Origin of the sequence: Bernardetia sp. (assembly GCF_020630935.1) — a bacterium.
In the GTDB taxonomy this organism is placed as follows: domain Bacteria; phylum Bacteroidota; class Bacteroidia; order Cytophagales; family Bernardetiaceae; genus Bernardetia.
Genome location: NZ_JAHDIG010000004.1, coordinates 1 through 57,671 on the forward strand (window position 1 = coordinate 1; position 57,671 = coordinate 57,671).

Consider the following 57,671-nt stretch of genomic DNA (forward strand, 5'->3'; position numbering starts at 1 on the left):
CTATTTTTAATCAGAAATACAAAATAACAATTTTGTGAAAACTAACTACTTAATTCTAATAGTTTACACGCTCAAAAAGTTACTTTCGAAAATTCTTCAAAGCACTATTTGGTAATAACTAAAAACCTCCCAACAGGAAATATTTTATCTTTGTACACATCTAGTTACAAAAAAGGTGATGTAATTAATTATAAACTTTACCTTCATAACCCTGCTGGAAAATTACTCAAAACGACTAATTTGAAACTAGAATATCAATCCGTGTATCAAGACAACGGAAATATTCTTACTCAAGATGCTTTATATTTGACATTCTATGACATGGAGGGGTTTGTCAGAATAATAAAAATAGATTTTGAAGCTAACATAAAAATAAATACACGTATAAATCTTTCAGAAGAAGAAGCGAAGTTTTATCTTGACAGGGTCAGTTACTTCCCACTCTCAAAAGCTTTGTACGTGCTACTAGACAATGACGAGTTTTACATAACGAATTTCTATAAAATAAATAAGCTCAAGTATGGAATAAAAAGCAGAAAGGTCAGTAAAGCAGGCAAAGTAGTGTGGGTAAATACACTCGCTCCTGAAAAAGGGTCTTACGAAATCAAAAAAGTTGCAGGTTCAGTAGCTACACTATTTGTAATATCTACTCAAAAAGCAGATATTAAAGAAGGAGAGTCAAACCGAGCAATATTTTCAATAGATAAGAAAAATGGAAAACTAAAAAAACAGACAAGTCTCATACATAATGGGGGGACACTGATGCCTAGTAATGTTCAAGAAGCGAAAGATGGCGTTATCTTATCAGGGTTGTTTTTTGATGTTAAAGATTCTAAGGGCATATTTGTGTGCAAATATGATGATAATGGAGAGCAAAGCGATATTTATACTTACGACTGGAAACAGATGTATGAGTTGAAAATGAATGATTCTAATCCATTTATGAATCCGAATATGAGATTGAATTTCGTAGCATCTTATATTAAAGATGATAAACTAACATTAGTCGCAGAAGAGTTTTCTACTGGACTAAATTTATTTCCCGATTTCTCTATCAGTAATTTAAGTAGTTTTTATATCAGTCCGAATAATAGAAATCAGATTCTGGGAAATATTGTTACACTAACAGTAGATTTATCTAATGGTGCTATAGAAAAAAACTCTCTAAATAAAATCTCTGCAGAAGCAGAAAAGTTTGTTCTTACTGGCATTATGCCTAAAGCAGAGGTAAAACTTATTGGTCTATTGGACGATTTTGGATATACTCGTATTTTACAGAAGGAAGTGTATAATGAGAAAATATTTTTACTCTTAAAAAGGCAGAAAAAGACAACTTTATTGACAGAAATAACGGATACAAAGATAAGAGATAAGAAAATTGACATATCAAGTATAAATCCAAAATATGGTTTGTATATGTATATAAGTAGTGGTAAAATTATCTATCAAGCCGTAGAGAAAAAAGAATACTCTATTTGGCAAGAGGGTATGTGATGTAATTTTTCAATATTTTATAGCCTAGTGATTTTATAGAAATTGCTAGGTTTTTTCGTTAAAAAATACGAAAAATAACAGTATTTTATTTATCACTTTTAGATGTAGAAAATTTGTTTGCAAATTGTAATCAATCAATAATCAAATACTCTTCTCATTCTAAAGAATGAGCTACATTATAATTATGAAAAAACATTTTCTTTCCCCTTTGCTATTTCTTTTGCTCTCAAACTTCGCTTTCTCCCAAAATGAAAATATAGAGTTTACAGCAGTAAAAGACCGTCAAGATTCTTATGCTCGGCTTAGTCAAGAAACATCTTGGCTCAAAAATATTCCTGTCAAATCCATAGGACCAACTGTTATGAGTGGGCGTGTGGTAGACATTGAAGTCAATCCCAACGACCCTACCGAATTTTTGGCTGCCTTCGCCTCTGGAGGGCTTTGGCATACTAACACCAACGGAACTTCTTTTACTCCTCTTTTTCAAGATGAAAGAGTAATGTCTATTGGAGATATTGCTGTTTCGTGGGAAAATTCTACGATTTGGATAGGAACTGGCGAAAATAACTCTTCTCGTTCGTCGTATTCGGGCGACGGAATGTATGTCTCTTACAATATGGGCAAAACTTGGGAGCATAAATCTGACCTAGAACTAGACGAAACACAACACATTGGTAGAATAATTTTGCATCCAACAGATAAAAATACACTTTGGGTAGCTGCTCTTGGTCATCTTTATTCGAAAAACAAGGAAAGAGGAATTTATAAAACCACTGACGGAGGCAAAACGTGGCAAAAAACACTCTTTGTAGATGAAAACACAGGAGCAGTTGATTTAATCATTGACCCAAGCAATCCAAATACACTTTATGCAGCTACTTGGCAACGCCACCGAGCAGCATGGGACTTTGAAGAATCTGGCAAAGGAAGTGGGATTTATCGTTCTGATGATGGTGGTCAGAACTGGACAAAACTTACCACATCAGAAAGTGGCTTTCCTGTTTCGGAAGGTGTAGGAAGAATTGGTCTAACGATTTCTAAAGCTAATCCAAACTGGATTTATGCTTGTTTAGATAATCAAGACAGAAAACCAAAAGATGAAACCAAGAAAGACGAAAAAAAATTAACACTTACAAAAGATGCTATTTTGGCAATGAATAGTGAGCAGTTTTTGAGCGTTTCGGATGAGCAAATCACAGAATATTTAAAAGAAAATCGTTTTCCAAGAAAATATACAGCCGAATTTATCAAATCTCAAATTAAAGAAAATAAAATTCAGCCAAAAGCCTTAGTTGATTTCTTAGGAGATGCCAATACACGTTTGTTTGACACGCCAGTAAAAGGCTTAGAACTCTATCTTTCAAAAGATAAAGGCAAAACATGGGAAAAAACACATGAAGGAAGCATTGATGAAGTAGTTTATTCCTATGGTTATTATTTTGGGCAAGTCAGAGTTTCGCAAAACAACCCTCAAAAACTTTATATTGTAGGCGTTCCAATCTTGACAAGTGATGATGGAGGAAAAAACTGGAAAAGCATCAATGGAGATAATGTTCACGCAGACCATCATGCGCTTTGGGTCAATCCAAACCGAGAAGGACATTTAATTAATGGAAACGACGGAGGAATAAATATCTCATACAATGATGGCAAAACGTGGTCTAAGCACAATTCTATTCCAGTAGGACAATTTTATAGCGTAGCAACGGATAGAGCAGAACCATACAATGTTTATGGAGGTTTGCAAGACAATGGTGTTTGGACAGCTTCGCATCAGTACGAATATTCAGATTATTGGCAACAAGAAGGCGCATATCCTTACAAACGACTTTTAGGTGGCGACGGAATGCAAGTAGAAATTGATTTTAGAGACAACAACACCATTTTTACGTGTTATCAGTTTGGAAATTGCTATAAAGTTGATAAAACTACACTAGAATCTGACTACATCACCCCATCACATGAGTTAGGACAAAAACCGTTTCGTTTCAACTGGCAAACGCCTTTACACCTTTCAAAACATCAACAAAATATCTTGTATATGGGTTCGAATCGTGTACACCGTTCCTTTGACCAAGGCAAAACATGGGAAACCATTTCAGAAGACTTAACAAGAGGAGCAGACGAAAAACTAGCCAAAACAGGTGATGTAGCTTATAACACTCTGACTTCTATTGATGAATCTGCCTTGCGTTTTGGGCTTTTATATGTTGGTTCGGACGATGGAATGGTTCACATAAGTAAAGATGCTGGCTATAGTTGGGAGAATATTTCTCAAAATTACCTCAAAGAATTTCCAAAATATAAAAACTTTTGGGTGAGTCGTGTACAGGCTTCTAAACACCAACTAGAACGAGTATATGTTACGTTGAATGGCTACCGTTTTGATAATTTTGAAGCGATTGTTTTGGTTTCTAATGACTTTGGAAAGACGTGGAAAAAAATAGGTCAGAATCTACCTTTAGAATCTGTAAATGTAATCAGAGAAGATTATAAAAATGAAAATCTACTTTTTGTAGGGACAGACCACGATTTGTATGCTTCTTTAGATAAGGGAGAAAATTTTATGAGACTAGGTAAAGATTTTCCTCGTGTGGCAGTTCACGATTTGTCTGTTCAACCTGTAGCGAACCATTTAGTGGTCGGAACGCACGGACGCTCGCTCTTTATAATAAACATTGAGCCTTTACAAAATTTGGCAAGTAAGCCGAAAGAAACATCTTTTTTCTTAGCTAAAAACAACATCAAATCAAATAAAAATTGGGGCAAAACCTATTGGAGTAAGTGGTTTGGAAACTACGAGCCAAGCGAAGAAGAACAAAAATTTATTTTCTTTACTAACCAAAAATCAGAAGTAGAACTTCAAATCTTAGATAAAAATGGAAATGTTCTACATTCTGAAAAAATGGAAGCTAGAGCAGGTCTGAACTATTGGAATTATGATTTGACAATAAATGAAGCAGCAGCTAAGAAACTTTCAAAATCGCTTTCTACAAAAGAAAAGCCTTTTACTATTTCCAAATCAGATAATGGAAAATACTATTTACCAATTTCTAATTATAAAGTTGTTTTGGTAGAGAATGGCAAAAAAGTAGAAAGCTCTTTTGAGATTGTAGAGAAATAATTTTGATGCAGGTTTATTTCCCTTTTTATATAAAAAAAGCCTTTTCTTCCTAGCGAAAGAAAAGGCTTTTGAGTGTTGAGTAAATTTGTATTAATCAAACCTAGAACGAACAAACCATCTATCACTAATAGAGATTCCTAAGCCAAAACGAACATACTGCTCTTTAATAGCTTCCAAACTACCACGCTGTCCTATTGCTCCATAAAGATTAAGCGAAGAAAAATTATTCTTGACAGGGAGCGAAAAACCAAAACTCAAACTCATATCTTCGATAGGCTCGTTATTTATAACCAATGGCGTTTGAGAGTATGAAAAACCTAATCGGTATGTAGTGCGAGCTAAATAATTTGTATTACGAACATTTGGTGTAATCTCACCTCCAACACTAACTTTATAGCTACTTTGCAAACGATTTCCTCCTACAATAGTAGAACCATTTGCAACACTCCAATCTTGCATAGAATAGTCAATACCAAAACTATATGCCATATTTTTTGTACCTGATGCAGCTTGCAGATATCCACGTTGTAAGCTAATGCCAAAAGTAAATGCATCTGGAATTTGGATAGATTCTTTACGTTCAGAAAACAATGTATCTCCATCAATCACAACATCACTAAAGTTTTTACGCTCAAAAGCTCTGAAATGTTTAGCACTAAAATCAGCAGCACCATCATAACTTACTCCTACATTTATTTGCGAATTTTCAAATACTGGAATAAAATAATGCACTCCTAAACGGTAACTAAAATCACTATAATTGTAACGGTCATTGAGTTGAGCCACAAAGCTAGATCTAAAATCGTCTAAAGTAGAAGTTGAGGTATTACTAATTGCTCCAAAGTTATAATTTATCTGTGCACCCACAGAAAGATTTTGAATAATTTTACTTCCTACACTAAGGAAAGCCTGTGAAACTCCACCACTTCCAGCATAGTCATACTTAACAAAAGTAGGTGTATTGGGTAAAAGTTCGTAACTGACAGCGTCATAATTTACGGAAGAGTAAGGCTGAAAACCAACATTAATGCTCGTGTTTTTATAGACTGGAAAAATAAGTGATAAGTAAGCTAAATTTCCACCAAAATCGTTGGTTTGAAGTGAGCTGGTCTGTAAATCTTTATATTCTCCTACTCCTGCGCCTTCAAAAACAGTTAGTTTGTGATAGCTCAAAAGTGCAGGATTTTGAAGGTTAGAATATTGTACTGTTGGAAGACTTACGCCCATTCCTCCCATTCCAAGGTTAGCAATAGAACGTCTAGCAGAAATATCTCCTAATCCGATACGTGAAAAAGGATTATTTGCTGTTTGAGCAAAAGCAGAGAAAGAAATTGATACAATAAAAACTATCATTATAATAGAAGTTGATAGTTTTGATACAAAATGTAGATAGATATTAGTTGTCTTCATTATTTTTTATAAACTGGAAAATTCGTTGTAAACCTATCAAAACCAAATTAGGTTCGATAGTCCATTCTTTATAACTATACATATCGTTTGTAAATCGCAGAGTATATTCTCGCCACCACTTTTTAAGTAGTTTAGCATCGCCACCACAAACGACAATATTTAATTCTTCTTTACCACTTTTCTGATAAAAATCAATAATTCCTTTTATTTCAGCCATCAACCCAAACTGAACACCACTTTGCATCGCTCCTTCAGTTGTTTTTCCAACAGGTGTAGGCAAAGTTTCTTGAGGTTCGAACAAAGGAAGATTAGCTGTAAAATGATTCAGAGCCTTAAAACGCATTTGCAAACCGAGTGAAATACTTCCTCCTTCATAAATGCCTTCGTTCTGAACCAAATTGATGAAATCATACGTAATACACGTTCCTGCATCAATAACTAAAGTCGGCTTGTATGCAAATTCTTCATTTAGAAAGTAAGCTCCTATGACGGCAGCCAAACGGTCTTTTCCCAACGTTTTGGGAGTTTTGTACTCATTTCTGATAGGCAAAGGCGTATTTTCATCTAGCACCACGACGCTAATTTGCTTATCTTTTGTTGCAACTCTTTCTTTGTCTGATGTTGATTTTATGATTAATTTAGAACTAGAAGACAAATCAGCTTGTAATTCCTCTACAAATGCAAATTCGACTTCTTCATTTTTTCTTACTGAACTAATCATAATTCCCTTCAAAAACCGAGTAGCATCTTTCTCAATTTCTTTTATCCAACTTTTTAAAGCTGTTGTAGAAAGTGAATAACGCACCTCTAAGAGTTCTTCATTTTCGAAGAGAGCCGCTTTGAGCGTTGTATTTCCAAAGTCTACTGCCAAAGTCAGCATAGGAGTACATCAAAATTATTTGAAGAAAAAAACCTTATTCGTATATCAAATAAGGTCGCAAATTTCGTGTTTTTGAAGCGAAATAGAAAATATAAAGAAAAATAAAGGTTGGAAATCAACTTTTTTCTAAAAAAATAACGTCATGTGCTTCTTGAATATCTGGAAATTCTAATCTGTTGTGCATCTCCCAAATCTTTTTGGTGGGTACAATATCGCTTTCTTCTCTACTGCGATTGTCTTTTACAAGTTGGTTGATATTTTTGTGTAGAAAAACAATTTTAATTTTAGGTTTGTAGGGAAGCCATATCGAAATCAGACTTCCTCTGACTTGTTTTGTGAGGTTGGTAGCGTTCCAAATGAAAGACTGTTTTTTTCTACAATATTCTCTACTTCGTTCTTTTGCCTCTTGAATGATTTTTCCTTGATTATCAGTAGGTTTTATTTTGAGTTCTTTTCTCAAATCATCCATCGAAACGATAGGCAAGTCTTCATTCATTTCTACAATATAACTATCCTTTCCACTAGCAGGAAGCCCACAAAGCATCGTAATTTCAAAGTCATAGTCTTGGTAGAGTTGTGTATTGGGAAAGTTGTTGTCTTTTCTAAAATATTCAAACCTGTCGTAATTAGAATGAAAGGCATAAGGATTATCAAAACAATCGTTTTCTACTCCCAATTCTTTAAAAACTTCCAAACGATATTGCCATTCTTCCCAATCTGGACAAATTCGTCCTCCTAAATCAGCCTTTCCAAAAGCATACAACCATTTGTTGTTCGATAAAAGACTGGTCAGAATCATGCTTTTCTGTGGATTGTCCTTTGCGTATGCCCAAAACGGATAGCCATGATAAAAAATAGTCTGAAAGACTTTATATATCGTATCAAAATCATAGTTTTCTTTGTCTAAAATCTGCCTTGTAAGTTGTGCGCCCCTGCGTGCGTGGCTAGGGTGGCTAATGCTTCCATCTGGTTCGTGAGTAAGAGTGTGAGGTTTGCAAATATCGTGAAACAAGACCGTTAGAAATAAAATATCTTGTTCTGTTTTGGAAAAAGTGTTCCATTCTTCTGTTTTCAAAATAGAATCCAAAACCATTTGTGTATGTGTATAAACATCTCCTTCTGCATGTTTGATAGAGTCTTGCATCGTATTTTTCATATCCTCAAACAAGGAGCTGTATTTTTTTACCAGTTCAAAATCTTCTAGTTTCATTATCTTTTTATTTTGACTAATTCTAATTTTATTTTTTTAGTATTGCTTTCAAAACAAATCCTTTCTATTATTGATTCCGTTATAAGGGAAAAAGTAATAAAAACGTTAGAGTACAAAAAGTTATTGGTGTTGCTAAACTAAAACACCAACAAACAGTATTTTTCCCTGTTCTGTGTCTCGCAGAACAGTAAATATCTATTGATGAGTACTTTATAAAAATATATATTTACTTTTTAGCCTTTTATAAAAATAGACTTCAACATTAAAAAAATATAGACTATGTCAAAGAACGGAGTTCAGAAAACAGTAGTAACGATGAAAACATCGATTACACAAGAGATGCAAAACCTTATCAATAAGCAAATTCAGCTAGAAGCTCGCTCTTCGTGGGCATATTTGGCTGCAGCTTCGTGGTGCGATAAGGAAGGTTATGTCAATTCGGCAAAATATCTCTACAACCACGCAGAAGAAGAACGCATGCACATGATGAAATTCTTCGATTATCTAAATAATGCTGGTGGACATGCTCTTGCTCCAGAAATTACAGATTTGCGTTATAACTTCGATAAATTGAGAGAAGTTTTCGAAACGGCTCTAAAGCACGAAATCAAGGTTACTTTAGCTATCAATGATTTGGTAGATGCGTGTTTGAAAGCAAAAGATTTTGCTACGTTTCAGTTTTTGCAATGGTTTGTAAACGAGCAAAGAGAAGAAGAGGTAATTTCTCGTCGTGCTGTGGAGCTTTTCGATATTATTGGTGAAGAAGGACAGGGAATATGGCTTATAGACCAAGCTATCGGAAACTTAGAAAATGAAATAGCACAAATTGAAAGTCCTTCTGGTGAAGCAGAATAATATATTATTTACTTAAAGGTAAATCATCAAATCACTATAAAAACCTAGTTTTTATAGTGATTTTTTTGGCTTAAAAAACTGTTTTGATTATTTTGAGTTTAGACAGATACGAAACAAATAGACAGCTATAAAAGAAAATTATGAAAAAAGATAATAGTTTGAGTGAAAATGAATTAAAAGCCTTGATTTCGCTTTTAGAAGACGATGATACAGAAATCTTGAATCATATAAGAAATAAAATTTTATCTATCGGAAAGCCTATTATTCCACTTTTAGAAGATACTTGGACAAGTAGTTTAAATTTGAAGTTGCAAAGTAGAATTGAAGATATTTTACATACTTTACAATTTGGTCTCTTGAAAGAAAAGCTGCAAAACTGGTATGAAAATGAGCAAGACGATTTGCTCAAAGGTTTATGGATTTTGGCAACTTATCAGTACCCAGATTTAGAATATGAGGAGTTAAAAGTTAAGATAGAACAACTTTACTTTGAAACGTGGGTTAGTTTTCAAAATGTTCAGCATCCAATAGACCAAATTAGACGGCTTAACAGTATTTTTTTTGAAAAGCTATCTTTTAAAGCTAATGTAAATAATTTTCATTCGGTTAATAATTCTATGATAAATCAAGTGTTGGAATCTAAAAAAGGAAATCCAATAAGTTTATCAGTAGTCTATATGTTGATTGCACAGAAGCTCAAACTGCCTGTATTTGGTGTCAATTTGCCTAATCTTTTTGTCTTGACCTATAAAAGTGAAGAACTTACCTTCTACATCAATGTATTTAACCGAGGGGTTATTTTTGCTAAACAAGACATCGACAACTACCTCAAACAACTCAAATTACCTCAAAATGAAACTTTTTACTCACCCTGTGATAATTTAGCCATTCTACGAAGAACCATTCATAACCTAATCCAGTCGTTTGAACATGCTGCGCAAGGCGAAAAAATACCAGAACTGATAGAGCTTTTATCTATTTTAGGAGAAAATATCAATGATAATACAGAAAAATAAAAAAGCCATCCAAAAATACTTTCTTAGATGGCTTAGTTTATAAGTTTTATGATTGTGATATAAAAGGGGAGTTTTGCCTTCTTGTTTTCCTATTTTTTTATTTGTTATTATTTCATTTTTTGAATCATCACAACAGCATTACTAAAATCTACTGATGCAGAATTGATACGCTCAAAGGCTGCTAATTGTTCTTTTGTTTGAATACCATCTCTGTAAAACTCTGTTACTTCAACTATCAGCACTCCATTTTTGATGGTAGCCTCTGTTTTGAAGTGCATAATCATCTTACCCATTTCCACATTCCAGATTTGCTTTTTCAAGGCTTCAAAGTTTCTAACATAATAGCCTTCTGGAATTTCTATTTCAATCGTAGTCTTAAATTCTTCGGGATAACCTTTTTCTACATTTCCTTTCTGTGTATATGATTTTGGATGTGCATCTAAAAGACTTCCTAATTTGAATAGATAAGTTTCATTAGCTTGCTCTACAAGCGTATTAGAAGAAATTTCTCCTTCTATTTTAAACAAATCCATACGAATACTTTGAGCATCGTAGTAATTGTTTTCTATAGTCGTAATATCTACACGCTCTGTCATTTCCTGTTCTCCTGCACGAATATCAAATCGCTCTGCTACTGCTTTTTCTGGTTCGTCAGAAAGGTAATAATACGCATTATAATCTATGGCAGAATAACCTGTTAGCTCTCTCTTTAAATTTATTTTTGTAGTATTGAGTTCATCTTGAAAACTTACCTTATAATGTGTGTCAGTACTGCTTTGTGAAGGAACAAAATTTATAGTACGAACATCTGCATACGCTACAATATCTTCTCCAATTATAACTGGAGGTTTGACAAACAGACCTTTATTGTTGATGAGAGAGTAAGGAATATAACCATAACGATAATTTACTTCTGTCGGCATCAAATAGCTTTTCAGAGAAGGAAAGTAAAAAAGATAAGAATGGATAAAATCCCAAGATGGAAACTCTTCGTCAAAGACAAAATATTTTTTATCTGATGTGCCTACCAAACGGTGGTCTATTCCTGCATTCTGAAAGAAAGCCCCAAACAAACGCAACACGCCATAACTATCGCTCATACCTGTTTCTAAAGAAGACAAAAGAGAGTAAGAATCGTGGCTAATGTTTTCATCTATACGAATATGATTTTTGATGTAATCTTCAATCGCCTTAATTTTTTGTTCTTGTGATAAGAATGAGCTTTTTTCTGCTCCAAGTTCTTCTAAAATAGAATTTATACGTCTGTTTTCTTCCTTTAAGCTCAAAGGATAAACTACTGATGCAATTTCGTTGGCAATATTATTCCAACTATTGTCAGCATATTTCTCATCTGCCAAGACGTGTGAAAAACGGTAGTGCAAACGCATTAGATTACCCTCACCTAAAATAGATTTAGATGAAGAACTATGTATTCTATCGGTAGAAATAGAAAGCAAATTTCTACCCATCGCATCGCTTTGCTCTTTAGCCTGTGGAAGTCCGTTATAACTTTTGCTAGTAAAGAAAATATTAGATGGTGTTACAAGCTCAAAACTAACGTTTTTCAAAAGAACATTAGAGGGATAAATATAATGTCCAGATAAAGATGCAGAACGCTCAACTAAATACAAATATTCAATATCACTTCCTACTTGCGCCCCCTCAATAGGAAAACGAGTAGAGGAAGTAAAAAAGCCATTTTCTTCTACTTGACGAATTTGAGATAAATCAATTTCTGTTATTTTTCCATCTTCTTGAATACTTCTTGCCTTCAAGCGTACCAATTTTTCACCATTTTGAAGAGGAACATAAACTTTGTTGTATTGCTTTAAAGCATTTTCAGAATTAATTTTTATAGAATGATGTACCAGTTCCCATACTTTGAAGTCGCCTTTCTCATCATAAAAATACTCTAAAGCATCATGATATTTTTGAAACACTACTTGCTCTTTGCGCTCGTCTGCATTTAGCTTTGACGAAGTAGGAGAGATTTCCCAATCATAATTGAGAAGTCCGAAGGTTTCTAAAGAAGGAAAAAGGGTATTATTTTCATCGTCTGTAAAATCATTAGTAGTTTGCTGTGCCTTCGCCATTACTGTCAGAGTAACAACGAAAAGTAAAGCGAGAAAAGATGAAAAAAATTGTAAATATCTACTCATAAAAAATATAGGATATATATATAAGGTCGTGATTTATCTAAAACAGATGGTTAGGGAGCTATTAATCAACATAATAACTACAAAAATTAACCCTAAAGTTTTTAAATTACAAATTAGTAAAGTGATATAACAGATTGTTTAACGTTTGTTTTTTATCAAAAATGTAATTTTTTTTAGTTTAAAAAGGACGGCAACAAAATTATTCTTCAACAATTAACCAAAAAAACAAGGCTTTATTTGTTATTTTCAGACAAAAACCAAACAAAATTAGAGTTTATAGATAATTATAGACGATATATTCTTTTTATTTACGCTAGTATGTTTCTTAGATGTTTTGACATTTCATTTTTCATAAATCACAGAGTAATAGGCAGTTTCGCTCATATAACACATTAAAAATTAGTATTTTCAACCTAAAAAACAAGACAAAAAAACACCTTATCAAATCCATTTTGACAAGGTGTCTTTTTCAATCTGACATATTTAGGATTTACATAAACTGTGCTTTATTGTCTTGTACTGCATATTTTTTCTTGAGTTGTGCATCTACAACAGCAATAGTAACCATATTGACAATTTCACGTACCGAACTACCTAGTTGCAGAATATGAACTGACTTTTTCATTCCTGTAAGAATAGGACCAATCGCTTCTGCTCCACTAATTTCTTGAATGAGTTTGTAAGCAATATTGGCAGAGGCAAGGTTAGGGAAAACCAAAATATTAGGCTCTCCGTTGGCAAGCTCTGAAAAAGGATAGTTTTCTTTCAAAATATCATTATTGAAAGCAATATTGGCTTGAACTTCTCCATCAGCAACAATATGAGGATATTGCTCTTTCATCATCTCAACAGCTTTTCTTACTGTTCTTGGTTCTTCATCGTCCGATGAACCAAAATTAGAGTAAGATAAAAAGGCTACTCTTGGCTCTAAACCAAATTCTTTTACCGTATTGGAAGTCATGGCTGCAATACCTACCAAATCTTCTGCTGTTGGATTAGGAATCATAGTGGTATCAGCAAAGAAAATAGGTCCTTTGCGAGTAATCATCATGTAAATTCCTGCTACTTTTCTATGGCTTTTGTATGTTCCTACAACCTCTAAAGCAGGACGAATTGTGTCAGAATATTTTCTTGAGAGTCCAGAGATAAGTGCATCTGCATCGCCTTCTTCTAACATCATTGCGCCAAAATAATTTCTTTCACGCATTGCTTTTTGTGCTTCATAATTGTTGAAACCTCTACGCTTGCGCTTTTCAAAAAATGTCTTTGCATATTTTTCTATAAGTTCATTCGAATCTTCACTTCTTGGGTCAATAATCCTTGTATCTTCTAGCTCCAAATTGTTTTCTTCTATCAGACGCTTGATTCTTCTCTCATCTCCTAATAAAATTGGTTCTGCAATACCATCATCTTTTACAATCTGTGCTGCCATCAAGATTTTTGCATTATCAGCCTCTGCAAACACCACACGTTGAGGGTCTTGTTTTGCCATATTGCCCAAACGACGGATAATACTCTGGTCTCTACCCATTCTTACAATCAAATCGGCTTCATATTTATCCCAGTCTGTAATAGGATTTTTAGCAACACCACTCTCCATTGCAGCACGAGCCACAGCAGGTGCAACCGTAGTAAGTAAGCGAGGGTCTAATGGCTTTGGAATAATATAATCTTTACTAAAAGAAATAGTCTGCTGGTTGTAAGCAATCTTGACAATATCTGGAACAGGTTCTTTAGTCAGTTCGGCTAAGGCTTTAACGGCTGCCAATTTCATTTCTTCATTGATTTCTGTTGCACGAACATCTAATGCTCCTCTAAAAATAAAAGGAAAACCAAGTACATTATTTACTTGATTGTTGTAATCGGAACGCCCTGTTGCCATAATAATATCATCACGAGTTTGCATAGCGAGTTCGTAATTGATTTCTGGGTCGGGGTTGGCAAGTGCAAAAACAATAGCATTTTCAGCCATAGACAGGAGCATTTCTGGAGTCATTACATTTGCCATTGAGAGTCCCATAAAAACATCAGCACCTTTTAAGGCATCTTCTAATGTATGTGCATCTGTATCTGTGGCAAAGAACTCTTTAGTTTCACTAAGGTTTTCTCTATCTGTTCGTATAACTCCTTTACTATCACAAACAATAATATTTTGACGATTTACTCCCAAATCCACAAAGATTTTCAAACAAGAGATTGCTGAAGCTCCAGCTCCTGAAACAACTACTTTTATTTTGTCAATATCTTTCTTTACAAGTTCTAACGAGTTGAGAAGGGCTGCTCCTGTAATGATGGCTGTTCCGTGTTGGTCGTCGTGCATAATTGGAATATTGAGTTCCTTTTTCAGACGCTGTTCAATTTCGAAACACTCTGGAGCTTTGATGTCTTCCAAATTTATTCCTCCAAAAGTAGGTTCTAAGGCTTTTACCACAGTAATAAATTCTTCAACATTGGTGGTATTGAGTTCTAAGTCGAAAACATCTATTCCAGCAAAAATTTTAAATAAAACTCCCTTTCCTTCCATCACTGGTTTAGATGCTTCTGGTCCTAAATTTCCTAACCCCAAAACGGCAGTTCCATCAGAAATTACGGCGACTAAATTTCCTTTTGCTGTGTATCTATAAACATTTTCGATATCTGCTGCAATTTCTTTACACGGCTCAGCAACTCCTGGAGAATAGGCAAGGGCTAAGTCTCTTTGGGTTTTGGTAGCTGTGGTAGGAATAACTTCTATTTTTCCTGGTTTGCCTTCTTCGTGATAACGGAGGGCTTCTTCTTTTCTTATTTTACTCATTTGAAGTGTGTGTTTATATGTATTTTTTTTTGTGTCTGAAAGTTAATTAACTTTTATGAATAGAGAAGTTATAAAAAAATTAACTCTTAGAAAAAAAATAGTTTATTAGGCAAATTTATGTGAGCCGTCGCAAGTAGGCATTTTCTTAGATAAGCCACAAGTACAATCATTTATTCCCTTTCCATTAAGGATTCTATTTTCATATTTTTTGATACGTGACATTCTTGTCTTAGCTTGTTTAGCAGATGAAAAATAAAGATTGTAGCCTCTCTGCCTTCCTAGCGTAAGTTTTTTAAAGGCATTTCCAAAAGCTAAATCTTCATCTATTTTATTTTGAAGTTCTGCAACAAAGTGTATATCCTCATTTTTCTTTAGTTCTACTTTCAGACCTGCTTTTTCTACCTGAATCGCTTCTAAGATATAGTTTTTTAAAATTGATTCTATTTTCTCAATTTCTTGAACACTTGTAAAACGAATTACTTTACTAGATTGAGAATGTTCTCCTGCCAGCTCCAAGATATTTTCTTTGTCTTTGAGCAAAACACCTTTTAAAAAACTAATGACACACCATTCTTTAAAACGTCCTAACAAAACAATATTTTTTCCTTCAAGTGTATAGCAAGGCGTTTTCCATTTGAAATCTTCGCTTAAGTTACACTCTAAAAGAATACTTCTAAGTTTGGATAATTCCTTATTCCATGTTTGATTTTTTTCTAAAAACTCATCTACTTTTGGATTCATATTTTTAGCATCTTTGATGGCTATGTAGCCTAAAATAAATTTATATCAATCTACTAAAAATGCTTTAAAAATAGAATACTGAAATATTAAATTTGTGAGAAAGAAGATTTAAAGTACCCCAAAAACATGGACAAAAGACAACGGAGAGTTTTACAAAACAAAGGAAAAAATAAAATTAAATATCAATCTGAAGTGTCGGAGAATCTCTCAAGAATGATAAAAACTAAAAGAGTATTACTACACACATTTGAAGACTATATAACTCATTATGCTCTGAGTATTCCGTTTTTAATCCTTCCTGTTGGGGCATTGTGGTTTCTATTACAAGATTTTACTTTTGATTCATTTATATTTTTTACGATCTCTTTAGCTGTATTTGCATCAATTTTCTTTATGCAATATTACAGGTTGAGATTCAAAAAAGTGGAAAGCAAAATATCTGTTACAGACTTACACAAAATTATTAAGGAAATAGCAACAGAACTAGACTGGCATACTCACGTATTTGCAGAAGGGACTTATGCACAAACTCACCCTCCGTTTTGGTCTGGAAGCTGGGGGGAAGATATTATTGTTTTATCAGATAAAAAGAATGAGCTAGTTTTAGTAAATAGCATTTGTAGCCTACAAAAACGAAGTTCTGTTTTTGCATTTGGAAGAAATAGAAAAAACGAACAAAGGCTGATAAAAAAAATCAAGGAGTATGAGGCAAACCAACTACGTTGAGTATCTGACGAAATGATTTTAATCGAACAAAAAAACCATCTCAAGGAGATGGTTCTTTTGGATTTCACAACTTAACTACTGTTGATCTTAAATGTATTGAATGTCTATATATGTTTTCTGATATTTCGTAATTTCTGCTTGCTTGTTAAACAAAGTTACGAAATATTTACTTTTTTCTTATTAATAACTTCAGCTTTCTTTGGCAATATCAGCTTTAAAATACCATTTTCATAAGAAGCTGATATGTTTTCGCCATCCACATTTTTAGGAAGTGTGAAAGAACGCTTGAAAGATGAAGAACGAAACTCACGACGAGTGTAATAGTTTTGCTTTTTATTTTCTGTTACGTTTTCATCTGATTTTTCCTCATGTTCTTCCTTCATTTCAGCAGAAATAGTGAGCTTATTGTCTTCCATTTCAATATTGAACTGGTCTTTCTCAAAACCTGCTGCCGAAACTTCAATCAAATGCTCATTTTCGTTTTCACTAATATTTACAGCTGGCATTTGCAAATCTGCTCCAAACAAACTTCTATTAGATGGTAAGAAGTCTTGCTCAAAAAACTCTGAAAATGCAGAAGGTAAAAATGAATTGCTTGGTCTATATTTGATAAGTGTCATAATAGTATAAATTTAAGTTACTAAAATAATAAATTAAAAGTGAATTTTTTATTTATAAATGCGACTATTCTAAGTTACATTTGACTTATATTATTCAAATTATGAACCAAAATAAATTTAAAGCACTTCAACCTAAAAAAACGCCAAAATGACATTAATTAATTCTTTTTGGTATTTCAACAAATCTTTTAGACTGCCAAAATGACTAAACCTTTTGTTTAGTCAATAGATAATATGAAAATTTGATGCCAAAAATTCAATTAAAAATGATTTAACTTCTTTTTTAGCCCTTTTATCATACTATAAACTATTCCTATAAGAAATTGTTTTATTCTTTTGGTTCTGAACCTATTGAAGAGATAGGCTGTATTTGTTGATTTTGTTCGTTATAGTTCCCATAGCTTTGGCTTACGTGCCTATGAGGAACACCCATTTGTATTCCTTCTTTGTCGAAACGATACTTGATTTCTCTAATCAAATCGCAGTATAGGTCAAAAGAAGTAGGTGGGTCTTTTGCCCACACACTGGCTCTAATTTTTATACCTCGTTCATCCATTCCCGTTGGTCTGACCATAACGATAGGGTCTCCATTTATTCTGTCTTCTAGACTTCTTCCGTCTATCATTTCTGGATGTTTCATAGCTTCTTCTTCCATAATTTGTATTGCTCGCTTCAAATCTGCATCATAGTTTATCCAAATTTCTACAAAACGCTGAATTTTGGGGTCTTCAATCGTAGAATTGACAATTACATCACTACTAATATTGGAATTAGGAATGATAATACGCTTGTTTTCTAGCCCCCTAATAACTGTATGTCGTAATGTAATATCTTCTACTGCACCAAAGTGTGTACCCACCACTACAATATCTCCTACTCTGAAGGGCTTAAACCAAACAATAAAAATCCCACTGACAATATTACTAAAGGCTTGTTGAGAAGCAAAAGCAATAAAAGCAGCAAAAATACTAGCACCTGCAAAAAGCGTAACAGCAAGTGCACGAAGTGAAGGAATGGTATAAGTAATGAGTAAAATGCTGACAATAACAATAATAAAGTTTACTCCATTTTTGAGAAAACGAAGACGAGTAGCATTGTCGTAATCTTTAGACTCTTGTGAGTCTTCAATATTTCTAAGATGCTTATTTATAGCTGATTTTGCCAAGCGTGAAGCAACCCCTGCTACAATTAGAATAAGAATTATTGTAAATAACAACTTGGTATCAAAGGGAATAACTTTGTCTATCATATAATCAGTTTAGAATTGTGTAACAATCAGCGTAGCTAATTATGATTTTATATTTAATTTATAAGAATGAAAACACAAAATTAGGGGTTTGGCGTGAAAAAATAATTAAAACTGACTTACCAAACCAAAATGAATTTTTGAATTGACAACAGAAATAGGTTGTGTTTTGGAGTTTCCCATAGCAAAGATAAAATAAAAAACACCTGTTTTGGTGGAAAAGCTAATTCCTGCACCAGCTGAAGTAGGTAAATCTAAATACGGTTCATTTCGGCGTGTGTAAGCACGGATGGCTGCCTGTTCTGCAAAAGCCATCAAATAAGAACGCTCTTCGAAATAAAAACGCCATTCTGCTCCTAAAAGTCCGTAGCGAGATACAAAAAAACTATTGGGGTCAAACCCACGAAGATTTTGCAAACCTCCTACTCTCAAAAGTTCATTCAAAAATAAATCTTTGCTTTCTATAAACTGAACTTGCGTCCGAAAACGAAGAGATGAATTATTATTCACTTTGAAATACAGATTTATATCAGAAATAAATTTAAGTTGTGGATTGCGAAAATCTTCATCTGAAGGCGTATCAGAAATTCGGCTTCGGCTTAGTGAATCTGTAAAATTTTTATTGCCAGTAGAAATTTCTGTTTGGATTTGAAAACCTTTTCTTGGAAAAAAAATATCGTCTAAGGTATTGTAAGAATATGAAATGCCATAGTGCCAAAAACGACTGTCGGCTGTCGGAACATTAGCTGTATCAGCGTTTCGTATAATACCTGTTCGATTAGTAGTCAGTAGTGAAGTAAAAAAGCCGATTTTGCCCATTTTTGGACTGGGATAAGCTATATTTGCACGCCTTTCAACAGTAGAAAAGGTAGAATCTTCTTTGATAAAATTGAAATTCCCTCCTATTTCAAGGCTTGTTTTCAAGAAATTAGGATGCTCATAGTTGGCAAAAAGAGTTTGAGAGGCTGGGCGAATGCGTTGCCATTCGAAAGCAATCGTTTTTCCTGCTCCAAATGGATTGACAAGATGTAGTTGCACTTGTCCTGTCAAGAGTAGATTTGAACCATTTGTATTTTGCCCTCCTCCTGTGGTTTGGTTTCTTGGTAAAAAACCTATTACCCCATCAAACTGACTACTTTTTACTTTTTTCAAAGGCAATCTCAAATAAGCTCTATCATAACGAAATTCTACATTTGGCTTTCCATTTAACTTTAAATACGGCATTGTTTTGAGAAGTCGTATAGCATTTTTGACTGTGTTTTCCTCATATATTTTTCCTTCTGAAATATGTAAATAGTTCATCAAAAAACTTTTCTTGATTTTAGCATCTCCATCAACAATTATCGAATCAAATTGAATAAGAGAACCAGACTCATATACCAAACTTGCTGAAAAATAACGTCGCTTGTCAGTTTCTTCGACTTCTACACTATCCAAACTTGTTCTTGCCATTGGATAGCCATTGTTTTGGGAATAATTCAGAATAGCTTCTTGTAATTTCTTTATATCTGAACTCCTAACAGGTATATTTTTACTGTTTTTGGATATTTTTTTTAGAAAATCTTTTCTCCTAAAATCTGAAATAATGTTTTTCTCTATTAAAGTAGGAACTGATTTTGTGCGTAATTCTTTCCAAAAAGTTCGTTTCCCTAAGTCAATTGTCAAGACTATGTTTTTCCTATTATTTTGATTTGTACTGTCTAGGGTAACTAATTTTGCATTCCAGTAGCCTTCATTCTGTAAATTTTGAAGTACATTTGTAGAGAGTTGGTGTAGTTCTAAAAAAGACTTTAATCGTTTGGGAAGTTCTAAATTCGGTAATTTCTCTTCAAAGGAATTTTGATAAGATACAGAAACCTCTATTTGAGCAAGTATTTTTTCTGTATTAAAAAATAATAAAAGGAAGAAAGTAAAGAAGCGAACCCAAAACTTTACCCTAGAAAAACAAGTATTCATAAAATCAAGAAATACGTATAAAATAAAAGCATGCAAGACGAAAACCCAAATTCTCCTTCTTATCTCAACTACGAAACAGATAGCGATGCTGCTAATCCATTTTTATATGAAGAAGTTAGTTATAAAAAGCGAAAACCTAAATATTGGTTACATATTTTACTTTTTGTTATTACTTTCATAGCAACGACACTTGCTGGTGCAGAATGGATTTTTGGAGAAAAAAGCTTTATAGCTCTGCTCTTTGATGCTGATGGTTTTGCAGGCTTGGGAAGTGGAGGACTTGGTTTAGAGGCGTTTGTAGCTGGCTTGTCATATTCTATTCCTTTTTTGGGAATCTTGACTGTTCATGAGTTCGGACATTATTTTGCAGCCAAATATCACAATATTCGTGCTTCGTTACCATTTTATATTCCAATGTGGTTGGGTTTTTTGGGAATGCCTTCTACTATCGGAACGATGGGTGCATTTATCAAAATAGAATCTCCCTTTACTTCTCATAAATCACTTTTCGATGTAGGCGTAGCAGGTCCTTTGGCTGGTTTTGTGATTGCTTTGGGTGTTTTATTTTATGGTTTTTTGAATCTTCCTTCTCCAGAATATGTAATTGAAGTAGCGCATCCGTCGTGGCAGAAATATGGTTTGGATTATGCTTCTCATGTCTATAAGTCTATTCCAGAAGGTGCAAATATGGAGCTAGGGACAAATCTTTTATTTGAATTTTTCAAAAATTATGTTGCTCCAAATCCAGAATGGGTACCTAACAATAGAGAAATTTTTCATTACCCTTTTATATTAGCAGGTTATTTAGCTTTATTTTTTACAGCTTTAAATCTGATGCCGATTGGGCAACTAGATGGTGGACATGTTTTGTATGCGATGTTTGGAGAAAAATGGCACAAAAAAATATCGATGGGAATGTTTACTATTTTCTTAACCTATGCAGGGTTAGGGCTTATTTCCCCACAAGACCCTATTGAAGATATTGCATTATATAGCATTTTTTACCTCTTCTTTTTATATATCATTTATCTAAAAAACACAGAAAGACCTATTACGGCAGTAGTGTTTGCTCTAGGAATTTATGCTTTTCAGTTTTTGTTTGTAAGTGTTTTTCCAGAGGCACAGGGGTATTACGGTTGGTTGGCTTTTGGTTTCCTTTTAGGTAGAATTTTAGGACTTTCACACCCACCGACACAAAATCAAGTTACCCCACTCACAAAAGGAAGAATGATTTTGGGTGTGATTACTTTTATTATTTTTATTCTATGTTTTTCGCCTCAGCCCTTTGTGATTTCATAAGTGTAATTTGATTTTGGCATCAAATTTCCAACAACATAAAATATATCAAAATTTCGTCGTTAGGATAGAATTATACCTAATAAGCTAATCTTCAAATATAAAATCACACGCTAGAGCGTGTTCTACATTAAAATTATATGAAAAACACTCGTTTTTTTATTCTGTTTTCTTTCTGTACATTATTTTCCTTTTCTGCATTTTCTCAACAAAACAACATCAATCAGAAATGGTGGAATGATTTGAATGACGGCTGGAAACTTTATTTTAGATACAATCATGAAATAGATAGCGTTCCAACTTCTCAAAATTTAGAAAAAATCTATAATCTCAAAAAAATAGATTGTTCTGGAACAAAAGAACATTACAACAGTCTGATTTTGGATATTGAACCCTTGAAAGATTTACCCTTTTTGGAGGAAGTAAACTTTTCTTATTGTCCTGTCAGTTCGTTAGAGCCACTAAAAAATGCCAAAAACCTTCGAAAGTTAGATGCAGAGCGCACGCTTCTTTCAGATTTTTCTCCTATTTCAAAACTAGACAACTTAGAAGAAATTTGGGTACAAAAATGTGCTGGTATCAATTCTGTTACATCGCTTTCTTCTCTCAAAAATCTTAAAAAATTATCTCTTTCAGGAACTGGCGTGAGTGATATTTCGCCACTGAGTTCTGTTTCTAGTTTGGAGCGTATTTATATTGCTTACACAAAAGTCAAAGATATTTCTGCACTAAAAAATTTAGAAAACTTAGAAAAAGTGAGTTTTACAGCAACTGGAATTAAAGACTTTTCACCTCTTGCAAAGCTCAAAAATTTGAAATCTATTTTGGCGTGGCGTACTCCTGTCAGTGATGTTTCATCGCTTTCTAAACTCACTAATTTGGAAGAGTTGTATCTAAACTGGACACAAGTGGAAGATATTTCAAAACTCAAGAGCCTTGTCAATTTGCGTGTAATAGGTTTGGGAAATACGAAAGTAAGCGATATTTCTGCACTTTCAACTATGACACAGCTTACAGAAGCACAACTCAATGATACAAAAATTAATGATATTAGCTCACTGGAAAATGCTAAGAATTTAGAAATTTTATCTATTTCAGAAACTGATGTTGAAAAAATTGATGTGCTAGAAGAGTTAATTCACTTGAAAAAATTATTCCTCAATAAAACCAAAATTAAAAATATTTCGTCTCTAAAAAATGCTACAAAACTAGAGCTTTTAGAAACAGGAGAGACGCAAATAACTTCACTCAAAGGCATTGAAAACCTAACGAATATAAAAGATTTGTATGTTTATCAAACAGAAATTAAGACTTTGAAACCTTTATCTGAATTAGGAAAATTAGAAAAACTTTTTTGTGGGGAAACTCAAATCAAGACACTAGAAGGTTTAGAAAACAAACCTAATTTACAAATTTTAGATGCTCAAAAAACAGAAGTCGCAGACCTCACTCCTATTAGAAATTGTAAAAATTTAGAAACTCTTATTCTGATAGATACAAAATTAGAGACTATGGAAGTAGCAGAAGAGCTTAAAAAACAAAGTCTTAAAAAGCTCTATGTTAAAGGAACTCCACTAGAGCAAAAAATACAAGAAGAAGAAGGCGAAGGAGATGATTATTAAACATTTTATAATCCTAATATTCAACTCATTATGAAAGTTTTCTATTGCTATAAAAATCAATACAACCTAGTCTGATAAATCAAGTTAAAATAGATAAGTAACTAAACAAATTTGTAAATTTGTGTTTATTGTTTTGTATAGCTTTTAATTTTTTAGTTAAATTGTCTGTAATGATTTAACTTTGTTCTAATTTTGCACTATACTATACAAAACTACTCATCTGTTTTCACACAACTTCAGCATACAAATGAAATATCCGAACACTAATATACACCCCAACGCAAAGATTGCAGAAAATGTAACCATCGAACCTTTTGCAACTATTTATGGAGATGTAGAAATAGGGGAAGGAACTTGGATTGCTGCCAATGCAGTTATCATGGATGGTGCTAGAATTGGAAAAAACTGTAAAATCTACCCAGGAGCTGTTATTTCTGGAGACCCTCAAGATTTGAAATATAAGGGGGAAAAAACACTTACTATCATCGGAGACAATACTACTATCAGAGAATTTGCAACCATCAATAAAGGTACAGATGATAGAATGCAAACGACGGTAGGTAATAATGCTTTGATTATGGCGTATGTACATATTGCTCATGACTGCATTGTAGGAAATAATTGTATTTTAGTAAATGGTGTTCAACTGGCTGGGCATGTAGTGGTAGAAGATTTTGCCATCATTGGAGGAACAAGTGCTGTCTTACAGTTTGTGAAGATTGGAGCGCATGCCATGATTGCAGGTGGTTCGTTAGTTAGAAAAGATGTACCTCCTTATATTCGTGCTGGGCGTGAACCTCTTTCGTATGCAGGAATTAATATTGTAGGTTTACGCAGACGTGGTTTTGATGCTGACAAAACAGCAGAACTTAGAGAAATCTATCGTCTTATTTACTCTGCTGGGCTTAATACACAAGAAGCTCTCAAACAAATAGAAGAGCTAGAACCTTCAACACCAGAAAAAAATCAGATTGTAGAGTTTATTAAAAATGCAAAACGTGGCATAATCAGAAGTGGAAATGAAGATGCTACCATAACTGTATGATATTTTTTCTTCAAAATACATTACCCAACCAAATTGAAGGTTTTTCAAGAATTGAATATTTGGCTGTCTTTAATGCCATTATTTTTGGTTTTATTGTAGCTGAGTTTTTTATGGGATGGGGAAACTTTATGCGTTATCGTTCTCAGATTCATTTTGACTTTATTCCAGTTATTTGGTCTTTTCTCACTTTTTTAGTTTCTATCTTGATTTGGTGGGGAACTTGGACAAATAACGAATTTATTGGAAAAAATATTTATTACTACTATTACTCCCTTGCCTTACCTTTACTTCTTTATCTCGTTTGTGTATTCCTATTTCCCAAAGTAAGTGATAGTAGATATGAAAAGGATACTTTTGATTTGGAACGTTATTTTCAAAAACAAGCTCCCATAATTTCCTTTTTATATGGTCTTTTGTTTACAGCAATGATTCTCAACTCTATTATTTTTGAAGAATATGAGTTTTGGAGTATAAAGAATTATATCAAAGGAGGTGCTGCTCTGCTTGCTTTTGCTGGAATCATCATAAAAAACAGGAATTATTACTGGGCAATCACTGTGATTATGTTCTTATTGTTTGTTGGATTTTTGATAACATTATAATAGAAATGGACATTAGTTTCGATTTAGACAGCACACTTATTCCACATGGAAACGAATTTGAATCGGAACACAGAAACTGGTTAGCAAAACTACTAGGAATTGAGCCTATTCGTAAGGATTCAGCATTGCTTATTTCTGCCTTACAAAAACAAGGACACCACATTCATATCTACACTACTTCATTTAGAAGTACATTCAAAATTAGATTACTGCTTTTATATTATGGAATTAGAGTAGAAAAAATAATCAACGAATTTCAAAATCAGCGCACTTTAAAAAAGAAAACTATTAAATCATCAAAATATCCTCCTGCTTTTGGTTTTGATTTGCATATAGATGATTCGAAAGGAGTCGGAATAGAAGGCGAAAAATTTGGCTTCAAAACAATTATTATAAAAACAATTGATAAAAATTGGGTAGAAACTATCAAGAAAGGAATTGAAGACTTTAAAGTATAAAATTAGTTCTCCCAAAAATTGCTTTCATATTCTATAAGGTGGTTATAATAAGAATGAGCTTCTTTTAAACTGTGTTCAGAATCGATGTAATTGCAATGATAAATAATTCCAAAATTGTTCTTGTCAATCTGCTCTACAGCAATCCCACTCAAAAGCATCAAATCAAAGGCTTCTTTTGCTTGGAGTTGAGTAGCTCTATTTTGTGAGTCTTGCCAAACAAAATTACTTTCACACAAATAATTCATAACCTCTTGATACGAAAAATTAGCTAATGTTTTATCTAATCCAGTCGTTTTGTTTTCTATGGCTGGAATAATTAGGCTAATAACTTCAATTTGAGAGATTAATTTTCCTCGTCTCTTATCAAAGTATAGATTCTCTTTTGTTTCTAAAATAGAAATTTGACGAGGACTAAACCACTCCCATTCAGATTCTAACTCCTCTTCTGCTTCCCAGTCATTAGAAATAATAGTCTCTGGTTCAAGTCCTATATCTTCAGTCAAATAACAAGGCATTTCCTGTGGAACAGTCATGTTTTCTTCAAAATGTTCTGACGACATTTCAGTTTTCAAATCACGACTATCGTAAGGCTGTAGTTTTCCATCACGCACCCCTGTGATAATTAATTTTGTGATTTCATTTTCTTCTATAAAAAAAGGCTGATTTTGCTTTTCCTTTAATGACACTCTGCGCCAAAGAGTCTTTTGATAAGAAATATGATTCTCATAGACAGTCTTTTGTACAATATCAGATGTTATTTGTGCTTGTAGTAATAGGAATGGAAAAGTCAAATACAAAACTAAAAGAACAAATTTCTTCATTATAATAAGTCGGATTGGGTAGAGACATATACACTCAATAACGATATATTATTTTGCTATTATATTTTTTGAAAATAAATGTATTGTGGTAGAAGTTTTTTTGAAAGAAACCACAAGGTAGAGAGTATTTTGAAGTTTTGCGCTAATTTTTCCTTACGGAATCTTCTGCTTGAAGGTTACAAATTAGGTAGTTTTTATTTGCAACAAAGTTGCATTTACGAGTAACTTTTAATCACCAAAAGCCATTTTTTAATCTAAAAAGTTATAAAATTCTGATTTTCTTAAAAAAATAGAGTTTTTTTTCTGCAAAAAAAGATTTTAACAATATAAAATATTATTTGGAATGAGCGTAAAAAAAAAGCTATTACAGAATATTATTTGGTTTATTGCAGTATTTTTGTTTTAAAAATTTTGAATAAACATTAAAAAATGATTTTTATACCGATAAAAAATGATTTACCCAAATTTTGTTTTTCTAAAAAAGTACCGTATGTTTGCAATGCCTTCAAGAGTAAGGTTTAGCAAAGGATTTAACTCAACAATTAACATATTTAACTAAATATTCATTTCCCCTTTAATTTTTACAGAAAATAAAATGATTTCTACAAAAACAATTAAAAACACACTTTTTAGCTTCGGATTCGGCATAGGAATGCTTGCAAGTTCGACATCATTCGCTCAAGATTCACACGGTCATAAAGGTCGTTCTTGTCATGCAGATGAAAACTTAGAACGTTTGCTTTCTATCAATCCAGAAGCAAAGCAAACAATGCGTAACATTGAAACATTTACGCAAAACTATATTCAAAACCAAAGAAATCAACGTACAGAAGCAGAGGTTTACACAATTCCAGTTGTAGTACACGTACTTTATAATACTTCTGCTCAGAATGTAAGTCAAGCACAAATTCAATCTCAAATTGATGTATTGAATGCTGACTTTAGAAGAACAAATAGTGACTACACTCTTACTCCTTCAGAGTTTGCTGGTTCAGTAGCTGATACTGAAATCGAATTTGTTTTGGCAACAACAGACCCTAACGGAAATGCTACAAGTGGTGTTACTCGTACACAAACAAGTGTAAGTGCATTTGGTACAAATGACCAAATGAAATATAGCTCTCAAGGTGGTAAAGATGCTTGGAATACTCAAAAATATTTGAATATTTGGGTATGTAACATGTCTGGTGGAATTTTGGGTTATGCTCAGTTCCCAGGTAGTGGATCTGCAAACACTGACGGTGTTGTTATTCTTACTACTGCTTTCGGTTCTACTGGAAATGTAAATGCTCCTTTTAATAAAGGACGTACTGCTACTCACGAAGTTGGACACTGGTTAAACCTTCGCCACATTTGGGGAGATGGTAACTGTAGTGCTGATGATTATGTAAGTGATACACCTATTGCTGCTGCTTCAAATGGAGGTTGTCCTTCTTATCCTTCAAAATCTTGTTCAAACAATGGTGGTTTTACAAGTGATATGTTTATGAACTATATGGATTATACAAACGATGCTTGTATGTATATGTTCACAACAGGTCAGAAGAACCGTATGCGTGCTGTTCTTGATGCAGGTGGTTTCCGTTCTGACTTAGTATCAGGTGGTACAACACCTCCTCCTACTACGTCTTACTGTGCATCTAAAGGAAGTGATGCAAGCTATGAGTGGATTGCAGGTGTAAAAGTTGGTTCATTGAACAAAACAAGTAGCAATAATGGTGGATATGCAGATTTTACTTCATCTTCTGTAAGCCTTGCTCAAGGAAGTAATAACGCAATTACACTGACTCCAGGTTTTGGTAGCAGTACATATAACGAATACTGGAAAGTATGGATTGATTTCAACAAAGACAACGATTTTGACGACGCAGGCGAATTAGTATTTGATGCTGGTTCTTTAAGTAGCACAACTGTAAATGGAACTCTTTCTATTCCTTCAAGTGCAGCAACTGGTTCTACTCGTATGCGTGTATCTATGAAATATAATGGCGCACAGACTTCTTGTGAAACATTCTCTTATGGTGAAGTTGAAGATTATACAGTAAATATTACAGGTGGTTCTACTCCTTCTTGTGGCGTTCCTTCTGGACTTTCTTCTTCTTCTGTAACTAGCAGTTCATTCACAGTTTCTTGGTCTTCTGTTTCAGGTGCAAATTCTTACGATGTTCGTGTTCGTGCAGCAGGTACTTCTTCTTGGACTACAAACAATTCAACTTCAACATCTTTAAACCTTACTGGTGCTAGTCCTTCTACTCAATATGAGTATCAAGTACGTGCAAACTGTTCAGTAAGTAGTGCATATTCTTCAAGCTCATTCGTAACTACTTCTTCTGCTCCAGTTGTATCTTACTGTTCTTCTAAAGGAAACAGCGTTGCTGATGAATGGATTCAGAGAGTACGTGTAGGTTCTATTGACAATAACTCTGGTGCAAACGGTGGATATGCAGACTTTACTAACCTTTCTACATCACTTGCTAAAGGTACTAGCTACAACATCACTATCAATCCAGCTTGGTCTGGAAGAACATATAGCGAAGCATACAATGTATGGATTGACTATAACCAAGATGGAGACTTCAACGATTCAGGTGAGTTAGTTTACTCTCGTGCAAAAACAACAAGTTCATCTGTAAGTGGTTCGTTCACAGTTCCTTCTTCTGCTCAAAATGGTTCAACTCGTATGCGTGTAACAATGAAGTATAATGCAAATGCAAGCTCTTGTGAAACATTCTCTTATGGTGAAGTTGAAGATTACACAGTAGTAATTGGTTCTTCAAACAGAATTAATCCTGCTCCAACAGCATTCCACAATGAAGATAGAGCACAAGAAGCAAGATTTGGAAATGGATTGAAAGATGAGAGCGTTGCTTTTGTAGCTTTCCCTAACCCTGCAAACTCTACATTGAATGTTCGTTTAGGATACTTCAGTACAGATTCAGAAGTTACTATTTACAGTGTAACTGGAGCACAACTTGTTAGACAAACACTAGCTTCTCAAGAAACGGCTATCAATATCTCAAAACTTCCTAAAGGAATGTATATCTTGAGTGTGAATAATGGTCGTGAAGTAGAAACGATTAAGTTTATCAAAGAATAGAAAAGTATTCTAATGAAATAAATCACAAACAAAAACACCTAACAGATAATGTTGGGTGTTTTTTTATAGCATAATTTTTGAAATACAAGCACATTAAAAATCAACCCTCTTAAATATAAATCACTAAAACTAAAATGAAAAAATTAATGAATTATTCACTTTATATCTTACTGTTCTCTACTTTATTTACTTTTACAGCTTGTGGAGACAAAGATGAGGACGAAATGCAAGAAGTAATAACTTGTGAAACTTCTGTAGGTGAATTATCAGAAGCAAATGCTATTCTTTCTGAAAGTGCTTGGGAATGGGTAGAATCACGTAGTCAAGGACGAAATGGCGAAATTATAATTACACCTGAAAGCGAAGGAAAAACAATGTCTTTAGTATTTAGTCTAGGACAAAGTGTAGAAGAACTAGAAAATGGGCAAGCTACAGGAATTTGGGAATACAGACTCTTAGAATCATCAGATACCACACAAGGACAATTTACTACAACTTGGCTGAATGCTGGTAATATAGAAAGGGATTATTTTTTAGATGTATGTCCAGAAATTTTAATACTAACAGACGCTTCTAGTAGCCTAATGAGCGTAACAACATATAAAAGAAAGTAAAAAAATATCAAGACAAAAAAGCCTCAAATTTGAAAGAATTTGAGGCTTTTTTATGATTAAAAGAGAAGGTAAATTACTTTTCAGTAGATTCTTCTTTCTTTTCAGTACGCTTATAACGACGGTTGAAGCGTTCAACACGTCCAGTAGCCTTACCAAAGTTTCCTTTTCCACCTGTGTAGAATGGGTGAGAAGCAGAACTAACCTCTACTTTTACTAATGGATATTCGTTTCCATCTTCCCAAGTGATAGTTTCTTTTGTCTGTATAGTAGAGCGAGTCAAAAATTTGAATTCGCTAGAAGTATCTAAAAATACTACTTCACGGTATTCTGGGTGAATGTCTTTTTTCATTGTATAAACAGTTTTATGTAAGAGGATTGCGCCACTTACCCTATAAATTTAATTTAAAACTTTTCTAATAAAGTCTGTATGGAATACAAAACTCTAAAACGAACTGCAAAAATAATCATTTTATCTTGAATTACAACAATTAAAAAGCCTTTAATTCAATAGATTATGCTTTCAAAGCAGATTTTTTGTCAGAATCTTTTTTTTGAGTTCCTTCAAATTGCATTAGTATTTTAATTCTTACTAAATTTATCAATCCTCTACCTTCTTGTAAAGAAAGATTCTACAAACTCTTGTTTATTAAAGACTTGTAAGTCTTCTACTTTTTCTCCTACACCAATATACTTTACAGGAATTTGGAACTGGTCAGATATTCCTATCACAACGCCACCTTTTGCTGTTCCGTCTAACTTGGTTATAGCTAGTGAGGTTACTTCTGTAGCTTTAGTAAATTCTTTGGCTTGTATAAAAGCATTTTGTCCTGTACTTCCATCTAAAACGAGCATTACTTCGTGTGGAGCTTCTGGAATATGTTTTTTGATAACTTTATGAACTTTTGTTAGCTCATTCATAAGGTTTACTTTAGTCTGTAAACGCCCTGCTGTATCAATGATTACGATATCTGCATTTTGTCTAATTCCTTCCTCAACAGCTTCGTAAGCCACAGTTGCAGGGTGAACGTTCATTCCTTTAGAAACTACAGGAACATCTACTCTTCTTCCCCATTCAATCAGTTGGTCGACAGCAGCAGCACGGAACGTATCAGCAGCTCCTAACAATACTTTCTTACCAGAGGCTTTATATTTTGCAGCTAGTTTTCCAATAGTTGTTGTTTTTCCTACCCCATTTACTCCTACTACAAGTAGAACATAAGGCTTTATATTTGGAAGGTCATAGTTTTTGACATCAGAAGAATTATTTTCTGCCAAAAGGGCTGCAATCTCTTCCCTCAAAATTCTGTCTAGTTCTGAAGTTGTGGTATATTTATCTTTAGCCACACGCTCTTCAATACGGTTGATAATCTTGACCGTCGTATCTACACCTACGTCAGAAGCTACTAAAATATTTTCAAGTTCGTCCAAAACATCATCATCAACTTTTGACTTTCCTGCAATGGCTTTTCCAATTTTATCAAAAAAATTAGATTTTGATTTTTCAAGACCTTTGTCTAAGGTTTGTTTTTGTTCTTTGGTAAAAAATTTCTTGAAAATAGACATAGTATTTGTTCGAAAATGGTTAGAAAAGCAGGGTAATTGATAACAAAAGATATTTTTTGTAATCTTATTTATAGAGATAAGGAATACCTTATCCTTACAATCAAAAGACAAAAATACGCATTTGTATTTATATTCTTTGTATCAGAAAGTATAGAAAATGAAAAAAAGCCCCTATAAAACATTTCTGTAACGGGACTTTTTTAGTCTTTTGTTTTGAGAAATACCATTGTAGGGACTATTGAAGTATAAATAAACTAAAAAGCTATTGACAAATGTTCTTAGCTCTTGCGGTTCATTACTTCTTGTACCATTTGTTCAGGAACGATTTCTTCCTTGAACGTGTATGCACCTGTTTTTTCTGAACGAACAGTACGGATTACTTTAGCCCATTTCTGACCGCCTTCTTTTTTCAGGGTTGCTACTACTTTCTTAGCCATAATATATAAAACTTAAAAGAGTGAATACTTTATTTAATGGATAATTGGCAATGCCAAAATCCATATATGAGAATAAATATAAATTACTTAATCTCTCTGTGTACCGTATGTTTTTTAAGGATTGGGTTGTATTTTTTCAATTCCAAACGCTCAGTTACATTCTTACGGTTTTTTGTAGTGATATAACGAGAAGTTCCTGCCACACCAGATGTTTTGTGTTCAGTACATTCCAAAATCACTTGTACTCGGTTGCCTTTCTTAGCCATAATGATAATAAAATTAACTTCTAAAACTCCAAATTTTATTAGTTTTAAAAGTAGAGATGTAAAGTTATATTTTTAATGTAGCCTATGCTTCTTGAGCAGGCTCTAAAAAACTTTTATGCAAGTGTCCTTGTGCTACTGCCTTACGCATTGTAGGAAGGATTCCGTTTTTACTGATAGTACGGATTGCAGAAGTAGAAACTTTAAGTGTTACAAAACGGTCTTGCTCAGCAATATAAAAACGCTTTTTCTGTAAGTTTGGATAGAATTTACGTTTTGTTTTATTATTTGCGTGAGAAACGTTGTTTCCTACTTGTGTTCTTTTGCCAGTGATATCACACACTCGTGCCATAATGAATAAAATTTATAGTAAAAACAAAAACTATTGGTTATTTGCTTTTCTAAGTTGTAAATATAAATGAAATACGAGTTGTATTTTAAAAGAAATAAATAGTGGTTGAAAACGAATGTAAAATTATAAATGAAGAAAAAATGTGTTTTTTAGAGTTTGCATCGTCTCTAAACGAATTTTTATCTACACTTTATCTGAAACTTGTAATATCAAATAAAAATATAATTTGCAGAGAAGTCTCATTTTCAAGCCTTTACTCTTTTGAATAGAATTGCAAAGGTAAGGTCTTTTTTTCTGAATTGCAATTATTTAAAATGAAAAATTAGAAGCATTTCATTGACTTAGCTCAATTACAAACTTCCTCATACCAAATCAAATAATTTTCTATCAACACTTTTCTTTTTTTGATACAATACCTATTATAAAAAATTCCTTCTCTTCTTTTGCTATTTCGTGAAGGCTTAGAGGAATAGATAAGACCTCCTGTGATTAGAAGTATCAAGATTGTCATAAAAATACCCATAAACCTTGAATTAGTATCGTTTGAGCTAATTATGAGATACAAGCAAAGAATACTTACCACAACAAAACCGTAAAAGCAAAGTTGCCAATACATTATTTGAAGGTGTAAAGAGGCTAAACTCAATGGAGAAATACTAAGCAGAAACATCATAAGGAGCAGTACCAATCCAACATAAAAACCGAGTTTTAAGTATTTTCTCATAAAAGTATTTTTTTATGAAGATAAGCATTTGAATCAAAAATGCTCTAACGTCCTTCATTTCCATTATGAAAATGAATAGTTTCTGGTCGTTCTATATCAAAATCTTCTATGCGAAGGCGTGGTACATTATCAATAACTGTTTGAATATGAAAAGGTGCATCAGCAAAACCTGTGTAAACTCCAAAACGAATTTGAAGCATATTGAAGGTAAAACGCTCATTATAGATTCTAAAACCAATATTATAACCTTGAAAAATAGGACTTTCTGAAATAGAATTAGTAAATGTAGCCACTCCCACATCTGCACGCACAAAAAATGCCCATTGAAAATCTAACAGTTGCCAAGGCGTAAAGAAAACACTCTCTGTTCCTAAAACCCCAACTTCTGTTCCTTTGAGTTGGTCATTTTGCATCCCCCAAATACCTGCATTCCTATTTATATCATTAAATTCTCTATCAAAACGATTAATTCCCTTTGTATAGCGCCCTCTTAGAAATTGTCTTAATCGCCACTTGCCTAAACAAATGAGTGGTGTAAAATAAGTAAATTTAGATTCGAAAGTCCCTTGTTCTAACTCCCTTGTATTGGTTATGTATGAACCAAATGCCATTGAAGCACGCAAATAGCCTATTTTTTTTGTCTTGATGCCTTTGCTAACTTCTACACCTGCATAATATCGTGTCTCTAAATCAGTATTTGATTTTCCAAAAGTCAAGACAGCACGCCTACCAATCGGAATATCTTCAGTTCTTCCAAAACCATAAATCATATAATCTCTCTGATAATTTCTTTTTGTTAGTCCAACACTCAAAAGCATTTGTGTCTGATTTTGATATAAGAGATTTGTATCTGTACTTATCTCTGGGCGAGTTAGAAAATAATAATTTGTAAAACGAGCAGCCGTAATGAGCGAGAGTCTGCCATTTTTGGTTTTGATAGGAAAAGAATACGCTCCCCATCCGTCTGTAAGCAAATAACTATAAAAAAAATCAGCAGTAAGCGTATCACTTTCTAACAGTGGGCGAGCCAACCAACGTCTATATCCAGCTTCTGCACCACCTGCCCAACGCATATTAGGAGATAGAAACCGACGTTCTAAAGCTGTATTATATCTTTTGTGTTCGTAGGTATTCTGATAATCAGCACTCAAAACAGAAAAAGAATTTCCTAAATAAGCTGATTCAAAATTAGCTTGATGTCCAAACTCTTGTTCAGTATTAGGTCTGTAGATAATTCTGCCTCCTAAAGTGTGTCCAAAACCTAAGAAATTTCGCTCTTGAAGCTCTACCCAACCACCATCTAGTCCATACGCTCCAGCACTTGGAAGCATCGACCAAATATCTTGTGTAATGATTTCAATATCTACTGTATCACTTTGTGTTCCATCTTCAACTGTTCTTGAGTTTACATAAATACGAGCATCAGCAATAGAATTTAATTGTCTCAAAATTCGCTCTGTATCTCTTATCAAATCTGGATTTAGTTTTTCTCCTTCTTCAAAAAGTAGATAACGTCTTTTTACAACTCCACTGTGCGTCTTAATGTGTAGTGTATTACCTGCTCTTTCTAGCCAATTTTTCGTTTTTCTTAGAGTATCAGTAGCTTTTGCACCAAAAACATCTAATGTTCTGACACTAATATTTCCAATTATTTTTCCTTCTTGTGTTTTCCAATCTGGATAGTGCAAAACTTCGGGTGGTGGGCAGTAATTAGCTTCTTTTTTAGGTTTAATTATCCAACTGACTACTTCTTTTGTGAGTTTTCGTTTTTCTGCCCAATATCTAATCTTGTCTGCTAAAGTAGTATCATTTTTCGGTTTGTATTGCTCATCAACAATCTTTTCAAGACTGTCTATTGTAACAACAGACGTAGAATATGAAGGAAAATAAGGAGCTTTTTGCGCTTTTGTTTTGGAAGCTAAAAAAATACAGAAAAAGAAAATTACTCCTATCTTAAAAAAAATAGGTATAAAAAATCGTCTGTAAAAAGTAAAACAACTAAAAGAAAGAGAACTTCTTGTACTTGAAAATAGTCTAAAAAATAAAATTCTGATTTCCTCTAAGTTGTCATTATTCTGCTTTTTCATAATAACCATCCAACTCAAAAAATAGAGGAATGTAGCCTGTTGAAACTACTTTAACTCTGCTCTACTACAATCAACACCAATATAGATATGAATGTTTGCGTAACAGAAAACGAATCCACAATTTTTAGCTAATTTTGTTGCTCAATAAAATACGAATATCAAATTATGAGCAAATCAGTAAAAGATAAAGTAGTCATTATTACAGGAGGAACTTCTGGAATTGGGAGAGCTTGTGCAGAAGCCTTTGGACGAGAAGGAGCAAAAGTTGTCATTACAGGAAGAAATGCTGAAAGGCTAAAAGAAGCACAAGAATTTTTAGAAAATCAGAATATTGAAGTATTGCCCTTGCAGTTGGATGTTAGTAAAGAAGAAGACAATGAAATATTAGCAAAAGAGACAGTAGAACGATTTGGAAAAATAGACATTTTGGTAAATAATGCTGGTATTTCGATGCGTGCTTTGTTTAAAGACTTGGATTTATCAGTTTTGAAAAGTCTTATGAACATCAATTTTTGGGGAACTGTCTATGCTACTAAATACTGTATTCCTCATATTATCAAGACAAAAGGTTCTGTGGTGGGCGTTTCATCTATTGCAGGGTTTAGAGGACTACCTGCTCGTACAGGATATTCAGCTTCAAAGTTTGCTATGCAAGGTTTTTTGGAAGCGTTACGCACTGAAATGATTGAAGAAGACGTACACGTTTTGATTGCTTGCCCTGGATATACATCTTCAAACATTAGAAATACTGCCCTTTTACACAATGGAAATGCACAAGGAGATTCGCCAAAAGATGAAGGAAAAATGATGAGTTCAGAAGAGTGTGCTGCTCATATTTTGAAAGCTACTAAAAAACGAAAAAACATTCTTATTCTGACAACACAAGGAAAACTGACTGTATTTTTAAATAAACTCTTCCCTTCTTTTATGGACAAACTCGTCTTAAATGCGATTGCAAAAGAAGGAGAAGTTCCAAAGTAGTTTTTTGTATTCTCAAAAATGGCAAAAAATTAGGGATGATATACGTCTTATGTATCATCCCTAAAAATATAAAAAATGAGTAATCTGTTACATACTTAGACAGCTATAAAATGAGTAAAAAGAAAATATAGAGAAGCTATAAAAATAGCTATTAAAAGCCCTGCAAAAATATAAAAACTGGTATAGTTGTATTTTGGCTTTATTGGTTTAGGCTTATTGTACTTTGCAATTTCCTTTTCCAAAGCAAAGACTTTCTCTTTATGATGTTTTTGATGCTCTCTAATTTCCAAAATTCGAAACTGAATCCCTTCAAGTTCTTTCTCATAATCAAAGAATTGTTTTTCATGCTTTGCTTTCTGAAGATAAAGGTTTTCAAGAATTTCCTTTGTTGTTTTGAATTTAGGCTGATTTTGGGAGGTTTGATGTTTTGTAAATAAAGGAGTCATGATGATAGTAGTTAAAATTGAATAGGATATTAATTAAAAGAAGCTGACTTTCTCATTTTTCGTACTAGCCAACTAAATCATAACTTACCTAACCTACTATTAATTCCCCCATTATAGATTATTTGTAGCTTCTATGCTTATTTGTATCTATTCTGAATATTTATTTTTAGGCTGATTAGGGAACTTTTTTGGTAGTGCTGTTATTTTGGCAATTATTTGAATCTGATGATAAGTGCATTATTTTTAGATAAAAGATTCCTTTCTCATCAGCATTTTCAACATCTTTAGAGAAAACAATTTGAGTTAGGCTTATTTTTTGCAATTTTGAATTACTTGATAAGTATTGATAATCAAAGATTTAACAACTCTTCAACAAATGCAATCATTTGTTGGATAAATGATATTGATAACTTTCAAAAACTTACCACAAGCCTACAACAACTCATGAAGTCTAATTTTACATTACTCCTTTTCTGCTTTTTTTCGGTACTGTTTCTTTCCAGTTCAGTTCCCAAAACCCTAGACCCTATCCCTGTCAATCGGTGGATGTTGTTTCAAAAAGAAGCAGGTGTAGAATTTTATATCCAACATCGAAGTTCTATGTACGACACTCGTTATAATACGCTTGTGCGCCTTCGAAACACCAATCAATATGAAGTAAAAGTGAGCTTTACACCTTCTTTTGGATGTGAGGGAGAGAGTAAAATGAACCTCCAAGGAAGAATCCAAACAGCTATATATCCACGCCACTCAGTTACGCTTTTGGCATATCGTCCATGTCAAGGAAAAATCCCAGATAGAATAAGTTTTAACTCATTAGATGTTAGAAAAAGATAAATCCCCACACCTGTCTGTCTTGTCAGTATAAATTAGTGGAAAAATAAAAATTTATGAGCAAAACATCTTTACCTACCCAAAAACAAACTACTGGAAAAAAAGGAGAAGAAATAGCTGTATCTTTCTTGAAAGAGAAAGGTTTTTTATTGCTTGCCACCAACTTTAAAGCAAACAGAGGAGAAATAGATATTATTGTAAGAAAAAAAAATGTTATTCATTTTATAGAAGTAAAAACCCGTAAGAACAACGATTTTGGCAATCCAGAATCTTTTGTGAGTGAAGCACAAGCTGATAAAATTTCAGAAACAGCAGAACTATTTTTAGAAGAGTATGAAGAAAAAACAGACAAAGAGTTCAAAGGCTTCATTCAGTTCGATATAATTTCAATTCTTTTTGAAAAAGATAATCTAAAAGAAATTCTACATTTGGAAGATGCTTTTTAGAAGTAAAAAATAATCGTAATTTCACACTTTATTCCTACTCCATTTTAAAAAGTAGATTCAAGAATCAATGTCAGAAAACGACACCTTAAAAATGTATCTTCAAGATACCAAACATACCAACCCAATAGGAATTTTTGACAGTGGGATTGGAGGACTTACGGTAGCACATGCTGTCAAAAAACTTCTTCCACACGAACAAATCATCTATTTTGGAGATATAGCACATCTTCCCTACGGAGATAAATCTACGGCAGCACTGCAAGCCTACTCTATAAAAGCAGTAGATTTTTTACTCAAACATAACTGTAAAGTTATTCTCTTTGCTTGTAATTCGGCATCGGCTGCTGCTTTTGAGCTTATCAAAGAATATACTGCCACAAGAGCTAAGGTAATTGATGTCATCCAACCTGTTGTTAATTATGTTGCAAATCGATTTGATGGAAAAAACATAGGTCTTATCGGCACACGCCAAACTATCAACTCCAACGCCTATCTTCAAAAAATAAATCAAGCCAACAAAAATGTATCTTTGTCGTCCTTAGCAACACCTCTTTTAGCTTCTATGATTGAGGAAGGCTTTTTCAATAATACGGTCAGTAAGTCCGTCATTGCAGAATATTTGTCTGATGAATCATTACAAAATATTGAAGGTCTAATTTTGGGTTGTACGCATTACCCACTCATAAAAAAAGATATTGAGCTATTTTTTCAAGAAAATTTTACCCAGAAAGTTGAAATTATAGATGGTTCTTTTATTGTAGCCGAAGAAGTTCGTATCTTTTTAGAACAAAATAATTTACTCAATCCATATTCTACAAAAGAAGATGTGTTTTATGTTTCTGACCTTACTAAGTCATTCGAAGAAACCACAAAAATATTTTTTAAGAAAAAAGTAGAATTGGAACTGTATAAACTTTGGGAATAGATTTTTTCAGTTTCCAGTAAATGGTTACCAGTAATTTCATTGAGTTTTTTTATTCATTTATCACTAATCTACGCCATTGTTGGTGTCCCCACCAACGACGAAAAATACCACAAAAATGAAAAGATTACTTTTTTCCTCCGATTTATTAGACCTTACGGTAAGCCGTCTTTGTGAACAGCTTATTGAGAATTATTCCGATTTTTCGGATACAGTTTTGCTAGGCATTCAGCCACGAGGGACTCTTTTTGCAGAGCGCATTCATAAGCGTTTGGAAACTCGTTTGAATAAAAAAATTCCTTTTGGAAAGCTAGATGTTACCTTTTATAGAGATGATTTTAGGAGAAGAGACGAGCCTCTCAAAGCTAATATGACAGATGTTCCGTTCGTGATTGAAAATAAGAAAGTCATTTTGATAGATGATGTTCTCTATACAGGACGAACCATTAGCGCAGCAATGAGCGCAATGGCAGCCTTTGGGCGACCAAAGAAAGTAGATTTACTGGTATTGATTGATAGAAAATATACAAGAGATTTGCCTATTGCTCCAAATTATACAGGTAAAACTGTAAATACAATTTTATCTGAACACATAGAAGTAGAATGGACACAAGAAGGTGCAAAGGAGGATAAAATTTGGCTTATTTCAGAAAATGAAGACCTATAAAAAAGAAAAACCCTCTTTTTATGAAAGAGAGTTTTGCTACTTCTTGCCAAAAGAAACGACCAAAATAATTTAAAAATGAGTAGTCCTTAAAAAATGTTCATTGTTGGTTAATGAAAACAGACTACTGATTACTTTGTCTTGCTCTTCTGTTTTTTGGTTCTAAAAAAATAAAGTTGCTATAAAAAATGTTGTAACGTCAAGCCTACTACCTCTCAACGTTCAAAGCAGCTACTTTGAGAACCTGCTTACTTACTTATCTACTTACTCGCTTTATATATTTCAATAGGCTTGCCAATGCCAAAATAACATAAAAAATAATTTTATTTTACTTAAAAACAGGCTTTAAAGCTCATTAGAGAGTATTTTTAATTTTGCACTAGACTTTTATAGTAGAGTGTTTTTTTCAAAGTGGAAAACATTTTTTTCATAATAGAAAAAACCACATACTCAAAATACAATTTTGGAAGCATATTTTTTCACTAACTCTTTTGTAATTTCTTGTTCTTGTTTTACCCTTAGCAATACTTTAGAGCCAAGTTGATGAATAACATAATTTTCAATAATCTGCTCTGATGCTAGATTAGATTCGCCGTTAAAAATAATTCCCTTCAACTTTATATTTCTATTTTTGATGGCTTCTAAGCTCAAAATAGAATGATTGATACTACCCAAATACAGATTACAAACCAAAATCAGAGGTAGTTCTAGTTTTTCAATGAGGTCAATAATATAATCTGCCTTTCCATTTTTTGCTTCATTTATCGGAACAAACAAACCACCTGCACCTTCCACAATTAAGTTTTTATCTTTTGTTTTGTTTGGCAATTCAAAATCAGATAAACTTATATTTATATTGTCAATTTTTGCAGCAGCGTGTGGCGACATAGGAGCAGTGAGACAAAATCGCTCTTTCAAAAAATGACTTTCTGTGTTAGAAACTAGCTTTTTAACTCCATCCGTATCTCTTGGTAAACCTGCTTGAATGGGTTTCCAGTAGTTGGCGTGTAAGGCTTCTACCAAAATGGCACTAATGAATGTTTTACCACTATCTGTTCCGATAGCAGATATGAAATATTGATGAATCATACTTGTAAACTGATTAAAATTTATTCCTCCTCGTCACTTTCCTCCTCATAATCAAAAATATTTCGAATGTAGAGAGATGCTTTTACCGTTCCTTCATCTGCATTATGTTCCATAATGAAACCTAATTTTTCACAGATTTTACGCATCGCCATATTTTCAGGTAAAATATCTGCTGTAAGCAGCTCTATACCTTCACTACGACACACTTCTACAGCTCTTGTCAAAAGTTTTGAGCCTAATCCTTCACCTTGATAACCATCAACGATAGTCATTCCAAATTCGGCTTCTTTTGTTCCGTGTAGCTTGATAATTCGAATAGCACCAATAATTTCATTCTCTTCTTTTTTCTTCTCAATTTCTATAATAAGTGTAAGCTGTCTGTCATAATCAGCAAAACAAATTCTTGAAAGACGCTCGTGTGAAGCTCTTTGGTCTAGGCTGACAGCGTGGAAAAATCTAAAATAAACACTCTGTGGGGAAAGTCGCTTGTGAAAGTTTGCCATAAGGGGTTCATCCTCTGGACGTATTGGACGAATCAACACTTCTTGCTTACTCTTTGGAAGTACCCAACGTTCCTCATATTCTGAAGGATATGGACGTATAGCCAAACGAATAAGGTCTTCTCCTTTTACCTCTGTAGGTTGTAATACCATAACAGCATCAAGAATGGAAACTCCTTCTGTACGAGAAACTGAAATTGGGTTAAGATAAATTTCTTTGATGAAAGGTTGTTCTATAATCAGTTGGCTAAACCGAACCATAGACTGCTCTAAAAGTTTTAGAGTAGGTTCATGCACATCATCTCTACTTACTAAGTTTTTATAAATTGTCGTTTGTTCGATGGCTCTTCTAGCTAAGGTAGTATTAAGGGGTGGCAAGGCTATGGCTCTATCCTCATAATATTGCATCGAATTTCCACCATTTCCAAAGAAAATAATCGAACCAAACTGTGCATCTACTTTACTTCCCATTAACATTTCAATATCTTCACTAGTATTCATTTCCTGTACAGTAACTCCCAAGAACTTACCTTCTCCTACTCTTTCTTCAATATTTTTCTTGATGTCTTGGAAAGCATTTCTGACAGCTTGTTCATCTTTTAAATAAAGACGCACTCCACCAACTTCACTCTTATTGATAATATTATCAGAATACACTTTCAAAACAACAGGTTTTCCAATAGATTCGGCTTGTTGCCACGCTTCGTCTTCAGAAAGAGCCAAGCGTGTATCAACAATAGGCAAATTATAAGCTGCCAAAATAAGTTTGGCTTCCCATTCTGTCAAGATTCCTCTACCTTCTATGCGTGCATTGGCAATAATTTGTCCTACAATTTCCCTACTAGGAGGGTTATTTTTCATTTCATTCGAAATACGAGGCGTCTGATAGATACCTTTTAAATTGTAGGCATATTTCCATAAATAATTAAAAATATGAGCTGCAGCATCTGGATATTGAAAATTAGGAATACCAGCTTGGGAGAGCAAGTTACGTCCTTCCTTTGTAGTGTCTCCTCCCATCCAACTAACAAGAATAGGTTTCTTTTTAAGAGGAGCAAATCGGAGCAATTTTTTTGCTGTTTCGGTAGGCTGGCTTACTGCTTGTGGCGCAAGTACTACTAAAAGCCCATCTACATTTTTATCTTCTAAAAGAACTTCTGTTGCTATTTCGTAAAGTTCAGGAGTAGCAAACTGATGTAAATCCAAAGGGTTTTCGTATTCCCAGTGTTTAGGTAAATGTGCTGAGAGTTTTTCGATTGTAACTTCAGACAAGGAGGCTAGTTCTCCATTACCTTTTTCAAGCATACTTGTAGCAAGCTGTGCTGGTGCATTGGCATTAGTAAGGATAGCTAATTTTTTTCCTTTTGGTCTTGGTTGCTTTGAGATGACTTCTACCATAAAAAATACTTCTGCCATTGTATCTACACGAAGCATTCCCGAACGGCGAAAAGCAGCATTAAAAATCAAATCTTCATCTACCTCAAAATGAATAGGAGAGATTGCTTGCTTAGAGCTGCTATTCTCTAAATGCTGTCTTTTTCCAGTTTTCAAAACAATAATAGGTTTTGAATAGGAAACTTCTTTGGCTGCTGAAAGAAAAGAACGAGCATAATTGATAGTCTCCATATACAAAACAATAGCTTTGGTATGCTGGTCATCACCAAGATAATGAATTACGTCTCCCCAACTAATATCTATCATTCCACCAATAGATACAAAAGCACTAAAGCCCACATTTTGGCTGCGCCCCCAGTCTAAAACTCCCTCTCCCATTGCACCACTTTGAGAAATAAAACCAATATTTCCTTCTTTTGGACGTTGGTCGGAAAATGTAGCAAAAAGATTGAGATGAGGACGGATAAAACCAATTGAATTTGTACCAATAATTCTGACATCTGCTCTTCTAGCTTCTAATAATACATCAGCTTCAAACTCTACTCCTTTTTCTCCAATTTCTCTAAAGCCAGTAGATAGAATAAGAGCATTTTTCACATTGGCTTCTCCACATTCTCTTATAATTTGTGAAACTGTTCTGGCTGGTGTAATAATAATGACAAGGTCTATAAACTCATCTATGTCTTCAATTTTATCGTAACACGTAGCTCCATTTATTTCATCGTATTTTGGATTTACTGGAAAAACATCTCCTTTATAATCTAACAGAGTTAGGTTTTCGTAAAGGCGTTTGCCTAAAGAGTTCTCTCTTTTACTTGCTCCTACCACAGCAATTGTTTTGGGATGGAAAAGTGCCTCCATCTTGCCTTTATCGTAGGAAGGATGGAAATGACTTGCCGAAACGCCTTCGCCCCAAGAACGAATACCTTCCAAAACACGTTCTAAAATACGTTGAAAAGAATGTTGCATGACCGTTTGGATTCCAATAGCTAATTGATGAGCTACATAATTATAATTTCTTCTGAAAGATAATAAAGAATTTTCTCTTCTGAAATCTTTAACGTCAAAACGGGTCTCTGTTTTGGAATAAGAACTTCTGGTATGAATTGGACTGGGTTGGCGCACCCTTTTTGGATTAGAATATACAACAGGCATCTGTAAAAAATATGATGTAAACAGATAAGATTAAAAAAATTGTTGTGTATTTGTGTAGATATTTCTGCTCTTAACAGAGATAGTTTTTGTGCTTTTTATGCTTGAGTTGCCCTCATAACATTACAAGTGTGTTGATAGTTATTCAAAAAATCAAAAATAATGTTAAAGGATGACCCTTAGTCATAATCAAAGTCATAAATTAGTTTATTTCAGCTATTTAGCTTACTTATACAAAAATACCAAAAATATGGCTCATTTCATTATTTAATGCTTAAAATAACCTTTTTTGAGAATTTTTTAATGCTATTTGTAGCTAATAAAGATAGAAACGTTATTTTTGCAAATAGGTTTTGTTTATCCATACAAAACGTATGAAATAATCATTAATAAATTACTACCAAAATAAATGACTACAATTCAGAAAACAAAAAATGAGTCTATCGTGTTGGCAATAATAGAGTTGGCAGCACAAATGCTCAAAAAAGGCTCAAACCTTACCAGTATGATAGGATTGACCACACAACAATGGATGGTACTTTTATATGTTCAAGGAGACAGAAACATCCCATATTCAGAAGAACGTTTTCAAGATGGAGGAATATTGGCATCAGATATTGCAGAGGCTCTCAATGTTTCTCGTCCTAATATTACTAATCTATTGCAAGTTTTGTCAGACAAAGGGCTTGTAAAACAAGAAAAAGACTCAAGAGACAAACGCCGAAAAGTATTGGTCTTGACAAGAAAGGGAGAAGAAGCTATTGCAAAAGTGCATCCTTTGAGAGAAAACTCTAATTTGAGGCTACTCTACGATTTTAGTGAAGAAGAAAAGGAAGATTTATTGCAAAAACTAATGCACTGCCTAGACCGTATGCACGGAAGAATTTAGAGATATATAAACTCTCTCTAAAATAAAAGCCCTCTCAAAACTTGGTTTGAAAAGGCTTTTGTTATTTTTATAATAGCTTACTTATTTTTTGTATTATTATAACGACGACGAGGATTTGGCGTTTTTAAGTCCAAATCTATCGGAGGACGCACATTGGAGCGAGGTCTTCTCCTAGATACTCTCTCCTCTTTATTGCCATCTTTCAAACGAGCCAAACGAGAACTTTCTTTTTGCTGTTCTTTCTGTTTGTCCTCCTTAACAGAGGCTTTACTACTCTCTTGTAAGTTTTGATGTAGCTTTTCTATTACACTATCTTTTTTATTATCAGACTTACTTTCAGTCGTTTTTTGCGCTTCTGTTATCTGTTTTTGTGAATTTTCATTCTTAGCTTTATCATTTTTTTTGTCGTTCTGAACATCCTCTTTTTCATCTTTCACATTCTGACGAGTTGGTCTTCTATTACTTCTAGTCTTTCTATTAGACCTACTGTATTTGCTACGACGATTTTTCTTTGGCGTATCTTTTTCTTCAGCATTTGCTGATGGATTAGCTTCTTCTACTTTCTTCTCTGTATTAGAAGTTACTTTCTTTCGCTGAGAGGCTCTAACAGGAGAAGTTTCTTTTTGATTTTCTTGTTGCTTTTCTTGAACTAAACCTTCCTTATTTTCCTCCAAACGTTTATTTTGGTGATTTTGTCGTTCATTAGGATTCTCAACAACAGGTTTTTGTCTTTGCTTAGGCTTGAAGTTGCTTTTTCGTTCTACTTTTTCTTTAAAGTCTTGTTTTTTATCATTTACAGATTCAGCAAATTCTTCTTTAGCTTTGGGCTTTGTATTGTTAGATTTTTTATTTCTTGCTCTTTCCATAGCTAATCTTGCTCTTTCAGAACGTGCAGCCTTACTGTTACTGTCCTTTGTGCTGTTATCATCCTCTGTTTTACTTCTTTCCTTCTTTTTAAATTTAGAAGTATTGGTAAGGCTTTCTTTTTTATCTCTACGTGCGACTCTATCCATCAAAGTAACAGGAGATGAAGGCACTTTGTGCTGACTTTTTGTTCCCTTTGAACCGTGTATTTTAGGGTCATAATCAACAATTTTTTCATTCGTAATTTTTATACCACTTGGCTTGTTGTTTTGGTCGTAATAATAGCGAATAATGTGTTCGTTGATAGACTGATAGGTTTGTATATTTTCTCTGATATAAAACCCAACAATGCCTCTATATGTCTTACCTTTTTCACAACTTTTTTGTAAGAGTTTGTCATCTACAAGGGCAGAACTACAATTCGTACAGAAATAATTTTCTGTTGAAATAATAATTTGAGGAATTGAATTGGTAGCACATACAAAAGCTGCTGTTTTTTTCTCTGTTTCTGATTCACACCTAGGACAATGAGAAGTTGCTTTAATGCGCTGTGTGCTGTATAAGTTTTGTACGTGTCCTTTAAAAAGACCAAGGTTTGTTTTCTTTTCAAATGCTTTTATTTCTTCTCTGCATTCTTCTTTGCTTAGTGAGGTCAGGTTTTTCGCTGTTCCACCCAAACCAACGAGTTTGCGTAGCCAATTTATCATAGTTTTGTTATAAAATTTTTAAGAGTAATTCATTCAATTACTTCTTTGCTTGTAATAGTTTTAAAAATGTATCTAAGAGATAGTATAAATTTAAAATAAACAGAACCTAAAACATTTGTCTGTAATATGAATTTGATTATTAATCCTGTCTTAAAACGCTAGTTAAAAATATTAAAGGTTATCACGGTTTTTTACAAGTCTGACTGTTAGTAATTTAGCAAAAATCAAATCGTGTCTATTTCTCCATAGGGTTTGCAAACCCTATGGAGAAATGAACTTTACAAAATTAAATGTGATAAGGTTGATTGATTCAAGATTCTGTTATGCTTGAAACTTTCTTATCAAAAATATGTTTTCAAGATGCTATTCTCACATTTCTGCTTCCAAAATTATCTATATGCACTCCTAAATGTATATGAATTTAAAGTATTGCAAACTTCTAAATAGTATTACATATTTTGTATTTCACATCCAATATCTACTCATCACTATTTCGAAATTTCTGCAAAGTTCGTCAAAATTTTGGATTTTATATTCAATTCACTATACAGAATACAAATTTTTTATCATAATTCAAATCTTTTTTCATTGAAGATTTTATAAAAAACACCTTCTCAAATAGTATTTTCAACGTATGCCTACTTCAAAACAACTACTCAAACGCATTCAAAAAAACGAAATTCTTGCCATGGAATCTCGCTTTAGAGCTAATTTTATCAACTCTATTTCTGGCTTTAAAAGTGTCGGACTTATTGGCTCTATTTCTAAAGAAAACAAAACCAATTTAGCTATTTTTAGTCAAGTATTTCATTTGGGAGCAAACCCTGCTCTAATGGGGTTTATTGTTCGTCCAGATATTTCGCCTCGGCATACATTAGAAAATATTGAAGCACAAAAATATTTTACCTTCAACCACATCAAAGAAGAATTTTTTAAGAAAGCGCATCAAACAGCTGCTCGCTATTCAAAGGAAGTTTCTGAATTTGAAGCTACTGGACTAACTCCTCACTTTGAAAATGATTTTGTTGCTCCTTATGTCAAAGAATCGGAGTTTAGAATCGGATTGAAACTAGAGGAAAGACACGATTTGAGTATCAATAATACTATTTTTTTGATTGCAAGTGTACAAGAAGTGATTTTAAATGAAGAAATTATAGAAAAAGATGGCTATCTTGATATTGAAAAGGCTGGGACAATTACTACTTCTTGTTTGGATAGTTACCATACAACAACAAGACTAGAACGACTGCCCTACGCAAAACCATAATATAAATCTATAATTCTTGCAAAAACTACACAACAACAAACAAATGAACACCCATCAAGAAAAACTTAATGAAAACGACGAATATCGTCTTACTTTTTCTTATTCACAAGAACAAGTCAATCGCTTTGCAGAGGTAACAGGCGACAACAACCCATTACATTTGGATGAAGAGTATGCCTCCAAAACGATGTTTAAACGTCCGATTATGCACGGATTTTTAGGAGGAAGTGTTTTTTCTAAGATTTTTGGAACACTTTTTCCTGGAGAAGGAACAATTTATATGAACCAAACCATGAACTTTATGCGTCCTATGTTTGTAGATACAGAATATGAAGCTGTTATGACAATTATGGAAGTAAATAGAGAAAAAAATCGTGCAAAAGTAAAGACAGAAGTTATTGATAAAGCAACAGGAAAAGCTACCATCAGTGGCGAAGCAACCGTTATAAATCCGAACAGATTGTAAAATTATGATGGTTGTAGGGCAAAGGTTCGTCTTTGAAAAACATAAAAAACCGTGTTCTGTGTAGTACAGAACACGGTTTTTTGTATTTTCTATTTCTGTAAAGTCAATTTGTTTTTTAAGTGTAAGAGCATATCTTTCGTTGTGCTTTCCATATCGTATTGATGTTGCCAGTTCCAATCTTTTCTAGCTACACTATCATCAACTGTATCTGACCAAGAATCGGCAATAGATTGTCTTAGTTTGTCTATTTTGTACTCTATTTCTAGGGTTGGAATGTGCTTTTTGATTTCTTCGTAGAGTTCTTTTGGCGTACAGTCAAAGGCGTTTAAGTTATATCCTTCATGAGTTGAAAGTTTATCTTTTTCAGCTTCCATAAGTTCTAATGTTGCACGTACAGCATCTGGCATATACATCATAGGAAGGCGAGTATTTTCTTCTAAAAAGCAACTAAATTTTGTTGCTTCAACAGCCTTGTAAAAAATATCAACAGCATAGTCTGTCGTTCCTCCTCCTGGAAGAGTTTTATAACTAATCAGCCCTGGATAACGTAAAGAACGAACATCTACATTATACTTATTGAAATAATACTCACACCACTGCTCTCCTGCTCGCTTACTGATACCATAAATAGTCGAAGGATTCATAGAAGTATATTGTGGTGCTGGCGAAGGGGTAGAAGTTCCAAAAACAGCAATCGAACTTGGGTAATATATTTTATTTAATTTTTCTTGTTGTGCTATTTCCAAAACATTGAGCAAACCATTCATATTAATATTCCACGTTTGCTTAGGGTTTTCCTCACCTTTTGCTGAAAGAATGGCTGCCAAATGATAGATTTGTGTAATCTTATGTTTTTTGATGCTTGAAAGAAGAGCCTCTCCATCCAAAACGTCAAGGAGTTCGAAGATACTGTTTTCTTCTTGTGGTTTTCGTATATCTGAACCAATAACAGCCTCTTGTCCATATTTTTTCTGAAGTGCAGCAGAAAGTTCTGTTCCTAGTTGTCCGTTTGCTCCAATAATAAGTATTTTTTCCATTATATATTTTGTGTTTATACTGATTTGTTAAGGTCTTTATCTAAAAATTGTGTTGTATATCTATTGTGTGTACAAATTAGGCTAAAAAAAGGGAATCGCAAAAAAAGGGACTTTACTACACAGACTAAACCAAGGGTTGAGAGAACATTATTTGAAAAGGTGCATAGTTTAGTTTGTGTTTTAGCTTATTATTATTTATCATTTTCTTTGCACGTGGTCTATTTTCATACGTTTTGGCAATACTCAGAGTTACTTTTTTAATTAAAGTTGAATGGTAACAGAACTTCACTCGTTAGTTTGGTCTAATGGGTTGTTTAAAATTATTTCTTTGAGCTACAAATGGTAATTTTTTGCTAGTGAAACAAACTCTAACTTTAGAAAAAATAACCAAAAATGTTCAACAGAAACTCAATTTATATCGTTCTAGCTTATACAGCACTTAAAAAGTATATTTTGAAGTTGTTTAAGACCTGAAAGTCGGCGAAACCAATAGAGCAAAAACAAATTATTTATGGTCTACTCTAGCGAGACTGACCTAATAGAATAAGGTCAGACCGATAAGTGTATAAAACTACATTTTTAAACAACTTTTTTGTTAAGCCAACTATCCTAAAAAATTAAGTTATAGATTTCTAAATGTCATCTCAAAACTATCCATCCAACAAAACAAAACCAGACTCTTGGCGTAGGCGCAACGCTAGGCGCACCTTCCGTTTTATCAATAGTATTGTATTGGTAGTTTCGGTAATTTCGTACTTATCTGTTCTTGTTTCTCCACAGTTTTTTTGGCTTTTTGGGTTTGTTTCTATGCTGATTCCGTTTTGCCTTATGGCAAACGTATTTTTTGTATTGCTTTGGTGGTGGCGCAAGCGTTGGTATGCTTTGTATTCTCTACTTGTGTTAGTGATAGGTTTTCCATTTTGGCAAGCCAGCATTAGCTTTGGAGGGCTTTTAGAAGAGGATTTTGAAGAAAATAGAAATTATCTCTCTGTTTTGTCGTATAATGTAAGAGAGTTTGATGTCTATCAGAGAAAAAATGATGATTATACAGTAACAAAGAATACTATCAACTGGATAAAAAATGATACTTCCGATATTATCTGTATTCAAGATTTTTATAATTCGGAAACTCATACTGTTCTCAATACTAGAGAACAGTTAGCTAAAGAAAAAACAGAAACACCCTATTATTTTCATAAGCGTTATACCTCAGCAAACCACGGAAGAGGAAAGTTTGGTATCGCTATTTTTTCAAAATATCCATTTATAAATAAAGGCGAAGTTCCGTTTAAAGTCAGAACAGCTAATGGTGCTATCTTTGCCGATATTGTAAAAAATAATGATACTATCCGAATTTATAATATTCATTTAGAATCAATGAGTATCAATCAGAACGAACTCCAACCTTTAGACAAACCAGAGGAAACGTTTTGGTATGCAGGTAGTAGGCTAAAAAAAGGATTTGCAAGCCGAGCAGAACAGGTGGAAGCTATTATCAATCACATTCAAGCCAGTCCGTATCCTATTATTTTGTGTGGCGATTTAAACGATTTACCATACAGTTATACTTACTTTAAATTACACCACAGCTTAGAGAATGCTTTTGAGAGCAAAGGCTTAGGAACAGGCTTTACCTTCAATGGAAAACTTTTTTTCTTGCGAATAGACAATCAGTTTTATGATGAGGAAAAAATAGAGTGTCTGTATTTCAACACCCATAGAGAAATTCCGTTTTCTGACCATTATCCTGTTCGTGGGATTTATTCTATCAAGTAGAAACCATTTTGTAAAAACAAAATTGCTTTATTTTTTTTATCTTTCTACACTTTACTTTTGTCTAAAAAAGGCGTTATTTGTACTATGAAAGAAAAAATTATAGAAGTAAAAGCAAAACTTAGTTTTGAAGAATACCTAAGGCTGAATTTTTCGTTGCTCCTACGAAGCAAAATAGTTTGGTTGAGTATTTTTTTGGCTACTATGCTGGTAGTGATGCTTTTAGAAAAACGTATTACAGATGGAGAGTGGGCAGACTCAGAACTCAAACTTGGCTTACTTTTGAGTTTGATGGTATTTTTATTTTTGGTATTGCCTATCTTGACTTACCTTCGAACAAAATCATATTTTGAAGAACATCCTGCACTCTCTGAACTCACAACTTTCTATTTTGAACCTGAGCGCATCGAAGTTGTAACCTCTGAAAGCCACGCTACTCTCACTTGGAGAAGAATCTATAAAATAAGAGAGTTCAAACATTATTTACTCATCTACCAAAATAGGCATATTGCGTATGTTGTTCCTAAAAAATCTTTTAATCCAGAAAGTGATATGGAAAAGGTAAAAGAAATGATTCGTACCAAAACAAAGTTAGGACACAAACTCAAAGAGTAAATCATATATTTTTGTAATTATAATTTTGCACTAGATAATTTCTTATGCTTTGTTCAGTTTCTACTTTCGGTATAGTATTGTTGTTCTTAATAATAGCAGCTTTTTTTGCTCTTATAGCACTTGGTGTAGGGAGTTTTTTGCGTCCTAATAATCCTACAACAGAAAAAAATAGCACGTATGAGTGTGGAGAAGAAACTATATTGGGTAGTTGGGGCAAATTCAATATTCGTTTTTACCTGATAGCTTTAGTTTTTGTTCTCTTCGAAGTAGAAATCATTTTTTTGTTCCCTTGGGCAAAAGTTTTAACAGACACAAAAGTACAAGCCATAGAGAGTAACTGGCAAGTTTATGCTTTCACAGAAGGATTATTGTTTATTATTATTTTAGTAATGGGTTTGGGCTATCTTTGGAAAAATAATTTACTAAATTGGCAGTTAAATAGCATCAAAGAAGATATTTCAAAGGATGATTTAACAAAGAATAAACAAATTATTCCTAATACAGCTTATCAAAGCATAAATACAAGATATAGCCAGAAAAAAAACTCAATCAATAATTAAACACAAAATATCTGCTTTAAAAATTATTATTTCAACTGATTATTGAACGATGACTTGGATAAAACTTTTACTTAGCCTAGGAACTGCCTTTGCAGTCTGTTTGCTTCTGATTCCAGAAATTATCAAAATTGCTAACTCTCGCAATATTCACGACGTGCCTAATGAGCGTAAAATTCATACAGGAAAAATTTGTTCTTTTGGTGGAGTGGGTATTTTTTTTGGTTTCATTATCTCTACCCTAACGTGGTCTTTTGTAGATATGACACTCAATATGGAATTTTTATTAGGAGCTGTTTTGGTCATGGTAGTGGTGGGAATGCGAGACGATTTTTTACCTCTGAGTGCTTTTTGGAAACTCATAGGGCAGTTTGTAGCCATAGCTGTTCTGATAATAGGTGATATTCGAATTTATTCTCTTTATGGCTTTTTAGGAGTATATGAAGTTAATTTTTTCTTTAGTTGCTTAATAACAGGATTTATTGTCATTGTGATTACCAATGCATTTAACCTCATAGACGGCATAGATGGCTTGGCTGGTTCGGTGGCACTCATTGTATTTAGTTTTTTTGGGCTGTGGTTTGCTTTAGAGGGAAGTTATGCCCTTTCTGCTATGTGTTTGGCTATTTTGGGCAGTGTGGGAGGTTTTTTATATTACAATTATAGCCCTGCAAGAATATTTATGGGAGATACAGGGTCTCTAATGTTGGGTTTCCTAGCTACTGGACTCTTAATTATTTTTCTTAATAAAAATGCAGCTTTGCCTACAACAAATGAATTACACATTGTTGCTCCTTTGTCGCTTATGTCTTCCTTGATGGTATATCCACTTTTCGATACTATTCGTGTTTTTATGTTGAGAGCATTAGCTGGACGTTCTCCTCTTTCTCCAGACCGTAATCACATTCATCATTTGCTTTTAGATATAGGCTGTAACCATTATAGTATTGTGGGTATTGTCATTTTCTTAAATATACTATTTGTATTTGTCTTTACTTATATCGGACAAATGGGATATTTGTCAGACAACTGGCTTGTTCCTATCATCGTCTTGACAGCAAGCAGTTTTGCTATTTTTCTACATAGGAGAGTAAAGCGCAAAAGAGAAGTGGTGAATGTCTAAAACTAAAATAGTTCTTGTTTTGAAACAAATTGAAAAATATGAATTAGAGAAGAAAAGTAAATTTTCGTTTATGTATAAATTTTTATTTCTGTTGTTTTTTATTTTTTCTAATTCTTTAAAAGCACAACAGATACCACTTTCTCACGAAAAACTCCATCAGCAGCCCACATTTTATTCTCTAGAAGATGCGCTGAAAGTTCCCTTAAATGTCTATATACTAGATTTATCAGAGCAAAATTTAGATAGTCTGTCAAGTGAGATTTCAAAACTCAAAAACCTTCAAGAATTGAGTTTATATAAAAATAATCTTAAGACCTTGCCAAAAGAATTATGGGAGCTAAAAAACTTAGAGGAATTAGCCTTGGAAGATAATTTATTTGAGAAACTACCTGCTGAAATAGGTTTATTACGAAATTTGGATATGCTCTATGTAGGAAGTAATCGTCTAACAGAATTACCAGAGGAGCTTGGCAACTTGAAAAGATTAAGTTTCTTAGGAGCGCACAATAATCAACTTACAACTCTTCCAAAAACACTCATCGACACAGAATTGGTCATATTGTATGTACCCAACAACTTATTTTCAGAAGCTGACAAAAAAGCTATTCGGCAACTCTTCCCACAATGTGATATAGATTTTTGAGTAACATTTAAAGATAAAGACACATTATAGTTTTACAATATGTCTTTATCATATATTTATGAATTTTGAGGTTCAAAATCTTTTAGCCAATCCTTTGCTTCCTCTAAGTCATCGAAGAAGTGCATTGTATAACTATTGTCTGTCATATCTTTTCCTATTTTTTTGACAGCCAACTGATTGAAAACATCCTTTGACATAACCACAGCAGCCGTTCGAATGCCAGCCTCTAATAAACGAGGAAACCAGTCTTCATTTGTCCATTTTTGGTCGTTTGGAGAAATAGCTCCCATATTTGCCATATCAGCAAGCCATTTGCTTACATGCTTTTCTTTTACTTTTTCCAATCCTGTATTCATTCCATATTTATAATTTTCTGTAGTGGCAAAACCCGTCCACTGCATGTGAATACATTGTACGTCTTCATTGTGATGAATAGTAAGATATTTTTCTTCGAATAAAGCCATAAATCAGTAGTTTTTTAAGTAAAAGTAAGTTTATTGTAAAGCAGATTTGTTATTTATAGACCTCATTGTAATATCGAATGGTTTTTAATAGGTCATCTCTATTGCGTAATTTGTTGTCGTGGTCTAATAAGTAGAGTTCCATGACTTCTTTCTTTTCTCCAAACAAATCCATAATAGCCTCTCGGCTCTCCTCTACATCTACAACATTTCCTTCGTTATCTAAAAGAAAGTAATCATCTTCTTGTACGACATAACTGCCTCCATTGACCCAACCACCCCACATATAAGGCGAATAATAACCAGCCTGTCTTACTACAAAATTCTCTCTGCAAAGCAGTGTTATTTTGCCCTCGGTTAGCAACTCAAAAAAGTAGAGAACTCTATAATCATCTTTTACCACTTGAGGTAACGCATAAAAATAACGTACTCGCTTTTGTAATTCGTCTTGAATCCAAAACTGCTCCACTTGAGAAGCATTGTAAGAACGAAGTTTGTTATCGGAAGTCCTGACAGTAATATTATTTTGGTCTAAATCATACCTAATACTTCCTTTTATATTTTCTTCATTAAATAGATAGGCTTCGCCTTTATGCCAATATTCTTTTGAAAAGTTTTGTCCATATATTTGATGAGAAAATAAGGAAAAAAGCAAGTAAAATACACAGAACAAACTTCGCATAGGTAATTTTATTTGGTAGAATAGCATCTGAAAAATCAGTTTATAGAATTAGTAAATTAGTTTTAAGAACTACAACTAAACAAAGAGTGTTCTAATAATTTATAATTCCAATTTTTTTATCTTTTAATTTTACATTGATAAAATTTTTCAGACGGTCTTCGTATTTTTGACGTGTATATCTATTTCTAGCTGGCTCGCCTTCCCATTTTACAAGTAGCATAAAGGCTAAAGAATCGTTCTCAAAATCTGTCTGACGCACCCTTGCTACTCCAATTTGTGTTAGTTCTGGATAAATTGCTTTGAGTTCATTTTTTATTGTTTCAAATGGCAGTGTATCTCCTCTTGCATAAAGAAGTTCATTTTTTAGTTCTTCAATTTCCCTATCTTTTCCTGTTATAATATCGTCCTTTTGTTTGTATGTCCCCATTTCTTCCCGAAACTTTATTTCAATATAGCGTTTGGCATTGTTCATAACTGTTCGTTCCACACGAGTTTCAGAATCAGCAGGCTCTTCCGACTGTACAAGTTCAATGTGAATACTGTCATTGCTATCAAAACCTGTAAGTTGCCAAGTATTTCTCACCTCTTCATTAAACGTTTTTTCTAAACTAAGAAGCGAATCGTAATTGATATAACTTCCTGCTCCAAAACTAATAACACGTAGTCTGTAAATATTGGTAGAGTCTAGCTTTACTTTCCACTGTACAGAGTTTAAATCGTAGTTTGGATTTATATTTTCTGTGATGAATGTAGAAATACGCTGATGGCGAAAATTTTCTGTCAGTTTTTTAAATAAAAACCAAACACTCGGAACAAGTAATAACGTAAGCACTACATACGCTGTCATTCTTGCACGCCTTGCCAAAACAGGATTCAAAACCTCCACATACGGAAACTTCAAAAAGCGCACAATCATGTAGGTAGAAAGACTTATAAAAACAGCATTTATAAAAAATAAATAAAATGCTCCAGCAAAAACATCCCACTGTCCAGTAGCTAACCCAAAACCAGACGTACAGAGAGGAGGCATTAAGGCTGTCGCAATCGCCACGCCTGGAATGGCATTTGTTTTTTCTGTACGAGAACCTGCAATAATCCCTGCCAAACCACCAAAGAAAGCTACTAAAACATCTAACAAATTGGGTTCGGTTCGTGAAATCATTTGTTCGGTTAGAAGTCCCAATGGAGTAATTTTGAAATAGATGACACTTGTTACTAGCGTTAAGAGAATAGCACTTAAAAAATTTCGAACCGATTTGATGAGTGTTTCTCTGTCGTTGATGGCAGCTCCCAAGCCAATCCCCAAAATAGGAGACATCAAAGGAGAAATAAGCATGGCTCCGATAATTACAGCAGCCGAATCCAAATCTAATCCGATAGAAGCAATCATTACTGAGCAAATCAAAACCCAAAGGTTTGACCCTTCCAACACAACTCCCGACTTAATGCTTTTTACTGTTCCTACATAATCTGTATCAGAAGCAAGGTGGGTAAGACGAAAGAAAAAATCTTTGACAAATTTCCAAGAGTCTCGCAAGCCGTGTTGCCATTCTGGATAATCGTGCTTTATAACTTCTTCTTGGGAGGTAGAGTTTTTTTCTTCCTGCATAACTGAACTTACAATTAGGTAAAAAATAGCTTTTGTCTTGAATTGATATACTAAAATACTCTTTTTCTGATAAAGAAGCCAAATTTAGAGTTTTTTATTAGAATACTGGAAACTAAGAGTAATTTTCATTCTGTGAAGCAAAGAACAGAGATAAGAGGCATTTTTTTTATCTTTTTATGCTATAGCTAATAAACCCCATCTATAAAGCTAGATTATTGATGGGGTTTGGTTATAATTATAGAAATTATCTTCTAACATAAAATTGGTACGAATAAGTAATCGTTTTGGATTGTCCTTTAGCGAGTTTTAGTTCCCACGTAACATCATTGATTGGATTGATAGCATAATAATTTGGTCGTTTTTTGGTTTCCCAATCGGAATCTGTTTTGAGCATTTCTCCAATAACTGTTCGGCTTACTTTCAGATTTATTTCCTTGTCTTTATAATTTTTGACTTCAATCGTTGCTGTAGCTGTAACCAAATCATAGACAATTTTTTTCATCTTGATATTCGTCTGTCTGTCTGTTTCTTGCTCATTATCTTTTACCAAAACATCTGGAGCAACGGTTAGGCGAAGCATCGTTTTAGAAGTTTTGGCTGTATATTTTAGCATATCTTGGCTCAATACCTGTGGGTCGGCTGTGGTACTTACACTACCATCTTTTACTTTTCTAGGTTGTGTAACCATTGCTGTTCCTGTTGTCCAAGGAAAATCTGTTGAGTTTTTGAGTTCTAGTGAATGATAAACATCATTTCTTTGCTCTTCATCTTTTTTATAAACTACATTATAGCCGTTATTTTGAGGAATTTCTACTTCATAAATATGCTTATAATCTACCTCTTCGTTGAAAAGTGAATACAAAGCTCGCCCTCCTTTTGGAAGCGTAACACCTTTTCTAGTATAGAAAAATAAATCTTCCTGCGACTGTGTCTCTACTTCATCTACATCGCCTCCACCTCCATAAACATCCATTTCGTCCATTTGATAATTCATAGATTGAGTAGTTATCATATTCGAAAGGTTATTTTGTCTTCTATATCTTAAATCATTTCCAGACGAGCCATTGAGTTGACTCAAAAAAGCCTCTAAGCTCTGATTCGAAACAAATGGAGAAACCAATCTATCATATTTGAAATTTGGAACTCCCACTACTAAACTAAGGGTTGCATTTTTAATGTCTTCTGCATCGTTTACGAGTTCGGCACGCAAAACGATTTGTGCTTTTTTATCGTCTTTCAAATGAACTAAATAACTTGGAAGCCAACCAATGCCACGTTGTAAATATGCCATCTCTACATTTTCTTGTGTGCCAGCCTTATCAATTTCCACTTCTATG

General features: G+C 33.5%; 51 protein-coding genes (1 of these 51 running past the window's edge). 25 read left to right on the plus strand and 26 right to left on the minus strand.

The genetic code is table 11. From position 1 onward, the window contains the following. Window positions 1-150: 150 nt before the first annotated feature. Both QZ659_RS01885 and QZ659_RS01890 read left to right on the plus strand, forming a co-directional pair. Window positions 151-1,494 (plus strand): hypothetical protein, encoded by a 1,344-nt coding sequence (locus QZ659_RS01885; protein ID WP_291721049.1) that lies wholly within the window; start codon window positions 151-153, stop codon window positions 1,492-1,494. A gap of 184 nt (window positions 1,495-1,678) precedes the next feature. Continuing rightward, a complete protein-coding gene (locus QZ659_RS01890; protein WP_291721053.1) occupies window positions 1,679-4,618 on the plus strand; it encodes a WD40/YVTN/BNR-like repeat-containing protein in 2,940 nt (979 codons plus the stop codon). A gap of 90 nt (window positions 4,619-4,708) precedes the next feature. Here the strand turns inward: QZ659_RS01890 and QZ659_RS01895 are convergent, their stop codons facing one another. The 3 genes from QZ659_RS01895 to QZ659_RS01905 form a co-directional block, all read right to left on the minus strand. Continuing rightward, complete coding sequence (locus QZ659_RS01895) at window positions 4,709-5,971, minus strand: hypothetical protein (RefSeq protein ID WP_291721058.1); 1,263 nt, start codon at window positions 5,969-5,971, stop codon at window positions 4,709-4,711. 43 nt (window positions 5,972-6,014) lie between these two features. Beyond that, on the minus strand, window positions 6,015-6,899 hold the full coding sequence (locus QZ659_RS01900; protein WP_291721061.1) for a type III pantothenate kinase: 885 nt from the start codon (window positions 6,897-6,899) through the stop codon (window positions 6,015-6,017). 124 nt (window positions 6,900-7,023) lie between these two features. Continuing rightward, window positions 7,024-8,118 (minus strand): AAA family ATPase, encoded by a 1,095-nt coding sequence (locus QZ659_RS01905; RefSeq protein ID WP_291721064.1) that lies wholly within the window; start codon window positions 8,116-8,118, stop codon window positions 7,024-7,026. Window positions 8,119-8,397: 279 nt separating this feature from the next. Here QZ659_RS01905 and QZ659_RS01910 point away from each other — a divergent pair, with 279 nt between their 5' ends. Then, window positions 8,398-8,973 carry a ferritin gene (locus QZ659_RS01910; RefSeq protein ID WP_291721067.1) on the plus strand — a complete coding sequence of 192 codons (576 nt, stop codon included), beginning with the start codon at window positions 8,398-8,400 and terminating at the stop codon, window positions 8,971-8,973. Window positions 8,974-9,113: 140 nt separating this feature from the next. Beyond that, the gene (locus QZ659_RS01915; protein WP_291721069.1) at window positions 9,114-9,989 is read left to right on the plus strand and encodes a transglutaminase-like domain-containing protein; all 876 of its coding nucleotides are present in this window, start codon (window positions 9,114-9,116) and stop codon (window positions 9,987-9,989) included. Window positions 9,990-10,096: 107 nt separating this feature from the next. Here the strand turns inward: QZ659_RS01915 and QZ659_RS01920 are convergent, their stop codons facing one another. From QZ659_RS01920 to QZ659_RS01930, 3 genes are all read right to left on the minus strand, one after another. Next, on the minus strand, window positions 10,097-12,148 hold the full coding sequence (locus QZ659_RS01920; RefSeq protein ID WP_291721072.1) for a DUF3857 domain-containing protein: 2,052 nt from the start codon (window positions 12,146-12,148) through the stop codon (window positions 10,097-10,099). 490 nt (window positions 12,149-12,638) lie between these two features. After that, entirely contained in the window at window positions 12,639-14,942 is a 2,304-nt protein-coding gene (locus QZ659_RS01925; RefSeq protein ID WP_291721075.1) for an NADP-dependent malic enzyme, read from the minus strand. 105 nt (window positions 14,943-15,047) lie between these two features. Next, window positions 15,048-15,683 carry a DUF1801 domain-containing protein gene (locus tag QZ659_RS01930; RefSeq protein WP_291721078.1) on the minus strand — a complete coding sequence of 212 codons (636 nt, stop codon included), beginning with the start codon at window positions 15,681-15,683 and terminating at the stop codon, window positions 15,048-15,050. 423 nt (window positions 15,684-16,106) lie between these two features. Here QZ659_RS01930 and QZ659_RS01935 point away from each other — a divergent pair, with 423 nt between their 5' ends. Next, the gene (locus QZ659_RS01935; RefSeq protein ID WP_291721080.1) at window positions 16,107-16,409 is read left to right on the plus strand and encodes a hypothetical protein; all 303 of its coding nucleotides are present in this window, start codon (window positions 16,107-16,109) and stop codon (window positions 16,407-16,409) included. A gap of 155 nt (window positions 16,410-16,564) precedes the next feature. On the opposite strand, the gene QZ659_RS01940 is transcribed toward QZ659_RS01935, so the two are convergent. The 3 genes from QZ659_RS01940 to QZ659_RS01950 form a co-directional block, all read right to left on the minus strand. Continuing rightward, window positions 16,565-17,029, minus strand: coding sequence for an Hsp20/alpha crystallin family protein (locus QZ659_RS01940; protein ID WP_291721081.1), 465 nt, complete (start codon window positions 17,027-17,029; stop codon window positions 16,565-16,567). Between the two features lie 328 nt (window positions 17,030-17,357). After that, entirely contained in the window at window positions 17,358-18,278 is a 921-nt protein-coding gene (locus QZ659_RS01945) for a mechanosensitive ion channel family protein (RefSeq protein WP_291721083.1), read from the minus strand. Window positions 18,279-18,383: 105 nt separating this feature from the next. Then, window positions 18,384-20,231: a BamA/TamA family outer membrane protein gene (locus QZ659_RS01950; RefSeq protein WP_291721086.1), complete on the minus strand. Its 1,848-nt coding sequence runs from the start codon at window positions 20,229-20,231 to the stop codon at window positions 18,384-18,386. A gap of 30 nt (window positions 20,232-20,261) precedes the next feature. Here QZ659_RS01950 and QZ659_RS01955 point away from each other — a divergent pair, with 30 nt between their 5' ends. The 5 genes from QZ659_RS01955 to QZ659_RS01975 all read left to right on the plus strand — a co-directional run bounded on the left by QZ659_RS01955 (window position 20,262) and on the right by QZ659_RS01975 (window position 25,254). After that, on the plus strand, window positions 20,262-21,530 hold the full coding sequence (locus QZ659_RS01955) for a site-2 protease family protein (protein WP_291721088.1): 1,269 nt from the start codon (window positions 20,262-20,264) through the stop codon (window positions 21,528-21,530). A 137-nt stretch (window positions 21,531-21,667) separates the two neighbouring features. Next, on the plus strand, window positions 21,668-23,149 hold the full coding sequence (locus QZ659_RS01960; protein ID WP_291721091.1) for a leucine-rich repeat domain-containing protein: 1,482 nt from the start codon (window positions 21,668-21,670) through the stop codon (window positions 23,147-23,149). Between the two features lie 247 nt (window positions 23,150-23,396). Further along, the gene (lpxA, locus tag QZ659_RS01965) at window positions 23,397-24,194 is read left to right on the plus strand and encodes an acyl-ACP--UDP-N-acetylglucosamine O-acyltransferase (RefSeq protein ID WP_291721094.1); all 798 of its coding nucleotides are present in this window, start codon (window positions 23,397-23,399) and stop codon (window positions 24,192-24,194) included. Then, the gene (locus tag QZ659_RS01970) at window positions 24,191-24,796 is read left to right on the plus strand and encodes a hypothetical protein (protein WP_291721097.1); all 606 of its coding nucleotides are present in this window, start codon (window positions 24,191-24,193) and stop codon (window positions 24,794-24,796) included. The genes lpxA and QZ659_RS01970 overlap by 4 nt, the downstream gene beginning before the upstream one ends. 5 nt (window positions 24,797-24,801) lie before the next feature. Further along, complete coding sequence (locus QZ659_RS01975) at window positions 24,802-25,254, plus strand: HAD family hydrolase (RefSeq protein WP_291721100.1); 453 nt, start codon at window positions 24,802-24,804, stop codon at window positions 25,252-25,254. Window positions 25,255-25,256: 2 nt separating this feature from the next. Here QZ659_RS01975 and QZ659_RS01980 read toward each other — a convergent pair whose 3' ends face one another. Then, window positions 25,257-26,075 carry a hypothetical protein gene (locus QZ659_RS01980; RefSeq protein WP_291721103.1) on the minus strand — a complete coding sequence of 273 codons (819 nt, stop codon included), beginning with the start codon at window positions 26,073-26,075 and terminating at the stop codon, window positions 25,257-25,259. Between the two features lie 595 nt (window positions 26,076-26,670). Between QZ659_RS01980 and QZ659_RS01985 the strand changes: the two genes are divergently transcribed. Together QZ659_RS01985 and QZ659_RS01990 are read left to right on the plus strand one after the other, a co-directional pair. Then, a complete protein-coding gene (locus QZ659_RS01985; protein ID WP_291721104.1) occupies window positions 26,671-29,172 on the plus strand; it encodes a GEVED domain-containing protein in 2,502 nt (833 codons plus the stop codon). Window positions 29,173-29,318: 146 nt separating this feature from the next. Next, complete coding sequence (locus QZ659_RS01990; protein ID WP_291721107.1) at window positions 29,319-29,786, plus strand: hypothetical protein; 468 nt, start codon at window positions 29,319-29,321, stop codon at window positions 29,784-29,786. Window positions 29,787-29,859: 73 nt separating this feature from the next. Here QZ659_RS01990 and QZ659_RS01995 read toward each other — a convergent pair whose 3' ends face one another. The 7 genes from QZ659_RS01995 to QZ659_RS02025 form a co-directional block, all read right to left on the minus strand. Continuing rightward, on the minus strand, window positions 29,860-30,135 hold the full coding sequence (locus tag QZ659_RS01995; RefSeq protein WP_291721110.1) for a type B 50S ribosomal protein L31: 276 nt from the start codon (window positions 30,133-30,135) through the stop codon (window positions 29,860-29,862). A gap of 257 nt (window positions 30,136-30,392) precedes the next feature. Next, complete coding sequence (ftsY, locus tag QZ659_RS02000) at window positions 30,393-31,349, minus strand: signal recognition particle-docking protein FtsY (protein ID WP_291721113.1); 957 nt, start codon at window positions 31,347-31,349, stop codon at window positions 30,393-30,395. Window positions 31,350-31,627: 278 nt separating this feature from the next. Further along, the gene (locus QZ659_RS02005) at window positions 31,628-31,786 is read right to left on the minus strand and encodes a DUF4295 domain-containing protein (protein ID WP_291721116.1); all 159 of its coding nucleotides are present in this window, start codon (window positions 31,784-31,786) and stop codon (window positions 31,628-31,630) included. A gap of 83 nt (window positions 31,787-31,869) precedes the next feature. Next, window positions 31,870-32,052 (minus strand): 50S ribosomal protein L33, encoded by a 183-nt coding sequence (gene rpmG, locus QZ659_RS02010; RefSeq protein WP_291721119.1) that lies wholly within the window; start codon window positions 32,050-32,052, stop codon window positions 31,870-31,872. Window positions 32,053-32,134: 82 nt separating this feature from the next. Continuing rightward, window positions 32,135-32,401 (minus strand): 50S ribosomal protein L28, encoded by a 267-nt coding sequence (gene rpmB / locus QZ659_RS02015; protein ID WP_291721122.1) that lies wholly within the window; start codon window positions 32,399-32,401, stop codon window positions 32,135-32,137. Between the two features lie 346 nt (window positions 32,402-32,747). Further along, on the minus strand, window positions 32,748-33,125 hold the full coding sequence (locus QZ659_RS02020; RefSeq protein WP_291721126.1) for a hypothetical protein: 378 nt from the start codon (window positions 33,123-33,125) through the stop codon (window positions 32,748-32,750). A gap of 44 nt (window positions 33,126-33,169) precedes the next feature. After that, a complete protein-coding gene (locus QZ659_RS02025) occupies window positions 33,170-35,212 on the minus strand; it encodes a hypothetical protein (RefSeq protein ID WP_291721129.1) in 2,043 nt (680 codons plus the stop codon). Between the two features lie 165 nt (window positions 35,213-35,377). On the opposite strand from QZ659_RS02025, the gene QZ659_RS02030 reads away from it, so the two are divergent. Then, on the plus strand, window positions 35,378-36,193 hold the full coding sequence (locus QZ659_RS02030) for an SDR family oxidoreductase (protein ID WP_291721132.1): 816 nt from the start codon (window positions 35,378-35,380) through the stop codon (window positions 36,191-36,193). 95 nt (window positions 36,194-36,288) lie between these two features. Here QZ659_RS02030 and QZ659_RS02035 read toward each other — a convergent pair whose 3' ends face one another. Beyond that, window positions 36,289-36,639, minus strand: a complete 351-nt coding sequence (locus QZ659_RS02035) for a hypothetical protein (RefSeq protein WP_291721135.1) — start codon at window positions 36,637-36,639, stop codon at window positions 36,289-36,291. A 324-nt stretch (window positions 36,640-36,963) separates the two neighbouring features. Between QZ659_RS02035 and QZ659_RS02040 the strand changes: the two genes are divergently transcribed. The 4 genes from QZ659_RS02040 to pyrR all read left to right on the plus strand — a co-directional run bounded on the left by QZ659_RS02040 (window position 36,964) and on the right by pyrR (window position 39,508). Further along, window positions 36,964-37,476, plus strand: coding sequence for a hypothetical protein (locus QZ659_RS02040; RefSeq protein WP_291721138.1), 513 nt, complete (start codon window positions 36,964-36,966; stop codon window positions 37,474-37,476). A gap of 53 nt (window positions 37,477-37,529) precedes the next feature. After that, a complete protein-coding gene (locus tag QZ659_RS02045; RefSeq protein WP_291721142.1) occupies window positions 37,530-37,919 on the plus strand; it encodes a YraN family protein in 390 nt (129 codons plus the stop codon). Between the two features lie 67 nt (window positions 37,920-37,986). Then, the gene (gene murI / locus QZ659_RS02050) at window positions 37,987-38,844 is read left to right on the plus strand and encodes a glutamate racemase (RefSeq protein WP_291721145.1); all 858 of its coding nucleotides are present in this window, start codon (window positions 37,987-37,989) and stop codon (window positions 38,842-38,844) included. Between the two features lie 115 nt (window positions 38,845-38,959). After that, window positions 38,960-39,508 (plus strand): bifunctional pyr operon transcriptional regulator/uracil phosphoribosyltransferase PyrR, encoded by a 549-nt coding sequence (pyrR, locus tag QZ659_RS02055; RefSeq protein WP_291721148.1) that lies wholly within the window; start codon window positions 38,960-38,962, stop codon window positions 39,506-39,508. A gap of 447 nt (window positions 39,509-39,955) precedes the next feature. On the opposite strand, the gene bioD is transcribed toward pyrR, so the two are convergent. Beyond that, window positions 39,956-40,594 carry a dethiobiotin synthase gene (gene bioD / locus QZ659_RS02060; protein ID WP_291721151.1) on the minus strand — a complete coding sequence of 213 codons (639 nt, stop codon included), beginning with the start codon at window positions 40,592-40,594 and terminating at the stop codon, window positions 39,956-39,958. 20 nt (window positions 40,595-40,614) lie between these two features. Continuing rightward, window positions 40,615-43,644, minus strand: coding sequence for a bifunctional acetate--CoA ligase family protein/GNAT family N-acetyltransferase (locus QZ659_RS02065; protein WP_291721154.1), 3,030 nt, complete (start codon window positions 43,642-43,644; stop codon window positions 40,615-40,617). A 406-nt stretch (window positions 43,645-44,050) separates the two neighbouring features. Between QZ659_RS02065 and QZ659_RS02070 the strand changes: the two genes are divergently transcribed. Further along, entirely contained in the window at window positions 44,051-44,530 is a 480-nt protein-coding gene (locus tag QZ659_RS02070) for a MarR family winged helix-turn-helix transcriptional regulator (protein ID WP_291721157.1), read from the plus strand. 77 nt (window positions 44,531-44,607) lie between these two features. On the opposite strand, the gene QZ659_RS02075 is transcribed toward QZ659_RS02070, so the two are convergent. Next, window positions 44,608-46,101, minus strand: coding sequence for a hypothetical protein (locus QZ659_RS02075; protein ID WP_291721161.1), 1,494 nt, complete (start codon window positions 46,099-46,101; stop codon window positions 44,608-44,610). 634 nt (window positions 46,102-46,735) lie between these two features. Between QZ659_RS02075 and QZ659_RS02080 the strand changes: the two genes are divergently transcribed. Together QZ659_RS02080 and QZ659_RS02085 are read left to right on the plus strand one after the other, a co-directional pair. Further along, window positions 46,736-47,368, plus strand: a complete 633-nt coding sequence (locus QZ659_RS02080; RefSeq protein WP_291721164.1) for a flavin reductase family protein — start codon at window positions 46,736-46,738, stop codon at window positions 47,366-47,368. Between the two features lie 43 nt (window positions 47,369-47,411). Next, window positions 47,412-47,834 (plus strand): MaoC family dehydratase, encoded by a 423-nt coding sequence (locus QZ659_RS02085; RefSeq protein WP_291721167.1) that lies wholly within the window; start codon window positions 47,412-47,414, stop codon window positions 47,832-47,834. An 89-nt stretch (window positions 47,835-47,923) separates the two neighbouring features. Here the strand turns inward: QZ659_RS02085 and QZ659_RS02090 are convergent, their stop codons facing one another. Then, window positions 47,924-48,871, minus strand: a complete 948-nt coding sequence (locus QZ659_RS02090; protein WP_291721170.1) for an NAD-dependent epimerase/dehydratase family protein — start codon at window positions 48,869-48,871, stop codon at window positions 47,924-47,926. 636 nt (window positions 48,872-49,507) lie between these two features. Here QZ659_RS02090 and QZ659_RS02095 point away from each other — a divergent pair. The 5 genes from QZ659_RS02095 (at window position 49,508) to QZ659_RS02115 (ending at window position 53,582) form a co-directional block, all read left to right on the plus strand. Then, the gene (locus tag QZ659_RS02095; RefSeq protein WP_291721172.1) at window positions 49,508-50,647 is read left to right on the plus strand and encodes an endonuclease/exonuclease/phosphatase family protein; all 1,140 of its coding nucleotides are present in this window, start codon (window positions 49,508-49,510) and stop codon (window positions 50,645-50,647) included. Window positions 50,648-50,731: 84 nt separating this feature from the next. Then, entirely contained in the window at window positions 50,732-51,259 is a 528-nt protein-coding gene (locus QZ659_RS02100; protein WP_291721175.1) for a YcxB family protein, read from the plus strand. Between the two features lie 44 nt (window positions 51,260-51,303). Continuing rightward, window positions 51,304-51,819: an NADH-quinone oxidoreductase subunit A gene (locus QZ659_RS02105; RefSeq protein WP_291721178.1), complete on the plus strand. Its 516-nt coding sequence runs from the start codon at window positions 51,304-51,306 to the stop codon at window positions 51,817-51,819. A 49-nt stretch (window positions 51,820-51,868) separates the two neighbouring features. Further along, on the plus strand, window positions 51,869-52,939 hold the full coding sequence (locus QZ659_RS02110; protein WP_291721181.1) for a glycosyltransferase family 4 protein: 1,071 nt from the start codon (window positions 51,869-51,871) through the stop codon (window positions 52,937-52,939). Window positions 52,940-52,958: 19 nt separating this feature from the next. Then, entirely contained in the window at window positions 52,959-53,582 is a 624-nt protein-coding gene (locus QZ659_RS02115) for a leucine-rich repeat domain-containing protein (protein WP_291721185.1), read from the plus strand. 56 nt (window positions 53,583-53,638) lie between these two features. Here the strand turns inward: QZ659_RS02115 and QZ659_RS02120 are convergent, their stop codons facing one another. The 4 genes from QZ659_RS02120 to QZ659_RS02135 form a co-directional block, all read right to left on the minus strand. Next, entirely contained in the window at window positions 53,639-54,046 is a 408-nt protein-coding gene (locus QZ659_RS02120; protein ID WP_291721189.1) for an STAS/SEC14 domain-containing protein, read from the minus strand. A 49-nt stretch (window positions 54,047-54,095) separates the two neighbouring features. Then, window positions 54,096-54,752: a hypothetical protein gene (locus tag QZ659_RS02125; RefSeq protein ID WP_291721192.1), complete on the minus strand. Its 657-nt coding sequence runs from the start codon at window positions 54,750-54,752 to the stop codon at window positions 54,096-54,098. 64 nt (window positions 54,753-54,816) lie between these two features. Further along, window positions 54,817-56,334: a TIGR00341 family protein gene (locus QZ659_RS02130; protein ID WP_291721194.1), complete on the minus strand. Its 1,518-nt coding sequence runs from the start codon at window positions 56,332-56,334 to the stop codon at window positions 54,817-54,819. 244 nt (window positions 56,335-56,578) lie between these two features. After that, on the minus strand, window positions 56,579-57,671 hold the 3' portion of the coding sequence (locus QZ659_RS02135; RefSeq protein ID WP_291721197.1) for a hypothetical protein. It continues 545 nt past the right edge of the window; 1,093 of the gene's 1,638 nt are visible here — the last part of the coding sequence; its start codon lies beyond the right edge, outside the window; its stop codon occupies window positions 56,579-56,581.

Bases quoted from the DNA above. Each gene is read 5' to 3' on its own strand.
- QZ659_RS01890 (WP_291721053.1), top strand. From the start codon at position 1,679: ATGAAAAAACATTTTCTTTCCCCTTTGCTATTTCTTTTGCTCTCAAAC.
- QZ659_RS01895 (WP_291721058.1), bottom strand. From the start codon at position 5,971: ATGATAGTTTTTATTGTATCAATTTCTTTCTCTGCTTTTGCTCAAACA.
- QZ659_RS01905 (WP_291721064.1), bottom strand. From the start codon at position 8,118: ATGAAACTAGAAGATTTTGAACTGGTAAAAAAATACAGCTCCTTGTTT.
- QZ659_RS01910 (WP_291721067.1), top strand. From the start codon at position 8,398: ATGTCAAAGAACGGAGTTCAGAAAACAGTAGTAACGATGAAAACATCG.
- QZ659_RS01915 (WP_291721069.1), top strand. From the start codon at position 9,114: ATGAAAAAAGATAATAGTTTGAGTGAAAATGAATTAAAAGCCTTGATT.
- QZ659_RS01920 (WP_291721072.1), bottom strand. From the start codon at position 12,148: ATGAGTAGATATTTACAATTTTTTTCATCTTTTCTCGCTTTACTTTTC.
- QZ659_RS01925 (WP_291721075.1), bottom strand. From the start codon at position 14,942: ATGAGTAAAATAAGAAAAGAAGAAGCCCTCCGTTATCACGAAGAAGGC.
- QZ659_RS01930 (WP_291721078.1), bottom strand. From the start codon at position 15,683: ATGAATCCAAAAGTAGATGAGTTTTTAGAAAAAAATCAAACATGGAAT.
- QZ659_RS01940 (WP_291721081.1), bottom strand. From the start codon at position 17,029: ATGACACTTATCAAATATAGACCAAGCAATTCATTTTTACCTTCTGCA.
- QZ659_RS01945 (WP_291721083.1), bottom strand. From the start codon at position 18,278: ATGATAGACAAAGTTATTCCCTTTGATACCAAGTTGTTATTTACAATA.
- QZ659_RS01950 (WP_291721086.1), bottom strand. From the start codon at position 20,231: ATGAATACTTGTTTTTCTAGGGTAAAGTTTTGGGTTCGCTTCTTTACT.
- QZ659_RS01955 (WP_291721088.1), top strand. From the start codon at position 20,262: ATGCAAGACGAAAACCCAAATTCTCCTTCTTATCTCAACTACGAAACA.
- QZ659_RS01960 (WP_291721091.1), top strand. From the start codon at position 21,668: ATGAAAAACACTCGTTTTTTTATTCTGTTTTCTTTCTGTACATTATTT.
- lpxA (WP_291721094.1), top strand. From the start codon at position 23,397: ATGAAATATCCGAACACTAATATACACCCCAACGCAAAGATTGCAGAA.
- QZ659_RS01970 (WP_291721097.1), top strand. From the start codon at position 24,191: ATGATATTTTTTCTTCAAAATACATTACCCAACCAAATTGAAGGTTTT.
- QZ659_RS01975 (WP_291721100.1), top strand. From the start codon at position 24,802: ATGGACATTAGTTTCGATTTAGACAGCACACTTATTCCACATGGAAAC.
- QZ659_RS01980 (WP_291721103.1), bottom strand. From the start codon at position 26,075: ATGAAGAAATTTGTTCTTTTAGTTTTGTATTTGACTTTTCCATTCCTA.
- QZ659_RS01985 (WP_291721104.1), top strand. From the start codon at position 26,671: ATGATTTCTACAAAAACAATTAAAAACACACTTTTTAGCTTCGGATTC.
- QZ659_RS01990 (WP_291721107.1), top strand. From the start codon at position 29,319: ATGAATTATTCACTTTATATCTTACTGTTCTCTACTTTATTTACTTTT.
- QZ659_RS01995 (WP_291721110.1), bottom strand. From the start codon at position 30,135: ATGAAAAAAGACATTCACCCAGAATACCGTGAAGTAGTATTTTTAGAT.
- ftsY (WP_291721113.1), bottom strand. From the start codon at position 31,349: ATGTCTATTTTCAAGAAATTTTTTACCAAAGAACAAAAACAAACCTTA.
- QZ659_RS02005 (WP_291721116.1), bottom strand. From the start codon at position 31,786: ATGGCTAAGAAAGTAGTAGCAACCCTGAAAAAAGAAGGCGGTCAGAAA.
- rpmG (WP_291721119.1), bottom strand. From the start codon at position 32,052: ATGGCTAAGAAAGGCAACCGAGTACAAGTGATTTTGGAATGTACTGAA.
- rpmB (WP_291721122.1), bottom strand. From the start codon at position 32,401: ATGGCACGAGTGTGTGATATCACTGGCAAAAGAACACAAGTAGGAAAC.
- QZ659_RS02020 (WP_291721126.1), bottom strand. From the start codon at position 33,125: ATGAGAAAATACTTAAAACTCGGTTTTTATGTTGGATTGGTACTGCTC.
- QZ659_RS02025 (WP_291721129.1), bottom strand. From the start codon at position 35,212: ATGAAAAAGCAGAATAATGACAACTTAGAGGAAATCAGAATTTTATTT.
- QZ659_RS02030 (WP_291721132.1), top strand. From the start codon at position 35,378: ATGAGCAAATCAGTAAAAGATAAAGTAGTCATTATTACAGGAGGAACT.
- QZ659_RS02035 (WP_291721135.1), bottom strand. From the start codon at position 36,639: ATGACTCCTTTATTTACAAAACATCAAACCTCCCAAAATCAGCCTAAA.
- QZ659_RS02045 (WP_291721142.1), top strand. From the start codon at position 37,530: ATGAGCAAAACATCTTTACCTACCCAAAAACAAACTACTGGAAAAAAA.
- murI (WP_291721145.1), top strand. From the start codon at position 37,987: ATGTCAGAAAACGACACCTTAAAAATGTATCTTCAAGATACCAAACAT.
- pyrR (WP_291721148.1), top strand. From the start codon at position 38,960: ATGAAAAGATTACTTTTTTCCTCCGATTTATTAGACCTTACGGTAAGC.
- bioD (WP_291721151.1), bottom strand. From the start codon at position 40,594: ATGATTCATCAATATTTCATATCTGCTATCGGAACAGATAGTGGTAAA.
- QZ659_RS02065 (WP_291721154.1), bottom strand. From the start codon at position 43,644: ATGCCTGTTGTATATTCTAATCCAAAAAGGGTGCGCCAACCCAGTCCA.
- QZ659_RS02070 (WP_291721157.1), top strand. From the start codon at position 44,051: ATGACTACAATTCAGAAAACAAAAAATGAGTCTATCGTGTTGGCAATA.
- QZ659_RS02075 (WP_291721161.1), bottom strand. From the start codon at position 46,101: ATGATAAATTGGCTACGCAAACTCGTTGGTTTGGGTGGAACAGCGAAA.
- QZ659_RS02080 (WP_291721164.1), top strand. From the start codon at position 46,736: ATGCCTACTTCAAAACAACTACTCAAACGCATTCAAAAAAACGAAATT.
- QZ659_RS02085 (WP_291721167.1), top strand. From the start codon at position 47,412: ATGAACACCCATCAAGAAAAACTTAATGAAAACGACGAATATCGTCTT.
- QZ659_RS02090 (WP_291721170.1), bottom strand. From the start codon at position 48,871: ATGGAAAAAATACTTATTATTGGAGCAAACGGACAACTAGGAACAGAA.
- QZ659_RS02095 (WP_291721172.1), top strand. From the start codon at position 49,508: ATGTCATCTCAAAACTATCCATCCAACAAAACAAAACCAGACTCTTGG.
- QZ659_RS02100 (WP_291721175.1), top strand. From the start codon at position 50,732: ATGAAAGAAAAAATTATAGAAGTAAAAGCAAAACTTAGTTTTGAAGAA.
- QZ659_RS02105 (WP_291721178.1), top strand. From the start codon at position 51,304: ATGCTTTGTTCAGTTTCTACTTTCGGTATAGTATTGTTGTTCTTAATA.
- QZ659_RS02110 (WP_291721181.1), top strand. From the start codon at position 51,869: ATGACTTGGATAAAACTTTTACTTAGCCTAGGAACTGCCTTTGCAGTC.
- QZ659_RS02120 (WP_291721189.1), bottom strand. From the start codon at position 54,046: ATGGCTTTATTCGAAGAAAAATATCTTACTATTCATCACAATGAAGAC.
- QZ659_RS02125 (WP_291721192.1), bottom strand. From the start codon at position 54,752: ATGCTATTCTACCAAATAAAATTACCTATGCGAAGTTTGTTCTGTGTA.
- QZ659_RS02130 (WP_291721194.1), bottom strand. From the start codon at position 56,334: ATGCAGGAAGAAAAAAACTCTACCTCCCAAGAAGAAGTTATAAAGCAC.